Raw genomic sequence first — 55,642 nt, 5'->3', positions numbered from 1 at the left:
CGAGCGCGGCGGGTTCGAGTGCGTCGCTCGGAAAGCGGCCGGCGGTGGCGTCGAAGGGCGTGGTCGCGCGGCGCTCCAGGTCGAGCGGGGCGGCGACGACGGCCTGGTGGGGGAAGTTGTCGTAGTAGTCGAGCTTGGCCAGGTCGGCGGCCGGGAGGAGCGGGGGCATGGTCATGGGGCGGGCGCCCGCGGCCACCCCCCAGCCCTCGAAGGTGTCGTCGAGGAGCCGCAGCAGGCGGGTCCCCTCCGGGCCGAGCGAGGGCAGGCCCGTGGCGGACCCGACGCCTTTCTCGGTGGTCGTCAAGGTCATGGTCGGTGCACCTCTCGGGTGAGGGTGTCGCTCAGAGGACGGGCAGGGTGTCGTCGGAGAAGATGCCGGTCTTCAGGAAGAAGGAGAGCGGCTTGCGGATCGCCTTGCGCTCGTGGGCGCGTCGGGACTCGTCGGCGATCAGCGCGTTGCGCAGGCCGAGCGGGTCGGCGATGCCGACGTCCTTGTACACGTGGGGGTTGTAGAGGGAGTTGGTGCTGTAGACGACGTACCGCTTGAGGTACGCCTCGACCTCGCGGACCCGTTCGGCGCTCACGGCCTGGCACATCCGCTGGTACAGCAGGGAGACCAGCTCGCGCCCGAAGGCGATGTGGCGGGACTCGTCCTGGTGGTGGATGCGGTTGACCTCACGGATGGTGTGGCAGAGCGAAGGGTCCTTCGCCATCCGGGAGTTGTAGTGGTCGACGAGCTCCTCGAAGAAGAGGATGCGGGTGAAGACGAGGAAGTTCTCGACCTCGGGCTCCCAGGCGGCGTCGGCGCGCATGGCGGTGGAGCCGTAGATCTTGTGGCCGTAGCGCCGGCAGAACTCGGAGAAGAACCACATGTGTTCGTTCTCCTCGCCGATGAAGTGGTGGAAGAAGTCCGAGGGGACCTCGAAGCCGGGCATGTGGATGCGGCCGACGACCTCGATGAGGAGCTCGCGGATGCCGTGCACATTGAGGCTGTAGAAGTTGATGGACTCCCACTTCGACAGGCGCTGAAGCGTTTCCTCACCGAGGGTGTCGTAGTGCTCGGTGCCGTAGACGGTGAGCAGCTCCGGCGTCATCCAGAAGCGGTTCTCCTCCAGCGTCTCGGGCCACTGGAAGGTCTGGTACGGGTTGTAGTAGTCCTCGACCGAACGCTCGCTGAGGCGGCTGAGGACCTCCATGAAGCGGTCGGTGACGGGGAGGGGGGCTGTCACGCCCATGGTCTGGCTCCTTCGCGGGGGTTACGGGCGGACTTCGTAGACCGCGTTCACGGGGGTCTCGGTGGCGCGCCGCCAGCGGGTGAAGCCGGCCTCCTCGGCGATGGCACGGAAGGCCTTCTCGCCGGAGTGGTTGCCCAGCGCGTGCGGGCCGCGCTGCGCGACGGCGACGGGCAGGCACATCACGGCGGACAGGGCCATGAACATGCGGGCGGCGGGGGTCTGGGTGTCGATGTCCTGCGGGGAGACGTTGGACTCGACGAGCATCCAGGTGCCGTCCGCGTCGAGGGACTTGTGGACGTGCTGGGCGGCGGCGACCGGGTCGCCCATGTCGTGCAGGGCGTTGAAGAAGCACACCAGGTCGTAGCCGGAGCCGGGGTAGTCGTCGGCGGAGGCGACCTCGAAGACGACGCGGTCGGAGAGACCGGCCTCCTCGGCGAGCTCCCGCGCGATCGAGATGGCCTCCTCGGAGTAGTCGAAGCCGTGGACGGTGGCGTTCGGGAAGGCCTTCGCGATGAGGAGGGTGGTGTGGCCGACGCCGCAGCCGACGTCGGCGACGGTGCCGCCGGCGTCCAGCTTGCCGGTGACCTCGTGGAGGGCGGGCAGCCAGTCCGGGACGAGCTTGTGCTCGTAGGTGGGCTGGAAGAAGGAGCCCATGCCGGTGTCGAGGGCCGCGTCGTGCTCGGCCCAGCCGACGCCGTCGCCGGTGCGGTACGCCTCGACGAGCAGGTCCTCGGTGGCGTACAGCGCCTTGAGGGCGGTGAAGAACCCGGCGGCGTACGTCACGGCCTTCGGGTCGGCGAGGACCTCGACGTGGTCGGCGGGCAGGGTGTACGTGCGGGAGCTGGGGTGCCGCTCGACGTACCCGGCGGAGAGCTGGGCGTGCAGCCACTCCTCGATGTAGCGCTCGTTCGTGCCCGTCCTGTCGGCGAGGGCGGCGGCGGTGAGCGGGCCGTGCTCGGCGAGGGCCTTGTAGAGCCCGAGGCGCTCGCCGAGGGCGACGGTCAGGCCGCGGACGGCCGCGCCGGCGTCGGTGATGACCTTCTGGTGGAAGTCGTGGGCGCTCATGCGGCCTTCTCCTCCTCGTACGTCGGCAGGTCGCAGGTGAAGAGGAACGAGCGGGGGACGCGCGGCACGGAGCGGGCCGGCACCGGGTAGGGCCAGCGGTCGAAGTGGGCGCCTTCCTCACCGGGCTGCTTGACCTCCCGTACGGCCCAGCCGCAGTCGGCGAGCAGTTCCTCGGGCTCCTCGGTGCCGAAGAGCCACGGGTTGCCGTCCTCCTTGAGCGCGCTCATGAAGGTGCGGGCGAGGGGGTTCTCCAGGGCGGACTTCGAGATGACGTCGCCGAGCAGCACGGAGCCGGGCGCGGCGTGCGCGGAGAGGGTCGAGATCAGGGTCCGTACGGCCTGCTCGGGCAGGAAGAACAGCAGGCCCTCGACCACCCACAGGACGGGCTCCTCGCTCTTCCAGCCGGCCTCCTTCAGGGGGCCGGTCCAGTCCTGGGTGAGGTCCACGGGGACGGCGATCCGGGTGCGGCCCGCGGGCTGCGGCTCGTCCTTGAGCATCTCGGCCTTGGTCTCCAGGAGAGCCGGGCGGTCGAGCTCGTAGACGGTGACGCCGTCGGGCCAGGGCAGCCGGAAGAAGCGGGTGTCCATGCCGGCGGCGAGGAAGACGACCTGGCGGATGCCGCGCTCCTCCACCGCCTTCACGACGGCCCGGTCGAGGTAGGTGGTGCGGATGGCGAGGAACGGCACGATGCCGCCCCCGTCGTAGCGCGCGAGCAGTTCGAAGCCGGTCTCGTCGGCGACGGTGCGCGCGTAGGGATCGGCGAACAGCCGGTCCTCGCGCTCGGTCTCCAGGGCGCGCGCGGCGGCGGTCCACTGGGCGGTGCGGGATACGGCCTCCACAGGAGGTCCCCCTTCGGTTGGTGTCTGGTGATTCGGACGGCCGTGTTCAGGGCCCGACGGGTCGTGCGACGAAGGACGGTTCGTCGGACGGTCCGTCAGGCGCTCATGGCCGGGACACAGGTCTTGGCCGGTCGCACGCAGGCGACGGGGTCCTCGGCCGCGGGCATCGACGACAGATGGTCGGCCTCGGAGTCGGCGGGGCGCCGGCGGAAGATGCTGTGCAGGATCATGCTGAACACGGCCGTCCCGTCGGCGGCCACGAGCGTGCACCGCGGCTTGACGGTGCCGGTGGCGGGATGGAACGGCGACGGGGTGGAGCCGAGGATCTCGACGCGCGCGGTGAGGACGTCGCCCGGGCGGACGGGTCGCAGATAGCGGACCTCGTCAATGCCGGGCGAGCCCGTACAGGCGCTGTAGGCGAGCAGTCCGTCGACGTAGCGCCGCATGAACATCGCCTGGGTGTGGAACCCGCTCGCGATCAGGCCGCCGAACGGGGAGTCCTTGGCGAGCTCGGGGTCCGTGTGGAAGGGCTGCGGGTCGAAGCGCCTGCCGAACTCCAGCACCTCCTCCGCCGTGACGGTGACGGTGCCCAGCTCATGGATGTCGCCGGGCCGGAAGTCCTCGAAGTAGCGCATCACGCGCCCCCCTTGACCTAGGAGTCAACGTTTCCTGGCATCCCCCAATCTACGAATCGACCATTTATTTTGTCAACCCAAAAGAAGGACCCGAAGGGCCCTTCATCGCAAGGCTTGCTCCAGGTCGCCCCACAGGTCCTCTACGTCCTCGATCCCGACGGACATCCGTACGAGACCGGGGGCGATCCCGGCGGCCTCGAGGGCGTCCGCGTCCAGCTCGCGGTGGGAGGTGGACGCGGGATGGGCGACGAGCGTCTCCACACCGCCCAGCGACAGCGCGAGCTTCGCCAGCCGTACGCGTTCGATGAAGGCCCGGCCCGCCTCCCGGCCCCCGGCGAGCTCGAAGGAGAGCAGCCCGCCGCCGCCGGCGAGGACCTTCCGGGCGGTGTCGTACGAGGGGTGGTCCGGGCGCCAGGGATGGTGGACGGCCGTGACGCCGGCGTGGGCCGCGAGCAGCTCGGCGAGGGCGGCGGCGTTGGCGCAGTGCTCACGCATCCGCAGGGGCAGCGTGGGGATCCCGCGCAGGGTGAGCCAGGCGGCGAACGGGTCGGCGCAGGCGCCGAGTTCGACCGTGCGGGGCCAGACCCGGCGGCGCAGCGCGTCGTCGGCGAAGACGGCGGCGCCGCCGAGGACGTCGGAGTGCCCGGAGAGGTACTTGGTGGTGGAGTGCACGACGATGTCGGCGCCGAGCTCCAGGGGGCGGCACAGGACGGGTGAGGCGAGCGAGTTGTCGACCAGGCTCGTCACCCCGAGGGCGCGGGCCGCGGCGAGCAGGCCGGGGAGGTCCGGGACCCGGCCGGTGGGGTTGGCGATCGTCTCCAGGACGAGGAGCCGGGTGGCGGGGTGGACGGCGGCGGCCTCGAACTCGGCCGGGTCGTCGCCGGATATCCGTACGACCTCCATCCCGTACCGCTCGGCGAGGTCCGCCAGGACGGCGTGCGTACCCCCGTACAGACACCGCTGGGCGACGACCCGGTCACCGGGCTTGAGCAGGGCGAGGAGCACGCCGCTGACGGCGCCCATGCCGGAGGCGAAGGCGATGGCCCCGGCCCCCGATTCGAGCCCCGCGAGGGTCTGCTCCAGGGCGCGGACGGTCGGATTGCCGCGGCGGCTGTAGACGTACCGGCCGTCGGGGTCGGCCATGGCGTCGGCGAGCTCGGCGGCGGAGTCGAAGGCGAAGGCGGAGGACTGGACGAGGGGCACGGAGAGCGGCCGACTGCCGCTGGGGAACGGCTCGTTGACGACGTGCACGGCACGGGTGTTCAGTTCCACGACGCTGTTTCCTTTCCGGATACGGGAAAGGGGCCGCCCGACGTCCGGGGGCGGACATCGGGCGGCCCCTTCGGGGCGGGGATCAGGCGGAGACCTTCTCGCCCTGCGGCGCGGGGGCGGCGGCCTCGGCCGCGACCGCCTTGTCGCTCTTCATGACAAGGAGGGTGATGACACCGCCGACGGCGGCGATGATCGCGGCGCCGATGAAGGCGGAGGAGAAGCCGTCGGTCAGCTTCGGGAGGTTGCCGAGCTGGTCGGCGCCCTGGGACATGGCGACGGCGGTGAGCGCGGCGAGGCCGAGCGCGGAGCCGACGTTGTAGGTGGTGTTGACGATGCCGGAGGCGAGACCCGCCTGCTCCTGCGGGGCGCCGGACATCGCGCTCATCATCGTCGGGATGTAGGCGAGGGACATGCCGAGCGCGGCGACCAGCGAGGCCGGAAGGACGTCGACGAGGAAGGTGCCGGTGGGCTCGACGGCCGCGAGCCAGACCAGGCCGGCCGCGAGGACCAGCAGACCGCCCGCGATGAGCGGCTTGGCGCCGACCTTCATCATGAGCCGGGCCGTGATGGCCGTCATGAAGATCATGAGGAGCACGGTCATCGGGAGGAGCGCGGCACCGGACTCGAAGGCGCCGAAGCCCAGGACCTGCTGGAGGTACAGGTTGAGGAAGTACCACATCGGGATCCACGCGGCGCCGAGCAGCGTCATGGCCAGGTTGGCCGAGCCGAGGCGGGGGACCCGCCAGACGCTGAGCGGCATGAGCGGCTCGCGGATGCTCTTCTGGATGACGAGGAACAGGATCAGGAGCACGGCGGCGCCGACGAGCTCCAGGATGGTGGCGGTGGCGCCCCAGCCGACCTCGGGGGCGCGGACGACGGCGAAGACGGCGAGCGCGAGACCGGCGGTGACGGCGACGGCGCCGAGGATGTCGACGGAGCCGCGGCGGGACTCGACGTTCGGGAGGAGCTTGGTCGCGGCGAGGGTCGCGAGGCCGATCGGGATGTAGATGATGAAGACCCACTGCCAGCTCACCCACTCGGTGAAGACACCACCGAGGAACACGCCCGCGGTGCCGCCGGCGGGGGCCGCGGCGCCGTAGAGCGCCATCGCCTTGCCGAGCTCCTTCGGGTCGTGCATGAAGAGCATCATGAGCAGGGTCATGGCGGAGGGCGCGATGAGCGCGCCGCCGACGCCCTGGACGGCGCGGCCGACGATCTCGACCCAGGCGGTCTGCGCGGCGGCGGCCACGACCGAACCGGCGATCATGACGGCCCAGCCGGAGACGAAGATCTTGCGGGCTCCGACGAGGTCGGAGAGGCGTCCGCCGAGGAGCAGCAGGCCGCCGAAGACGATCACGTAGGCGTTGAAGATCCACTGGAGCTCGCTCTGCGAGAAGCCCAGGTCCTTCTGCATCTCGGGGAGCGCGACTCCGATGATCGAGGTGTCCATGATGACCATGAACTGAGCGGCGGCGAGCACGACAAGTGCCCACCAGCGCCGGGGATTGACGGTTGACATTGCCCTGACCCTTCACTCGCTGCTGCATACCCCTAGGGGGTACCTGTGCCGAGCACCGTAGCATACCCATGGGGGGTATGTAAGAGTGGGATGAGGGCGCGTGGGAAGCACTCCCTCCGCACCCCGGGCCGGGCAGAATGCCCCCATGACCGCCGAGGAAGAGCCGCAGCACGGGCCCACCGCCGACGAACAGCCGCAGCACGGGCCCACCGCCGACGAAGAGCGCGACCGGGATCTGCTCCGACGCTGGAACACCACGCTGCGCGCCGCCCGCGCCGGCCGGGAGGGCCCCGACCCCGCCCCGTACGGCCGGAACCTGCTGTCCCGCTGGGCCGAACCCCAGCGCCGCTACCACACGGTCACCCACCTGGCGGCGGTCCTCGACCGCATCGACGAGCTCGCCGACCAGGGCGGGGAGGGCGGCGAGCTGGAACTCGTACGGCTCGCGGCCTGGTTCCACGACGCCGTCTACCGCCCGGACCGCTCGGAGAACGAGGAACGCTCGGCGGCCCTGGCCGAAAAGGCCCTCGCCGAAGCGGGCCTCACCGCGCACGAGGTGACGGAGGTGGCCCGCCTGGTCCGCCTCACGATCACCCACGACCCGGCCACGGGCGACCTCAACGGCGAGACCCTCTGCGACGCGGACCTCGCGATCCTAGCCACCGCCCCGAATACCTACCAGGGGTATACGGCCGCGGTCCGCGAGGAGTACGCCTTCGTCCCGGAACCGGCCTTCCGCGAAGGCCGCGCCACCATCCTCCGCCACCTCCTGGGCCTCCCCCGCCTCTTCCGCACCCCGTACGGCGCGGCGGCCTGGGAGGAGAAGGCCCGCGAAAACCTGGAACGGGAACTGGCGGAGCTGACGGCCGGCCCGTGAGCCTCACATCCCGAGAAGTCGGCCGCTCATGGAATGACAGGCACAAACCGCAGGTTGACGCATGTCATGCCGTCTCCCTCAGCCGAGCACACGACATCCGCCGCCCTCACCCCCACGGAAGCAATACCCCCCACCCGTATGCCGCTGGCCGTCTACATCCTCGGTCTTTCGGTCTTCGCGCTCGGCACGAGCGAGTTCATGCTGTCCGGACTCCTGCCGCCCATCGCGGAGGACATGAACGTCTCCATCCCCCGCGCCGGGCTTCTCATCTCCGCGTTCGCGATCGGCATGGTCGTCGGCGCGCCGCTGCTCGCCGTCGCCACGCTCCGGCTGCCGCGCAAGACGACGCTGGTCGCGCTGATCACCGTCTTCGGGCTCGGGCAGGTCGCCGGTGCGCTCGCGCCGAACTACGCGGTGCTCTTCGTCTCCCGCGTGGTGAGCGCGCTCGCCTGCGCCGGGTTCTGGGCGGTCGGCGCGGCCGTCGCCATCGCGATGGTCCCGGTCGGCTCCCGGGCCAAGGCGATGGCCGTCATGATCGGCGGGCTCTCCATCGCCAACGTCCTCGGCGTCCCCGCCGGCGCGTTCCTCGGCGAGCACCTCGGCTGGCGCTCGGCGTTCTGGGCGGTCGGCGTGGCCTCCGCGATCGCGCTCGTCGGCGTCGTCACCCGCATCCCGCACATCCCGCTCCCCGCGACCAAGCCCCGGCTCAAGAGCGAGCTGGTCATCTACCGGGACCGGCAGGTGCTGCTCTCCGTCCTGATCACCGCGCTCGCCGCCGGCGGCGTCTTCTGCGCCTTCTCCTACCTCGCCCCGCTCCTCACCGACGTCTCCGGCCTCGACGAGAGCTGGGTCTCGGCCGTGCTCGGGCTCTTCGGCGTCGGCGCCCTGGTCGGTACGACGATCGGCGGCCGCGTCGCCGACGCCCACCTCTTCGGGGTGCTGCTCAGCGGCATCGCCGCCTCGACCGTGTTCCTGATCGTCCTGGCCGTCTTCGCGTCCAGCCCCGTCGTCACGGTCCTGCTCGCCTTCCTCCTCGGCGTCTCCGCCTTCTACACCGCCCCCGCCCTCAACGCCCGCATGTTCAACGTCGCCGGCGCCGCCCCCACCCTCGCGGGCGCCACCACCACCGCCGCCTTCAACCTCGGCAACACCGGCGGCCCGTGGCTCGGCGGCACGGTCATCGACGCCGACCTCGGCTACGCCTCCACGGCCTGGGCGGGCGCCGCCATGACGGCCCTGGGCCTGGCGACGGCGGCGGTGGCCCTCAGGCTCCACAAGTCCACGTCCCGCGTGGTCACTTCGGGCATACCGCAGGAGCAGAAGGTCGTATCGTCCCGCTGAGCAGTCCGTACACGACGACCAACGGGGGAAACCATGACCGCCGGCACCACCGCCATCACCCTCATCGCACGCCTCCGTGCCGCGGACGGCAAGGAGCAGGCCGTACGGGAGATGGCGCTGTCGCTCGTCGAGCCGACGCTGGCCGAGCCGGGATGCCTGTCGTACCGGCCGTACCAGGACCCGGTCGAGCCCGGGTCCTGGATCGTCGTCGAGGAATGGGCGGACCGGGAGGCCTTCGAGGCGCACCTGAGGAGCCCGCACCTCGCGGCGGCGATGGCCGCCGGGCCGGAGCTGCTCAGCGGGCCGCCCGAGGAGACGGTGCTCGTGCGGGTCGGTTGAAAATGCGGTGCGGGGCCCGGCCGAGCCGCCTAGGGTGGCGCGGTGACGACGCGGATGATCATCCTCAACGGTGGGTCCAGCTCGGGGAAGTCCGGGATCGTACGGTGCCTGCAGGCCGTACTCCCCGAGCCCTGGCTGGCGTTCGGCGTCGACTCGTTCGTCGACGCCCTGCCCGCGAAGATGCAGGACTCCGACGACGGGATCGTGTTCGACGCGGACGGCGGGGTCGGCGTCGGGGCCGGCTTCCGGGAGCTGGAGGCCGCCTGGGCCGGAGGGCTCGTGGCGATGGCCCGGGCCGGCGCCAGGATCGTCGTCGACGACGTCTTCCTCGGCGGCGCCGCCTCCCAGCAGCGCTGGCGCGAGGCCCTCGGCGACCTGCCCGTGCTCTGGGTCGCCGTCCGGTGCGAGAGCGCCGTCGCCGAGGGGCGGGAGATCGCCCGCGGCGACCGGACCGTCGGGATGGCCGCACAGCAGGCGGGGATCGTGCACGAGGGCGTGGAGTACGACCTGGAGGTCGACACGACCCGTACCGAATCCCTGGACTGCGCCCGCGCCATCGCCGCCCGGGTCACCCCCTAGCCCCCTGGCCCCCTGGCCCCTGCCCCCTAGGCGACCGGGCGGCCCTTCGGTCGCCTGAGGCCCGCCCCCGTGAGGTGGCGGAGGAGTTCCTTCGAGCCGACCTCGATCGCACCCGCCGCCACCGCGTCCGCGTACCGGTCGGAGGGGATGTCGTAGTGGTCCCGCTCGAAGGCCCGCGGCGGGGCTCCTATCGAGGCGGCGAAGGCGTGCAGCTCGTCGAAGGAGACGTCGCTCACCAGGTGCGACCACATGCGGCCGTGCCCCGGCCAGGTCGGCGGGTCGATGTAGAGGCTCACGCCGGCACTCCCGTCACGTCAGGCCGCCCACCGGGGCCACCACCACGCCCTGCTTGCCGCAGACCCAGTGCGGGTCCGGGCCGAGTTCCGGTTCCACGTCGAGGGCGTGCGGGTCGCCCGAGGCGCAGACGGGGCAGAGCGGCCAGCGTCCGTACCGTTCGAGCAGGGCGTCCTGCACGTCCTGGGCGACGAGCCCGGCGACGTACGACACCCCCTCGGGCCACTGCTCGACCCACCAGCGCCGGTGGGTCACCGCGTCCTCCACCATCGACACGACCTCTGCGGCGGCCACCTGCCGGGCCACCAGGTCGGCCAGAACCAGCGCGCGGGCGGCATGCAGCGCCTGCTCCACGGGGTCGATGTCGTCCATGCACTCATTGTCACCCGACCGGGGGGAAGGGCGAAGGCCCCCTCCGAAGGTCCCCTCCAGAGGCCCTCCGCAGGGCCATCCACAAGTACCTCCGTACGTCCCTTCTTTCCGGGAGCCACGGGGTCTTGTCGCCCCACCCCGCCGAAAGTATCTTTCACTTGTGACCAATGACGTGAAGGAAAGTTTCACCAGCGACGCGCCCCCCGCCCCCGCCGCCCTCGCCGCCAAGGTGCGCACCCTCGCACCGTCCATGACCCGCTCCATGCAGCGGGTCGCCGAGGCCGTCGCCGGAGACCCGGCCGGCTGCGCCGCGCTCACGGTCACCGGCCTCGCCGAGCTCACCGGCACCAGCGAGGCGACCGTCGTCCGCACCGCCCGGCTCCTCGGCTACCCCGGCTACCGCGACCTCCGCCTCGCCCTCGCCGGCCTCGCCGCCCAGCAGCAGTCCGGCCGCGCCCCCGCCGTCACCGCCGACATCGCCGTCGACGACCCGATCGCCGACGTCGTCGCCAAGCTGGCCTACGACGAGCAGCAGACCCTCGCCGACACCGCCGCCGGCCTCGACACCGTCCAGCTCGGCGCCGCCGTCGCCGCCCTCGCCACCGCCCGCCGTATCGACATCTACGGCGTCGGCGCCTCCGGCCTCGTCGCCCAGGACCTCGGCCAGAAGCTGCTCCGGATCGGCCTGATCGCGCACGCCCACAGCGACCCGCACCTCGCCGTCACCAACGCCGTGCAGCTCCGCTCCGGCGACGTCGCCATCGCCATCACCCACTCCGGCTCCACCGGCGACGTCATAGAACCGCTCCGGGTGGCCTTCGACCACGGCGCCACCACGGTCGCCATCACCGGCCGCCCGGACGGCCCCGTCACCCAGTACGCCGACCACGTACTGACCACCTCCACCGCCCGCGAGAGCGAACTTCGCCCCGCGGCCATGTCGTCCAGAACCAGCCAACTCCTGGTCGTGGACTGCCTGTTCACCTGCGTCACACAGCGCACGTACGAGACGGCGGCCCCTGCCCTCGCCGCCTCGTACGAAGCCCTCGCCCACCGCCACTCCCCCCGCACCCGCTGACCAACACCCGCCAGAACCGGCGCCGACGACGCCGCCGTCCCGAAAGAGCCCCTGTGTCCACCTCGTACTCCGAACTCCGCGCCCAGCTGGCCACCCTCACCACCGAGGCCTTCCGCCCCGAGCTCGCCGAGATCGACCAGCTGCCCACCCTGGACATCGCCCGCACCATGAACGGCGAGGACCGGACCGTTCCCGAGGCCGTCGCCCGGCAGCTCCCCGCCATCGCCGCCGCCATCGACGCCACCGCCGAGCGGATGGCCCGCGGCGGACGCCTCGTCTACATGGGCGCCGGCACCGCGGGCCGTCTCGGCGTCCTCGACGCCAGCGAATGCCCGCCCACCTTCAACACCGACCCTTCACAGGTCGTCGGCCTCATCGCGGGCGGTCCGACCGCCATGGTCCAGGCCGTCGAGGGCGCGGAGGACTCGCGCGAGCTCGCCGCCGCCGACCTGGACGCCCTCGGGCTCACCGCCGACGACACCGTCGTCGGCATCTCCGCCTCCGGCCGCACCCCGTACGCCATCGGTGCCGTCGAGCACGCCCGCGCCCTCGGCGCGCTCACCATCGGCCTCTCCTGCAACGAGGACAGCGCGCTCGCCGCCGCCGCCGAGCACGGCATCGAGGTCGTCCCCGGGCCCGAGTTCCTCACCGGCTCCACCCGGCTCAAGGCCGGCACCGCCCAGAAGCTCGTCCTCAACATGATCTCGACCATCACGATGATCCGCCTCGGCAAGACCTACGGAAACCTGATGGTCGACGTCCGCGCCTCCAACGAGAAGCTCCAGGCCCGCTCGCGGCGGATCGTCGCCCTGGCCACCGGCGCGCCGGACGAGCAGATCGAGACGGCGCTCGCCGCCGCCGACGGCGAGGTGAAGACCGCGATCCTGATGATCCTCGCCGACATCGATGCCAAGACCGCCGAGCAGCGGTTGACCGCGTCCCAGGGTCACCTGCGTACGGCGCTGCACGCGCCCGGGACCACCGCGTAGGGGTGCCCGCCGCAGACCTCGCGCGTGCGAGCTGTGGCCCATCACCGAGCCGGCCGGGCCCTTCAGCTCGTCGTCACCGGCAGAGGACGTCCGTCTCCGGCCGCACGCCCTCCGTGAGGAAGCGGGTCACGGCGCTGTCGCCGCACGCGTTCCCGTTGCCGAGGTAGACCCCGTGGCCGCCCTTGTCGACCGAGACGAGGCGCGCCCGGTCACCGAAGGCCTCGCGCATCTTCAGCCCGACGGAGAGCGGGGTCGAGGGGTCGCGCAGGTTCTGGATCATGAGGACGTTCGACGGCCCCCGGTCGGTGATCCGGGTCGGCTTCTCCACCGCGCCGCCCTTCCAGAAGGCGCAGGGCGTGATGTTGGCGGGCATGCCGGCGGTCAGCGGGTAGCGCTCCCGGTCGGCGGCGACGGCCCGCTCGTACGCCGGTACGGAACGGGGCCAGTCCACGTCGTTGCAGATCACGCCGACGCTGACGGTCGCCGCCTCGTCGGGCATGGGCCCGGCCAGCTCGGGCGGCAGCACGGGCACGCCGGCCGGGTCGAGGGCCTGGGACATGAGACGGGCGAGGGCCGGGAAGGAGGCGTCGGAGTAGAGGGCCTGCTGAAGGGCCTGGCGAAGGACCGTACCCGTCAGCGGCACACCGGAGGTGGCCGACGCCTTGGGCTCCCGGTCGAGCCGGGCGGCGAGGCCGAGGAACAAGGGCCGTACGTCCTCGGCGCTTTCGGCGAGGCGCAGCCCGTCCTTGGCGCGGTCCGGGTGGGCGGCCCAGGCGGCGAAGTCGGGGAAGCGGTCCTCGGCGCCGCGCGCCATGCCCGCGAGCCAGCCGCGGGCGACGCGCTTCGGGTCGGGGTCGGAGCTGCTGTCGAGGACCCAGCGGTCGGTGCGCTCCGGGAACTTCTGGGCGTAGACGGCGGCGACGTACGTGCCGTACGAGACGCTCCACGCGGACAGCTTCCGCTCGCCGAGCGCCTGCCGCAGCCGGTCGAGGTCCCGCACCTGGTTGGCGGTGGTCAGACTGCGCACCATCGCACCGCCGTTGCGCGCACAGGCCTCGGCCATCCGGCGCGAGCGGGCCACGTTCTCGCCGATGCCGCCGTCGGCGGCGGGCCAGGACCGCAGGGTCACGAGGCGCCGGTCGGCCTCGTCGAAGCCGCAGCGGGCCTTGGCGGAACCGCCGACGCCGCGCGGGTCGAAGGCGACGAGGTCGTAGGCGCCGTTCATCTCCTTCGCGAGGGCGGCCCCCTTCTGCCCGAGCCGCTGCACCCCGGAGCTCCCGGGCCCGCCGGGGATGACCATGAGCGTCCCGCGCCGCACCTCGGGCCGGGTGCTGGGCAGCCGGGCCACGGCGAGCCCGATCTGCTCGCCCTCGGGATCGGCGTAGTCGAGGGGCACGGAGAGCGTGGCGCACTGCTGGCCCGGCAGCGGCTTCACGGCGGGGTCGCAGTCGTGCCACCCGAGACCGGAGGCCGCGGCGGCGGGCGCGACGCCGCCTCCCACGAGTCCGACGCCGGCGACGGCGGCGACGGAGAGAGCGAGCATCAGGGCCTTGCGTCCACGATTCGTTGTCATGCGCACAGCCTCGCGGACCGGGGCTTCCCGCCCCATCCGGCAGGCGGGCGGGTCGGGGGTGGGGGCAACCCCCGTACGCCCGGGCCTGCTTGACTACCGGCATGAGCGCGCACGAGTCGTACGGGACCCACCCGGAGTACATCGCGGACGTCCTGGCCCTCCTGGCGAGGACGCCCTGCTCCTCTCATGCGAAGTGCAGCGCGCGTTCGCCCAGGTGAGCCTGAACCGGTTCGAGACCATCGGCCTGACGGGGGCACCTGAGAAATGGCCACCCGGTCATCACCCCACCTGCGCCGCTTGAACAGCCTGCATCGCTCGGGCGGTTGATGACTCAAAGCAGGAAGCGTAGGCGAAATCTCGCCACCCACAAACCTTTTCGCCGTAATCCCGCCCAGCTCCGGAATTGTGGCCTCCGCCACTGACAATGCCATCGGGTGAACGTCTAATGCCGCCGGGGCAAACACGGAACCCTGGGGGGAAGTCCATGCCAAGCGTAACCACTCTGCGCACCTCACTGATCGGGGCGCTCGCCGCGGCCACCCTGCTCGGCGCCGTACCGTCGGCCCAGGCAGCCGGCCCTCGTCCCGCCGGGAGTGACACGGCCACCGTCACCCCCAACGAGAAGGGCTTGTTTCGGCTCTACCCCACACCGGATTCGGGACAGGTCCGGCCCATGAATTGGGACGGTTCGGTCCTGGGCTGGGCACCCGGAAACTTCGAGTCCCGCCATTGGGAAGACAACGACTACACAGAGGTCCGGTTCACAGGGTGCACGTGGTCGGGTGCGCCAGTTACATCGATCGCGCTGAAGCTCTGGCAGGAAATCCCTTACCAGTTCGACAGAGACCTGGGGGTGAACACGCTCACCTACTGCCTCAAGGGCGCGAACAACACCTCGATCGGTGAGTGGAATGTGAACGTCCCCGGTGGCACGAAACGGTACTTCACCATCCCAGCACTGAACGGCTCGATCTACACCCAGTCCACCGTCACGGTGCGAGAGGTGTACGTAGACACCTCGGCTGCCGACTAGAACTCCGTCCGAAGTACGTGCGGGTCGGGAGGCGCACTTCGCCTCCCGACCCGCCTCATGCGAGATCGATCGGCGCTTCCTTGAATCTACGAGCCCTTCTCCGCTCCTCCTCCGCCCTGTGGACCGCTCCGGTCTGGGTGGGCATCGTCGTCTTCTACTTCTTCCAAGCCCTGCATCTCCAGCATCCGTACGCGGAAGTCATGGACGGGCCCCTATGGGCACCGCAACAAGTGACGATCTCCCTCTTGTACTTCCACGCCTTCGCCTACGCCATCACCCTCGGCCTCGCGACCTGGGACGGCGGACGGCTCAAGAAAGATCGGGTATCGGACCTCGCACCCAGCCGTTCCCGCTATCGCGTGGCCGCCCGTACCCTCGCCCCCGCCCTCGCCGCCGGATGGGCGATCCTGCTTCTGCCCGTGACCATGCGGATGATCGAGACACGGCTGGTCCCCACCCCGATGGCCCTTCTGCCGCTCTTCATGAGCATGGGCATCGTGTGCGCGTACGCCGTCGTCGGCTGCGCCCTCGGCCATATCGCCCCCCGGCTGATCGCCGCGCCCCTCTCCGCCGTCGCCGCGTTCTACGTGATCTCCAAGACCTTCACATACAGCGACCCCATCTGGCCCCGGCACGTGTCCGGGATGCTCGACACAGGCGTCACCTTCGGGGAGTACTACTCCGCCCCCACCGTTCTCGTCCCCTTTCTGTTCGCCGCCGCGTTCGCTCTGGCCGTCGCCGCGTGGTGGATCGGCGGCGCATACCGTCTGATGTGGCGGGCTGTCGCCGCCGGGACAGCAATCGCCGTCATGGCCGTGTGCGCACACACTGCTTCGGACTGGGGCGTCGGTGGCGGGCCGGTCACCGCCGGCCACGCCCCCGCCCTCTGCGTCGGCTCGGCGCCCAAGGTCTGCATGGCCAAGGCCGGAGGAGCGATCGAGAAGCTGGACGCCGTGCAGCGCGAGGTCGCAAACACCCTCCGGCGGCTCAAGGTCGCCGGTGTGGACGTGACCGTCCCGACAACCGTCACCGACGACGTGCTCTACGAGCGCGAGCTCACCCGCCCCCGGTCGACCGCCTCCACCTGGTGGCTGCCCCTGACAGCCCAGGCCGACCGGCCCGACAGCGATCTGACCGGCATCCGCTACGTCGTGATGCTCAACTCCATTACTTTCCCCTGTCAGTTCCCCACACGGTTCGTCCCCGGTGTCTCCGCCGACTGGGTCGTCAACCACGACGCGGCCGTCCTGTGGGCTGCGTACGAGGTGGACGCCCAGGAGCCCTACCTCACGTGGCGGAAGAGCGAGTATCTGCAGATCGCCAACAAGGACGCGGTCCTGGCGAAGGTGCGGGAGCGCGCCGCGAAGGGCCGTGCACTACCCACCGCCCAGCAGCGGACGGCCTGGTTCGAGCAGGAGAAGGTGAAGGCTTGCCATCTCGCACCCACGGCCCGGTCGGGTGGCTCGTGATCTGGTGGTTCAGAGGACGACGGGTCACCACCGTCGTCCTGCCCGGTCTCGCCGCGTTCGCCGCGATCACCGTCCTCGCCCACGACCAGGTCGTCGCGCTGCCTTCGCTGCTCGGCCCGGGCAGCAGCCTCCTCTTCCTCATGGAGATCGTGCCGCTGATCGTGACGGGCACGCTCACCCACTGCCTCACCCAGCGCCTTCCCGAGGCGGAAGACATGGGAGTACGGGCAGTCCATCGGTACGACATGGTCTTCGCGCTCCTCACCGTCACCGCGAGCGCGGCAATCGCCTGGGCTGTCGGGCTGCTCGCACATTCCCCGGCAGCGACCGCGGCGGGGCGCAACACCCTCTTCCTCGCGGGTCTCGCGCTACTGGGTGGTGCCATGAGCCCGCAGATTGCGACCGTCGCCCCCGTCGCCTGGGTGTTCCTGACCGCGTTCGCCGGCTACCGCGACTTCCGGCGGCCGTGGCCATGGGCGGTCACCCTCCACCCCGCCGGCTTCCTGCCCACGTTCCTCTTGTGTCTCGCGGTCTTCGCCGGCGGCCTGGCCGCGCTGACCCGTACCCGCCGCCCCGCTTGAAAGGCCGCCCGTGTCCCTCGCACTCGAAGCAGTCTCCTACGCGTACGGGCGCCGATCGCGCCGCATCCTCTCCGGCCTCGACTACACCGTCCCCGCAGGCTTCACGATCCTGCTCGGCCCCAACGGAGCGGGAAAGACGACCCTGTTGAAGCTCGCCGCCGGAGTGAACCAGCCCACGGCCGGCACAGTGCAGCTGGGTCGCCTGCCGTCCCGGTCGAAGGAGTACCGGAGGAAGGTGGCCTGGATGCCGCAGGCCATCACGGCTATGACCGGCCTGACGGCCCGGGAACAGGTCGCCTACACCGGCTGGTTGAAGGGCATGAACCGTCGTGACGCCTGGGACGCGGCCGCCGCCGCTCTCGCCCACGTGCGGATGGGCGAGCACGCCGACGTGCGGACGAAGCGGCTCTCCGGCGGGCAACTCCGTCGCGTGGGCGTCGCCTCCGCCCTCGTCCACGACGCCCGCGTACTCCTCCTCGACGAGCCCACCGCCGGAATGGACCCCACCCAGCGGCGCGTCTTCCGCGACCTGGTCCTCCGGCTCGCCACCGACGAGGTACGCGTTCTGCTGTCCACACACGATGTCGCCGACCTCGCCGAGGAGGCCGACCACGTCACCACCCTCGCCAACGGCAGAATCACCTTCTCAGGCTCCACGGGGGAGTTCCTCGGCCACGCCCCGTTCCAGGTTCCGGAGGGGCGGAAGGCCGAGGCCGCCTATACGGCGCTCACCTCGGAGCCCGGTACCCCCGCCTAGACTCCGCCCCATGACCACCACCCCGCCCCCCGCCGCCATCGCCGCCGACCTCGCGCCCGCCGGGGTCCTGCGGGCCTCGATCAATCTCGGGAATCCGGTGCTCGCGCAGGGCACGCCCGAGGCGCCGGCCGGGATCACCGTGGATCTGGCGCGGGAGATCGCGGCGCGGCTCGGCGTCGGCGTCGAGCTGCTCTGTTTCGACGCGGCGCGGAAGTCCTTCGACGCGATGGCGGACGGCCGGGCCGACCTCTGCTTCCTCGCCGTGGACCCGGCGCGGGAGACGGAGGTCGCGTTCACCGCCCCGTACGTCGTCATCGAGGGCGTGTACGCCGTGCCGCGCGGTTCGGCGCTCACCACCGTCGAGGAGGTGGACGCGCCGGGCGTGCGGATCGGGGTCAAGAAGGGTTCCGCGTACGACCTGTTCCTGTCGCGGAGCCTCGCCCACGCGACCGTGGTGCGGGGCGACGAGGGCGTCGACGTGTTCCGGGCCGAGGGCCTGGAGGTGGGCGCGGGGATCCGGCAGCCGCTCACCGCGTACGCCGCCGCGCACCCCGAAGTGCGGCTGATCGAGGGCCGGTTCATGGAGATCCGGCAGGCCGTCGGGACGACCGTCGGCCGCCGGCCCGAGACCGTCGCCTTCCTCCGCGACACGGTCGAGGAGCTGAAGGCGAACGGTTTCGTCGCGGAGTCGCTGCGGCGCGCGGGCCAGGACGCCGGTCTGCTCGCCCCGCCCGCGTGACGGCATGAACGCCCGAGGGCCCGGTCGGGAAGACCGGGCCCTCGGAGTCGCGAACGATCCGTACGCGAACGATCAGTACAGGCCCTTGAAGCCGTTCCAGCCGCCCGAGCCGATCATGACCCGCGTGCCGTAGAGCCCGGTACCGGTGCCGCTGTAGCGCCACAGCTTCCCCGCCGTGTCGCGGGCCACCAGGTCCGCGCGCCCGTCGCCGGAGAGGTCGCCGGTCCCGACCAGGGACGAGTAGACGCCCCAGCCGCCGCCGACCTGCACGCGCGCGGTGACGCCGCCGGTCGCCGTGCCGTAGTACCGCCACAGCACGCCCGAGGCGTCCACGCCGAGGAGGTCGCCGCGGCCGTCGCCGTTGAGGTCCCCGGCGCCGACGAGCTTCTTGTACAGCTTCCAGTTGGTGCCGATCCGCACGCGGGCCTTCACCCGGTGGTCGGCCGTGCCGCCGTAGAAGTACATGTCACCGGTGGACGCCTGACGGACGACCAGATCGGCGTACCCGTCGCCGTTGACGTCGCCCGGGGAGGTCAGCACGTCGTACTGTCCCCAGCCGGAGCCGACCAGCGTGTACGGCGAGGAGGCCGAGAGGACCTTGCCGCAGCCGGGCCGGTAGGCGCGCAGCTGGTCGCCGACGCGGACGTGGACGTCGGCGCACCGGTCGCCGTTCAGGTCGCCCGTCGGGACGAGGACGGAGGTCGTCGCGAACGCGGTCCCCGTACCGGCGATCCGCGCGGACAGCGCGCCCGTACCGGTCCCCCGGTACATCGACACGAGCCCGGCGGTGTCCATCACCAGCAGGTCCCCGAACCCGTCGTCCCCGACGAGGTCCCGCCAGACGGCGGCGCCGCCGGTGACGGAGACGGCCCCGGAGACGGCGAGGTCCGCGCCCTGGCCGTCGGCGGGCTTCACGGTCAGCGCCCAGGTGTGGGCCCCGTTCGCGACGAACTTCCCGGCCGCGTCCTTCCCGTCCCAGGAGGGCGCGACGACACCCCGGGCCTCACCACCGGTGAGGGTACGGACGACCTTTCCGGACGCCTTGTTCTTCAGGGTGAGCGACCACGTGCCGGGCTTGGAAAGCCACCAGCGGGGCTTCCAGGTGCCGGTCCGCAGGTTCACAGCGGTCTGTACGTCGGAGTCGTGCAGGGTGAGCGCGCTCGTCGTACCCCCGAGGCCGACGACGTGGATCCGCTGCTGGGCATCGGTGTACGCGACGCCGCCGCCGAAGCGGTCCACGGACCAGCCCTGTCCGATGTTGGGCACCTCGGACGCCACGGTGCCGAGGGAGCGGACCACCGGCACGCCGGAGCGGACGTCGACCACGCTCAGCCCGAGATCGATGTCCGTGTAGGCGAGGAAACCGTCACCGAGTTCCTGCTGCCCCGAGCGGGGCACCTGCACGGGGATCGAGGTCTTCGACTGCCGGTCGTACAGCGTCGCCGAGGTCCCGCCCTGGCAGAGGCGGTAGAGCCACCGTCCGGCGGCCTTGAAGTTGTAGACGGCACAGTCCGCCTTCAGGTCGGCCGTCTCGACCGTCGCGCCGGTGCGCAGGTCGATCGCCGTGGCGGTGGCGTCGGTCCGGGACGGAGCCCACAGGAGGCCGCCCGAGAGCGACTCGAGGGTGTCGGACGAGACCCGGGCGACCCTTCCTGTGTCGATGTCGGCGACGACGGAACGGTACGAGCCGTTCTCCTTGGCCAGGAAGTGCACGTACCGGCCGGAGGCGCTGGAGAAGCGGACGGGCGTGAGCCTGCGCGTGGTGTCCAGCGTGATCTTGCGGGCGGTCGCACCAGGTCCGGCCGATGTCACCTGCACCGTGGGAAGGCAGTAGACGCAGGGCGGTTCCGTGCGGGACGGCGGGAGGTCGTCCGCCCCGAGCATGACGAGGCGGCCGTCTCCGGTGTCGGCCCAACGGGCGCCGACGATCCCCGGACCGGCCGGCTCGGCACACGGCAGGGTGTCGGCGGAGGTCACGGCGCAGTTCCAGACCGGGACGGCGGTGCGGGGCTCGGTGAGGGTCAGGTCGTACCCCTGGAGCGTGCGCTGGGCGTCCTCCTGCTCCGTCGTGAGCCGGCCGTTCGCCAGGGTCAGACCGGTCCGCCGGACCGGATGGGGCGGGGTGCTCAGGACCTGGGCGGTGACGGGTGCGCCCTGCGCGTCCAGGGTCACGTGCCGGACGCCCCAGTGGCTGGAGTCGGTGCCGCCCACGACGTACAGGCTGCCGTCCGGAGCGGTCTTGGGTTCGGCGTCGGCGGCCGCGGAGACGCCCAGGTCGCGGGTGACGCCGCTGGTGAGCGAGGTGGCCTTGAGGGGGTGGGGCGTGTACTGGTCGCCGTAGTGGCCGACGATCCAGTCGCCGAGGAGGCCGAGGCGGCCGTCGAGGCTGTACGCGGTGTTCGGCAGCTTGACGGTCGCGCCGGGGCCCGCGGGGGTGGCACGGGGGACGACGAACGCCTCCGTCGTGCCGTACTGGCTGTAGAGGGCGATGTGGTCGCCGCTGAGCGCTGCCTTCGGATAGGTCGCGAGACCGGGCCCGACGGCCAGCGGGGTGAACACGCCGGTGGTGAAGTCCACGAGGCCGGCGGCCCGGCCGCCGGCCGCCCGCGTGTATCTGACGACGGCGCCCTTCGTGTCGAAGGCCATGACCTCGGGGCCGCCGATGATCTGCTCGGTGGTGGCGACGTCGACGTCCGCCGGGGCACCCTCACCGAGGCCCAGCAGATGGAGGCTCACGGCGCCCTCGGCGTCGGTGGTGTAGCTGAGCAGCCGGTCCGTGCCGAAGGCCCGCAGCCAGGTGTGGCCCTCGGGCGGCGTGCGGGTCAGGGTGGTGCCGGTGGTCCAGTCGTGGACCGTGGCGACCGCGTCGCCGAAGACGCCGAAGCACCCGAACCTGTCGCCGTGGAAGGCGATCCTGTCGACCGAGTCACAGGCGTTGTGGAAGGCCGGCGGCCCGTCCGCGAAGCTCTGCCAGCGAAGCTGTCCCGTCTCCGTGTCGATGTTCTGGAGGCCGGTTCCCGCGCCGAAGAGGGACTGGGACGGCGGGGCGATGCTCGGCGGCGCGGGGATCGTCACCTCGTACGGCGTGTCGGACGCCGCGGTGGCGGAAGGTGCGGCGGCCGTCAGGCCGGTGATGCCCAGGGCCGCGCTCAGTGCGAGCGCGACGGCTCTTCGGACGGACAAGTACGTGTCCCCTCGTACGGGTGTGCAGACGGGTACGACGAGGGAGGGCGGGCGCGCGGCAGACGGGACGGCAGGGCGGAGCGGACCGCGCGGCCGAGGGGCCGGCGGGACCCCCCCTGTCGGCAGGCGGATCGTACATTCAAGCGAATCGAACCCGCCAGAAAGATCGCCCGGCGGACCGCTGGAAGGCCCCTTCCCGGGCCTGGAGGCGCCCTTCCGGGGGGCCTTGCACCCACCCCCTCCCCCTCGGGTCCACGCCCCCGCCACGGGCCGCCCAGCCCCCGCACAGCAGATCCGCACACCAGCTCTGACCTGGGCTTTTGCCTCAACTCCCCTTATTCTTGAGGGACTCGGAGGGGAGATCCACATGAGCGAGACCGCCCGTACCATCCGCACCGTCGACGACGTCCTCAGCCTGCTCGACGGCCTGTTCTCACCCGCTGCCGACCGGTGGACCGAAAACGGCGCCGACTGGTGGGACGGGTTCTACGCCGACCGGGACAAGCCCGTGCCGTTCTTCGTCGCCAAGCCCGACGAGAACCTCGTCTCGTACGTCGAGCAGGGCCTGCTCCCGGCCGGCGGCAGGGTCCTCGACCTCGGCTGCGGGCCCGGCCGGAACGCCCTGTACCTCGCCTCGGCCGGCTTCGACGTGACCGCCGTCGACCTCTCTCCCACCGCCATCGCCTGGGCCGAGGAACGGGCCCGGGACACGGGCGCCACCGGCGTCCGGTTCCTGTGCGGGGACGCCTTCACGACCGCCCTCGACGGCCCGTACGACCTCGTCTACGACTCCGGCTGCTTCCACCACCTGCCCCCGCACCGCCGCATCAGCCACCTCGCCCTCCTCGACCGCGTCCTCGCTCCCGGCGGGCACTTCGCGCTCACCGCGTTCGCGGCCGGCGAGGGCGGCATGGGCTCCGAACTTCCGGACGCCGACTTCTACCGGGACGGCAAGCTGCACGGCGGGCTCGCCTACACCGACGCCTCCCTCCGCGCGGTCTTCGCCGACCTGACGGAGATCGAACTCCGCCGCATGCGCTCCCAGTCCGCCCCGTCCCCCGCCTTCGGCGAGTCCTTCCTCTGGACCGGTCTCTTCCGACGGTGAGAGATCCGACAGGAGGAAGGCGACTCACCGCATCCCCTCCAGATGCCGCGCCAGCCGGTCGTACTGCTCCCTCACCCCCGCCTCCATGCCCGCCGCCAGCGCCTGGTCCCTGATCTCGTTCGAGGGCCAGAGAGACGTGCTGGTCAGGGCCGTGCCGCCGTCCGGCGTCGCGTCGAAGGTGAGGGCCACATGGACCGGTTCGGCGTCCGGCATCTGCTCGAACACCTCCGTGTAGTCGAGCCGCTCCACCGGGACGACGTCCTCGTACGTGCCGGAGAAGACGATCTCCTGACCGTCCGGACCGGTCTGGCCCCAGCGCCACGCCCCGCCCGCCCTCAGGTCGATGTCGACGACGGACGTGGTCAGGCCGGCCACCCCGTACCACTCCCGTACGTGCTCGGGCCGCGTCCAGGCCTCCCAGACGCGGGCCGGCGGGGCGTGGAAGGTGCGGGTGATGACCAGTTCGCGGTCGGCCGGCGTCGTCAGGAGGGTGACCATGGCTCCGCTCCCTTCGCGAAGGGCCCATTCCAGGATCACCCCGGCGCCCCGCCCCGGCATCCCGCAAACTGAATGAACATGTTCAACAGGTGAGCGCTAAAGTTCTGCCACGCGGCCGCCCGGATGAGGGCGTGGCCGCGATCTCAGACCTGTGGGGGGTCCCTTTGCCGCGCTCAACGCGCAGGCTTCCGCACGCCTTTGTCCGTGTGGCCGCCGTCTTCGCTCTCTCGGCGGGCGTCATCGCGCCCGCCGTCGTCCACGCCCCGGCCGCGCACGCGGACACGGGCTCCGCCTACGACGCCACGCTCGACGACGGGCGCTACCGCGTCGGGATGCTCGGCGACGCGCTCTGGATGAAGGTCAGCGTGCTGGCCTCCACCGCCCCGGACGCGCCGGTGCTCGCCTCCACCGAGGAGCTCACCCAGCTCAACGGGTACTGGACCACCGACGCGCCGATCACCCTGCCCGCCGGCACCGCCCTCGGCGACTACCCGGTCCGCATCGACTACCGCGTGCCCGGCCGCACCACCACCTACCGCGCGGGCGCGCTCTACAGCCACAAGGCGCACGTCGGCGTCTCCAAGGTCACCGTCGACCGGACGACCACCAGCTGGGACCACCGCCAGGTCGTCCTCTCCGGCACCACGACCAGCTGGAACCCGGCCACCGGCGAGCGCTCGACCGCGCCCGCGGGCACCCAGGTGAAGTTCTGGTTCCAGATCTTCGCCGACAGCGGCTACACCGACCGGACGGGCACCGCGACCGTCGGCGCCGACGGCACCTTCTCGCTGCCGTTCACCCCGAACGGCCAGCTCGCCGGCGGAACGGCCACCATCGTCCAGGCCCCTGGCATCGACCCGGACGACCCGGCCCAGGTGCCGCGCGTGGACATCGAGCTGCTGAACTACCGGATCACCTCCGACGGCGACAAGTACCGCGTCCTCGCCAACACGGACCTCCGTGTCACCGGCACCGTCGAGCGGCTCACGGACGAGGGCTGGAAGCCCTTCCCGGGCGCGCCCGTCGTCGCCACGGCGACCCAGCCGGGGCCGTACGACACCAGCGCGGTCAACCTGCTCGGCTCGACCACCTCGTCGGCGACCGGCACCTTCGGCTTCCCCGCGCGCGTCCAGTACGCGACCGACTACGTCTACACCTCGTTGCAGCCGTCCCCGTACTTCGCGGCCACCACCACCCGGCCCTACGACAAGATCGACATCGCCGTCCCGCAGCCGTTCACGTACTCCCCGTACACGATCACCCTGGACGAGTTCGGGCGGCTCGTCGCCCAGGGCGGGCTCAGCAACTCGTACAGCTGCACGCCCCAGCCCGTGACGCTCCAAGCGTCCCTGGACAACGGACGCACCTGGCGCAACCTCCGCTCCGGCTGGACCGACACGTCCTGCCAGTACAAGTTCTCCCTCCAGGGCTACGAGTCCGCGTACTACCGCGTGTACCACCCGGTGACGAACCAGCTGGTCGCCAAGACCAGCACGGCCCTGAAGCGGGCCCGCACCGCCACCCGCTTCTCCGCCTTCAGCATCAGCCCCACCACGCCCGTGGTGAACGGCAGGATGACCGTCTCCGGCACCGTCCAGCGCAAGGTCGGCGGCGTCTGGAAGCCGCTCGCCGGAGCCAAGCTGACCCTGGTCTACAAGCCCAAGGGCGACACCCAGTGGTACTGGGTGTCCCAGAGCATCACCACCAACACCTACGGCAACTTCAGCTACCGCGCCACCGCATACGGCGACGGCTCCTGGGCGCTCTACCTCAACACGACGGGCAGCTACTTCTACAGCGAGACGAATGCGAAGTACATCGATGCGCGCTGACCTCCGCCCCTCCGCCCGCCTCCGCCTCTCCCTGACGGCGGCCGCCGCGGCCGTGGCCCTGGCCGCCGCGACCGCCCCGGCCCTCGCCGAGGACACTCCCGCCACCACCCCGACGGTCGGCATCGGCCGCGCGGTCACCGACGACACCCAGCGCGGCACCTTCAAGGTGACCGCCTGGACCGACGCGCCCCAGGCCGCCATCACCGCCGTCTCGGCCCAGGTCCGGCAGGGCGACACCGTCCTCGCCGACATCCCGGCGCTCGCCCCGGTGTCCGCCTGGGACCCGAACACGTTCCTGGTCCCCGCCGAGGCCACCCTGAAGCTCGTCGAGGACGGCGGTACGATCCCCGCCCTCGGCACCTACGCCATCGACGTCACGGCCACCGACTCGCTCGGCAACAAGCTGACCCGCACCGACGCCGGCCGCCTCGACTTCCGGCTGCGGCCCGAGTTCACCGCCTTCGGCGTCGGCATCCCCGCCTGGGACGACCGGAACGCCCGCCCCCAGGGCACCCTGAGCGGTGTCCAGCCCGGCTCCGGGGACGTGGTGCCGCTGACCGAACGCCAGGTCACCGTCCAGCGCGACGCCGCGGTCGACGAGACCCCGCGGACCCTCCTCACCTCCGCCACCGGCGACTTCACCGGGGAGCCGTACGCCGTCACCGGCACCGGCGACACGTTCAAGGCCTCGTTCGCCGAGGACAGCGCCGAGGTCCACGGCAGCGTGAGCAGCTCCCGCACGGTGTGGGAGTACAAGCCCCGCCTGGCGACGGCCACCGCCACCGCCGACAGGAAGCGGGCGTTCGACGGCGAGACCGTCACCGTCAGCGGCCGTCTGACCGACCCGGCCGCCGCGGGAGCGCCGCTCGCCGAGCAGCCCGTCCGGGTGGCCTTCGGCCCTAGGAGCAAGACCGTACTCACGGACGCGACCGGCAGGTTCAGCGCGCAGCTCCTCGCCTCGGCCGGAGCCGGCCAGTACGAGTGGGAGGTCACCTCGGCCGACCCGTTCCTGAGCTTCGCCCGGCTCTCGGGCCCGCTCGCCGTCCCCCTGGAGTCCCGTACCGACCTCCTGGCCGCCTCGCTCTCCGCCGACGGCAGCATCTCGGTGAGCGTCAACCTCCGCGCCGTGTACGCGCCGGACACGTACTTCTCGCAGAAGACCGTGCAGTTGGAGCAGTCCGTCGCGGGCGGCTGGCAGCGGGTCCCCCTCCGGGAGACGATCTCCTCCTGGGACGGAATCACGCTCAACGCGGGCGGCCGCGGCGGCTGGTACCGGGTCCGTCACCTGACGACGGACGAACTCGCCGAGTCCGCCACGTACTCCTTCCGGCTCGTCCGCTACGACACCCGGATCGTCTCCCTGAACGCCGGCCCCGAGCCGGTCGCCAAGGGCGGGTACCTGACCGTCACCGGCGGACTCCAGCACTACTGGAACGGGGCCTGGCAGGCGTACGGGAACGCGCCGGTCGTCCTGCAGTTCCAGCCGCGCGGCACCACCACCTGGAAGCAGATGGCGACGGGCCGGTCCAACGCGAGCGGCAACGTCTCCCTCAAGGTGAAGGCGACCGCCGACGGCACCTGGCGGATCCGCCACTACGCCGCCGACTACCGGCACTTCCACTCCCCGGCCTCGGCCGGCGGGGACTACGTCGACGTGCGCTGACCCCATCCCCCGTCCCGTACAACGCCCGAGGGCGGCACCCCCACGTGGGGGTGCCGCCCTCGTTCGCGTTCGCGAGATGCGCGTTCAGCGATGAACTGCCGATCCGTCAGGATCAGAAGTCCATGTCACCGCCCGGCATGCCGCCGCCGGCCGGCGCAGCGGCCTTCTCCGGCTTGTCGGCGATGACGGCCTCGGTGGTGAGGAACAGCGCGGCGATCGACGCGGCGTTCTGCAGCGCGGAGCGCGTGACCTTCGCCGGGTCGATGATGCCCTCGGCGATGAGGTCGACGTACTCGTTGGTCGCGGCGTTCAGGCCGTGGCCGACGGGCAGGTTGCGGACCTTCTCCGCCACGACGCCGCCCTCGAGACCGGCGTTGACGGCGATCTGCTTCAGCGGGGCCTCGAGCGCCAGCTTGACGATGTTGGCACCGGTGGCCTCGTCGCCCGACAGGTCGGCCTCGAGCTTCTCGAAGACGTTCGACGCCTGGAGCAGGGCCACGCCACCGCCGGCGACGATGCCCTCCTCGACGGCCGCCTTCGCGTTGCGAACGGCGTCCTCGATGCGGTGCTTGCGCTCCTTGAGCTCGACCTCGGTCGCGGCACCGGCCTTGATGACGGCCACGCCGCCGGCCAGCTTCGCGAGGCGCTCCTGGAGCTTCTCGCGGTCGTAGTCCGAGTCGGAGTTCTCGATCTCGGCGCGGATCTGGTTCACGCGACCCGCGACCTGCTCGCTGTCACCGGCACCGTCGACGATGGTGGTCTCGTCCTTGGTGATGACGACCTTGCGGGCGCGGCCGAGCAGGTCGAGGCCCGCGTTCTCGAGCTTGAGGCCGACCTCCTCGGAGATGACCGTGCCGCCCGTGAGGATGGCGATGTCGTTCAGCATGGCCTTGCGGCGGTCGCCGAAGCCCGGGGCCTTGACGGCGACGGACTTGAAGGTGCCGCGGATCTTGTTGACGACCAGGGTCGACAGGGCCTCGCCCTCGACGTCCTCGGCGATGATCAGCAGCGGCTTGCCCGACTGCATGACCTTCTCCAGGAGCGGAAGGAGGTCCTTCACGGAGGAGATCTTGGAGTTGACGATCAGGAGGTACGGGTCGTCGAGCGACGCCTCCATGCGCTCCATGTCGGTGGCGAAGTACGCCGAGATGTAGCCCTTGTCGAAGCGCATACCCTCGGTGAGCTCCAGCTCCAGACCGAAGGTCTGGGACTCCTCGACGGTGATGACGCCTTCCTTGCCGACCTTGTCCATCGCCTCGGCGATGAGCTCGCCGATCTGGGTGTCGGCGGCGGAGATGGAGGCCGTGGAAGCGATCTGCTCCTTGGTCTCGACATCCTTCGCCTGCTCGAGCAGGGCGCCGGAGACGGCCTCGACGGCCTTCTCGATGCCGCGCTTGAGGGCCATCGGGTTGGCACCGGCGGCGACGTTGCGGAGACCCTCGCGGACGAGCGCCTGGGCGAGGACGGTGGCGGTGGTCGTACCGTCGCCGGCGACGTCGTCCGTCTTCTTGGCGACTTCCTTGACCAGCTCGGCGCCGATCTTCTCGTACGGGTCCTCGAGCTCGATCTCCTTGGCGATGGAGACACCATCGTTGGTGATCGTGGGGGCGCCCCACTTCTTCTCGAGGACGACGTTGCGGCCCTTGGGGCCAAGGGTGACCTTGACGGCGTCAGCGAGCTGGTTCATGCCGCGCTCGAGACCGCGCCGGGCCTCCTCGTCGAACGCGATGATCTTGGCCATGTGAAGTGGTCCTCCCGGACATGGGGTGGATAACGCTCCAGGACCGCGCCGACGCCCGCGACGGACGGCCTGCGTGCCCTGTGGTTCCTTGCCCCACCTGGCCGCGGACCTCGTCTGCCCGATCCTCGTAAGCACTCTCACCTTCCGAGTGCTAACGCCAATGATTAGCACTCGCCCTAGGAGAGTGCAAGCGACTCTCGCGTTTCGGGAGGCGGATCAGGACGACGATCAGGACGGTCCCGGAACGCACGAGGGGTCCGCATCCCCTCAGGGATGCGGACCCCTCGACGGCGTTGCGTCGGTGGCCGATCGCGCCGCGCTCAGACGGCGAGCTTGACCATGTCCGCCTGCGGACCCTTCTGGCCCTGCGAGATCTCGAACTCGACCCGCTGGCCCTCTTCGAGGCTGCGGTAGCCATCCATCTGGATCGCGCTGTAGTGGACGAAAACATCCGCACCACCGTCTACCGCGATGAAGCCGTAGCCCTTCTCCGCGTTGAACCACTTGACGGTGCCCTGAGCCATGCCTAACTCCCCTATTACTGGCCCTTGCGCGGGACCGCACTTCGCGGACCCGGGTCAGACCCTGCGCCGGAACGCGTCGACCGCGGCTGAATGTATCTGCCCAACTGCCCTCTGCAACAGGTCATTCGACCGAGAATTCTGGGCGCCCTGGAAAGGGGAATTGGGGATAATCCCCTGGATGACGGGGCAAGTCGGGCCCGGCAAAGCGCGCAGAAGGTACACAACGCGCACACACTTTGGCTGCTTCTTGTCGTGCGGAGACGCATTCTCATATGCGCTCGGCATGAGCAGCGGAGGGGACTTCCCCAACTCTACCGCGCTCAACCATGCAGAATTGCCCCTTCCGCTTATCGCGCGGAAGGGGCAATTCGTACTGACCGGTAAGGCTCAGCCGCAGATCAGCCGCAGATCAGCAGCCGCCGGCGACGGCCGGAATGATCGAGACGCCCGCGCCGGCCGGGGTGGCCGTCTCCAGACCCTGCTCGAAGCGCACGTCGTCGTCGTTCACGTAGACGTTGACGAAGCGGCGCAGCTTGCCCTGGTCGTCCAGGACGCGGGCGGCGATACCCGTGTGGTTCTTCTCCAGGTCGGCGATGACCTCGGCGAGGGTCCCGCCCTCGGCCTGGACCTCGGCCTGGCCGCCCGTGTAGGTGCGGAGGATGGTGGGGATGCGGACGTTCACGGCCATGTCTTCGTTACCTTTCAGAGCGCCAGGCCGGCGTCGCGGAACGCGTCCAGGCTCGGGCGGATGGTGGCGGTCGCCTGAGAGGTGTCGGCCACCGCGTCCAGGGTCTTGAGTCCGTCGCCGGTGTTGAGGACGACGGTGGTGAGGTTCGGGTCGATGAGACCGGCCTCGACGAGCTTCTTCGTGACGCCGACGGTCACGCCGCCCGCGGTCTCGGCGAAGACGCCCTCGGTCTGCGCGAGGAGCTTGATGGCGTCGACGACCTGCTCGTCGTTGACGTCCTCCACGGCGCCGCCGGTCCGGCGGGCGATGTCGAGGACGTACGGGCCGTCGGCCGGGTTGCCGATCGCGAGGGACTTGGCGATGGTGTTCGGCTTCTGGGGCCGCACGACGTCGTGGCCGGCCTTGAAGGCCGCCGACACCGGGGAGCAGCCCTCCGCCTGGGCGCCGAAGATCTTGTACGGCTTGTCCTCGACGAGGCCCAGCTTGATGAGCTCCTGCAGACCCTTGTCGATCTTCGTGAGCTGCGAGCCGGAGGCGATCGGGATCACGAGCTGGTCGGGGAGGACCCAGCCGAGCTGCTCGCAGATCTCGTACGCGAGCGTCTTGGAGCCCTCGCCGTAGTACGGACGGAGGTTGACGTTCACGAAGCCCCAGCCCTCACCGAGCGGGTCGCCGATGAGCTCCGAGCAGAAGCGGTTGACGTCGTCGTAGTTGCCCTCGATGGCGACGAGGTCACCGCCGTAGACACCGGCCATGACGACCTTGCCCTGCTCCAGGTCGTGCGGGATGAACACGCAGGAGCGGAAGCCGGCGCGGGCGGCGGCGGCGCCGACGGCGCCGGCCAGGTTGCCGGTGGAGGAGCAGGAGAGGGTGGTGAAGCCGAAGGCCCGGGCGGCTTCGAGGGCCTGGGCGACGACCCGGTCCTTGAAGGAGTGGGTCGGGTTGCCGGAGTCGTCCTTGACGAAGAGCTTGCCGGGGGCGACGCCGATCTCGCGGGCCAGGTTGTCGGCCTGGATGAGCTTGGTCCAGCCGGGGTTCAGATTGGGCTTCTCGGCGACGTCGGCGGGGACGGGCAGGAGGGGGGCGTAGCGCCAGATGTTGGCGGGGCCGGCCTCGATCTGCTTGCGCAGCGCCTCGGGGTCACCGGTGGGAAGGTCGTACGCGACTTCGAGCGGTCCGAAACAGAGTTCACAGGCGAAGATCGGGCCGAGCGGGAAGCCTTCACCGCATTCGCGACAGGAAAGTCCGGACGCGGGACCGAGGTCGACGGTGGTGGGTGCGACGGTCTGAACAGCCATGGAGGCGAGGCCCTTTCTCCTCATCTTTCCCATGACGAATTTTTCGCCATGAGACGGATTTGGCACCTTCCCTAGCCGGGAGCCTCGCGCATTCAAGCTGCGCCCGTCAGGGCTCCACCTGGGGTGGTGGCCGGGAGACGGGTGGGCGAGTAACCGACTGGAGGGTTGCCGGGGCTTCAACGGGCCGTTTCCCTCTGCCCCTCTGGATGAGCGGTATTCGATTGTGAAGTGCGCTGGACTTTCGTTCCTGCACTCCGACGCGGGCGGCACCCCGACATGCATCGGGCATCCGCGTTGTTCAAGACTGTAACCGAAGGCCCGGGCGCTTGGACGGGCCGTCCGAACCGCGAGATGGAGATCAGGTGCTGGAAGAGGTGGAACGCTGGCTGGACCGGCGGTCCTGGTCCGTGACGGACCGGCCGCTGGAGCGGATCCTCGCCGCCAAGCGGAACACAAGGGTCAGCGTCGTCCTGCCTGCGCTGAACGAGGAGGCGACCGTCGGGGACATCGTCTCCGTGATCCGGCGCGAGCTGATGACCGAGTCCGTCCCCCTCGTGGACGAGCTGGTGGTGATCGACTCGGGCTCCACGGACCGTACGGCGGAGGTGGCGGCGGCGGCCGGCGCGCGGGTGGTCGCGCGGGACGCGATACTCCCCCGCATACCGGCGGTCCCCGGCAAGGGCGAGGTGCTCTGGCGGTCACTGATGGTGACGAGCGGGGACGTGGTCTGCTTCGTGGACGCGGACCTGCGGGACTTCTCGGCGGACTTCGTGACGGGGATCGTGGGCCCGCTGCTCACGGACCCGGACGTCGAGTTCGTCAAGGCGATGTACGACCGCCCGTTCGGTACTGAACTCGATGGGCTCGCCTCCGGCAAGACCCCCGGACAGGGCGGCAGGGTCACCGAACTGGTGGCGCGCCCCCTCCTCAATCTCCACTGGCCGCAGCTGGCCGGTTTCGTGCAGCCGCTGGGCGGCGAGTACGCGGCGCGGCGCTCGCTGCTCGAACGACTGCCGTTCCCGGTCGGTTACGGAGTGGAGCTGGGGCTGCTCGTGGACGCCCTGCACACGGTGGGCCTGGACGCGCTCGCACAGGTGGACGTGGGGGTGCGCAAGCACCGGCACCAGGACGAGCAGGCGCTGGGCCGGATGGCGGCGGCGATCTACCGGACGGCGCAGCTGCGGCTCTCGCGGGGACATCTGGTGCGGCCGCGGCTGACGCAGTTCGAGCGGGGCGAGAAGGGCTTCGAGCCGCGGACGTACGCGGTGGACACGGAGGAGCGGCCGCCGATGGTCGAGATCGCGGAGTACGCGCACCGCCGCGTGGCGTAACGGCTTTGCCCTTCTATGCGCTTCAGGCGACATCACCTGGGCAGGGTGCTCGCGGTCATGCGACTGACCTGCGGCAACTCCCTGTGGCCGAATCGGCTCGTCTCGTATACGTACGTTTGAGCGTTTACGGGACGGGCTAGGTTCGCCCCATGGCAACTGTGCTGGTGGCATCCAACCGGGGCCCGGTCTCGTACGTGCTGGGCGAGGACGGTTCGCTGGACGCCCGTAAGGGCGGCGGCGGCCTGGCGTCGGCCCTGAGCACCATCGACTCCCGGGAGAGCCTCTGGGTGTGCGCGGCGCTCGGCGCCGGCGACCGGGAGGCGGTGAGACGCGGGACGGGCGAGCCGGGCGTGCGGATGCTGGACATCGACCCGGGGATCTACGCGGACGCGTACAACGGCATCGCGAACTCGGTGCTGTGGTTCCTCCACCACCACCTGTACGACATCCCGCGCGAGCCGGTCTTCGACGCGGAGTTCCGCCGCCGCTGGGAGTCGTACCGGAGCTACAACCGCGCGTTCGCGGAGGCCCTGGCGGCGGAGGCGGCGGAGGGCGCGGCGGTCCTGGTGCAGGACTACCACCTGGCGCTGGTCCCGGGGCAGCTCCGGGACCTCCGCCCCGACCTGAGGATCGCCCACTTCACCCACACGCCCTGGGCGTCCCCGGAGTACCTCCGCATGCTCCCGGACGACATCCGCGAGGAGCTGCTGTGGGGGATGCTGGGCGCGGACGAGCTCGGCTTCCACACATGGAAGTGGGGCTTCGCCTTCATGTCGGGCGCGCACATCGACAACGAGACCGGCTCGGCGGTCCCCCTCTCCCCGACGGGCGACCCCTGGCGCGGCGTGGACCACCGGCGAGGGCCCGGACCGGGCCCGATCCGCAGCACCCGGATCCGGGCGTACGCCCTGGGAGTCGACGCCGACGACCTGCGGGCGCTGGCGTACCGGCCGGAGGTGGACGACCGCCTGGCCCGCCTCCGTCAGGAGATCGGCGACCGGAAGACCATCGTCCGCGTCGACCGCACCGAACTCTCGAAGAACATCCTGCGCGGCCTCCTCGCCTACCGCGAGCTCCTGACCACCCACCCCGAATGGCGGAACCGGGTGGTCCACCTGGCGTCCGCCTACCCCTCCCGGCAGGACCTGGAGTCGTACCGGACGTACACGGCGGCGGTGACGGAGTTGGCGGACGAGATCAACACCGCATTCGGCACGGCGGACTGGCAACCGGTCCTGGTCTCGGTGAAGGACGACTTCACCCGCTCCCTCGCCGCCTACCGCCTCGCGGACGTGGCCCTGGTGAACCCGGTGCGCGACGGCATGAACCTGGTCGCGAAGGAGATACCCGTCGTCTCGGAGGCGGGCTGCGCGCTCGTCCTGTCGACGGGCGCGGGCGCGTACGAGGAACTGAAGGAGGACGCCCTCACGGTGAACCCCTTCGACGTGACGGAGACGGCCGAGGCCCTGCACACGGCCCTGACGATGCCCCCGACGGAACGCGCGGACCGCACGAAACGCCTGGCGGCGGCGGCCACTGCCCTGCCCCCGCAGCGCTGGTTCCTGGACCAGCTGGAGGCGCTCAGAGGCTAGGAACCGCCTCAAGCAGTGACGCGGCCTGGTGATCGCCCACCAGGCCGCGTTTCACAGACCGCGTTTCACAGACCGCGATTCACCGTCTGTGTTTCACAGGCCTGCGGCGTCGATCACGGGGTGGTGAGGGTCGGGTTCTTGCGACCTTCGCGCAGGCCTCCCCCACCGGCCCGACCACGCCCGGCGGCCCCTGGGGGTTCACCACAGAAACGATCACGCTTAGCGCAGACAGCCCCCTCCTCAGCCGCGCGGGCGGCTCCTCCCCCACTCCGCCAGCGGTTCCAGGGCCTCGTTGAGGCGGATGCCGGACGGGGTCAGGGCGTACTCGACGCGGGGCGGGACCTCGTCGTAGGAGGCGCGGTCCACGATGCCGTCCGCTTCCATCTCGCGCAGGTGGGAGGCGAGGACCTTCTCCGTGATGCCCGGGATCAGGCGGCGGAGTTCACCGAAGCGGCCCACCGGCACGAAGTACGTCGGTGGGGACGCCGGATTCGCCGCCCTGCACGACGTGGCTCTGCTCAGCGGCATGTACGGGATGTTCGCGGGGGCGGCGCACGCCTTCGCCCTGATCCGGCGGGAGGACATCGATCCCGTGGCCTTCGCCCCGCTGCTCGCCGACTGGCTCGCCGCCATGGCCCAGGGGGTCCACGGGACCGCCGCCCGACTCAGGAGCGGCGACTACACGGAGGGCGTGGTCTCCAACCTCGCGATGCAGGTGGCCGGCACGCCGACGTTCCTGGCCACGGCCGAGGGGCAGGGTGTCAGCCCGGAGCTGATCCGGCCGTACTTCGAGCTGATGCGCCGCCGCCTCGACGTCGGCAGCGGCGGGGAGGACCTCACGGGGGTGGTCGATCTCCTGCTGCGGTGACCGTCGGTGGCCGGCGGCGGCGCGGGCCGGTCAGAAGCCGGCGAGGGCCTCGTCCACGGTGTCGAAGATCTCGAAGATCACGATGAGCTGGGTGATCACGAGCATGTCGTAGACCCTCGGGGGCACGGCGGCGAGCTTGAGCTTCTCGCCCCGGTTGGAGGCGGTGGTGTAGGAGCCGACCAGCTCGCCGATGCCGGCACTGTCGACGGAGAGGACGCCCTGCATGTTGAGCACGACGCCCTTCGCGTCGTCCTCCAGGGACTGCCTCACGGCCTCCCGGAGCTTGAAGTCGCCCACGCCGATGGTGAGCTTGCCGGCCAGGTCGAGCACGGTCACGCCGTTTTCGATGCGGCTGGTGATGTTCATGGCTCCACGTCCTTACCGAGGGGGGTGTCGTACGCCAGGACCACATCGGTCCCGGGCGGGTCGTCGCGGCGCGCGATCTCGTACGTGTCGGTGCAGTGCGCGATCAGGGTGAGTCCGCGGCCGGAGGCCGTCAGGTTCGGCCGGCCGGTCGCGGACGGCTCGGGGCGGTCGAAGCCGGGCCCCTCGTCGCCGACCGTCACCGTCAGCCGCCCGTGGGCCCGTGCCCAGCCGAGCCGCACGCGGGTGGCGGGGTCCCGGCGGTTGCCGTGGAGGACGGCGTTGGCGACGGCCTCCCGGACGGCCAGGCCGAGGCGGTACCGGTCGTCGTCTCCGAATCCGCAGGTCACGCCGAGTTCCTCGGCCCATGCCGCGGCCGTCTCGACGCTCGCCACCTCGGAGGGCAGTTCCAGGTCGCCCGGCTCCATCTCACCCCGACAGTCATCGCCACAGGTCTCACGCTCAGCGAACGCGCCGAGCCTAGGGCGGACCTGAGCGCCCGCCACGGAGGCGCGGGCCTCTCCGCCCGATCGAGTGAAGCCGGGCATCCCGGGCCCCGCGACCGCATCACCTGCGCCTCCTGTCGGTGCACGGAGACGAATTCACGGGATCAACCCCTCCTCTCCACCGGTCCTTTCGTGCGAGACTCTGCCGCGATCGTTCCCCCAGGCGATCCGTAAATCTCCTACGGAACCACGCGAACCATGCGTCACACGCATGTGAGCGAAGGGATCGCAAGTGAAGAAGATTGTCGTGGGCATGACCCTCGGGTCGGCGCTCACCGCACTCCTCGCCGCGGGGCTCACCCCCGCCGCCGCGCAGGAAGCCCGGGACGCCGCGCCGGCGGGTGCGAACGCGCACCGGCCCGACAACCGTCCCGGACCGCTCACCAAGCAGCGCACCCAGCTGCGCGAGCAGGCGATCGACCTGGTCGCCAAGGGCCAGGCCAAGGCGAACGCCAAGGGCGTCGTCGAGGTCGCGCCCGGCAAGTTCGCCGAGACCAAGACCAGCACCGCCACCCGCCAGGAGAAGATCTTCACGATCCTCTCCGAGTTCGGCGACCAGAGCTCCGGCAAGCTCGGCACCGTCCCCGGCCCGCTGCACAACCGGATACCCCAGCCGGACCGCAGCACCGACAACTCCAACGCCTGGACCGCGGACTTCTCCAAGGCCCACTACGAGGAACTCTTCAACGGCTCCGGCGAGTCCATGAAGACCTTCTACGAGAAGCTGTCCAGCGGCCAGTACTCGGTGACCAACACCGTCGAGGACTGGGTCAAGGTCCCCGGCAACGCCTCCACCTACGGCGACAACGCCGTCGAGGACACCGGCGGCTCCTGGGCCTTCATCCAGGACACCGGCGACGCCTGGTGGAACGCCCAGCTCGCGGCCGGCAAGACGCCCGCCGAGATCGACGCGTACCTCGCCCAGTTCGACGTCTGGGACCGCAACGACTGGGACCACGACGGCAACTTCGACGAGGCCGACGGCTACATCGACCACTTCCAGGCCGTGCACGCCGGCATGGGCGAGGACGCGGGCGGCGGCGCCCAGGGCGAGGACGCCATCTGGTCCCACCGCTGGTACGTCAACGGGGACGACTACGGGCTGACCGGCCCGGACGTCTCCGGTACGCAGAACAAGGCCGGCGGCGCCCGCATCGGCCAGTCCAAGTACTGGCTCGGCGACTACACCACCGAGGGCGAGAACGGCGGACTCGGCGTCTTCTGCCACGAGTTCGGCCACGACCTCGGCCTGCCGGACTTCTACGACACCGACGGCGGCGAGAACTCCACCGCCTTCTGGACCCTGATGAGCTCCGGCTCCTGGCTCGGCCACGGCGCCGCCGCCAACGCCGGCATCGGCACCCACCCGGGCCTCATGGGCGCCGAGGAGAAGCTCTTCCTCGGCTGGCTCAACTACACCGACGCACCGCTCGGCGCCACCGGCTCGTACACCCTGAGCCCGGCCGCGCTCCAGGTCCGCGGCAAGGCCCAGGCGGTCCGCGTCGCGCTCCCGGACAAGACGAGCAGCACCACCTACGCGACGCCCACCTCGGGCACCCACGCCTGGTGGACCGGCTCGGCCGACGGCCTCAACCAGTCCCTCACCCGCTCCGTCCCGGCCGCCCCGCGCGTGACCGTCAAGGCGAGCGCCTGGTACGAGATCGAGGCCGACTTCGACTACCTCTTCGCCGAGTACTCCCTCGACGGCGGCGCCACCTGGGCCCGCGCGGGTGAGTCCGTCTCCGGCTCCTCGGGCGGCAAGTGGACGACGCTGCGCTACTCGTACGACTCCGCCGGCAAGCCGTCCCTCTTCCGCTTCCGCTACCAGAGCGACGGCGGCGTGCACTTCGCCGGCGCGTTCCTGGACGACATCTCGCTGACCTCCGGCGGTACGACCCTGGCGGCGGACGACGTCGAGCAGGGCGTGGGCGGCTGGACCGCGCAGGGCCGCTGGAAGATCTCCACCGGCACCGAGACGGCCACCGCCCCGCGGTACTACCTCGTGGAGAACCGCGAGTACGTCGGCGCCGACGCGCTCCTCGCCGAGGGCCCGTACCAGTTCAGCAAGGGCATCACCGCCCCCGACTGGGTCGAGTTCTTCAAGTTCCAGAACGGCATGCTCGTCTGGTACGTCGACCGGTCCTTCGACGACAACAACGTCAGCAACCACCCCGGTGGCGGCTCGGCGATGGCCGTCGACGCCCGCCCGGCCCCCTTCCGGTACGCCGACGGCACCGCGCCCAGCAACCGGCGCCAGCCCTTCGACGCGACCTTCGGCCTGGAGGCCACCGACGCGACCTGCCTCCACAAGGAGGTCCTGACCGGCAAGGGCCCGAACCAGGCCGTCCAGACGCTGGCGGCCTGCGCCCCCTCCGTCCCGGGCATCCCGGTCTTCGACGACACCGACCCGAACGCCTACTGGGACGCCTCGGCGCCGCAGGCCAGCGCGAAGGTCGCCGGTCACGGTGTGCGCGTCACGGTCACCGGTGACGCCGGCGACGACCTGACGATCAGCGTCGCCAACCCGGCCGCGCACTGATCCGTACGGAAAGCAGCGGGGGCGGTACGGAGGGGCTCAGGCCTCCTCCGTACCGCCCCCGCGGCGTTTCCGGGGCCGCTCAGCCCTCCCGTACCGCCCTCGCCAGTTCCGTCAGGAACTCCACCACGCCCGGCGGGCCCGCCACCGAGAGGTCCGCACGGCCGGCCAGCTCCGGGACCTCCGTGGAACCGCTGCACACCAGGACGCCCGGGGTGCCGTCGGAGCGGAGCTTCTCGACCGCCGCGAAGGCCGGCAGGTCGCCCAGGTCGTCACCCGCGTACAGCACGGACCCGGCGCCCACCTCCCGTACGTACTCCGCGAGCGCCTTGCCCTTGTCCATGCCCGGAGGCCGCAGCTCCAGGACCATGCGGCCCGGCTCCAGGACGAGGCCGTGGGCGACGGCCAGCTCGCCGAGAGGACCGCGCAGGGCCTCGAAGGCGCGCTCCGGGTCCAGGGCGCGGCGGGTGTGGACGGCGACCGCGCGGCCCTTCTCCTCGATCCAGACGCCCGGCCAGGCCCCGGCCCGGTCGAGGAAACCGGGAAGCTCGGCGCGGACGGAGGCGACGCCCGGGTGCGGGGCGGCGGCCTGCACGGTGCCGGTGACGGCGTCCCAGCGTTCGGCGCCGTAGTGGCCGAGGACGACGAGGTGCTCCAGGCCGGGGACGCCGGCGAAGCCGCCGTAGCGGACGGCGACCCCGGCGGGGCGGCCGGTCACGACGGCGATCGAGGCGACCTGGGGGGCGAGGGCGGCGAGGGCGGCCACCGCGCCGGGGTGGGCGCGGGCCTGCTCGGGGTCGGGGACGATCTCGGCGAGGGTGCCGTCGAAGTCGAGGGCGACGACGGCCTGCGCGGGCCGCGCGAGGAGCGCGGCCAGGCCGTCGCGGCCGGCGGAATGGGGTCTCCCCTGCTCGAACAGGGTTGAGAGCTTGGGGAAGGTCGGGTGCGGAAGGCTGCTGACCATGCTTCCGACCCTACCGACGTACGGGGGTCACGTCAGCGTGGCCGGAGTCACTGGCCGGGGTCACCCTTCGCGGCGGCGCTGCTTCTCCTCGCGGACCCGGCGCAGCCGGTTGACCGTGACGGGGTCGTGGGCCAGGGCGCGCGGGTCGTCGAGGAGGGCGTTGAGGAGCTGGTAGTAGCGGGTCGGCGAGAGGCCGAGCCGCTCGCGGACGGCCCGCTCCTTGGCGCCGGGCCCGGGCCAGGAGCGCCGCTCGACGGCGAGAAGGGCCTGCTCGCGTTCCCCGAGGCCGCTCTCGCCGTCCACCGTCTCTTCGGTCATACGAACAACCTATTACTCGGCGTTCTCGGCCGCCGTCGCCTCCCGGCCGATCCGGCCGAGGACCTCGGACGGCTTGCCGCCGGGGGTGACGGCCTTGCCGATGTTCTGCTTGACGTTCTCGCTGACCTTGGCCCAGGAGGTCTTGCCGACCGGCGGGAGCTGGGCGTCGGGGAGGACCTTGAGGAAGACGCGCAGGTTGGCGTGGGCGGGGTCGGTCTCCATGCGGGTGGAGGCGGTGACGGTGACCGGCAGCAGGTCGTTGTCCCCGGCGAACTTCAGGACGTTCTCGTCGTTGAAGACGAAGTTGAGGAAGTCGCCGATCTCCTTGTGGTGGCCGTTCTGCTTGAAGCCCATGATCCAGTCGGCGACGCCCATGGAGGTCCTGGGCGTGCCCTCGGCGCCGGGGAGGGGGACCTGGCCGACCTGGACGCCCTTCTTCGCGGCCTCCTTGAGGAGCGAGGGGTGGCCGTTGAGCATGCCGACCTCGCCGTTCGCGAAGGCGGCGAAGGCGGCCTTGCGGTTGAGCTTGCCGGGGGCTGTCGGCCCGGTGAGGTCCTTGCCGACCAGCTGGGTGCGGAGCCACTCGAAGGTGCGCACGTTGGCTTCGGAGTCGACGGCGTAGCGGTCGGACGCGTCGGTCCAGCCGCCGCCGCCGCTGAGCAGCCACATGAGGGCCTCGGCCTGGGCCTCCTCGGGGCCGAGCGGCAGCGCGAAGGGGGTGGTGACGCCCTTGGCCTTGAGCTTCTCGGCGGCCTCGACGAGCTCGTCCCAGGTGGTGGGGGCCTTGGCGCCGGCCTCCTGGAAGAGGCCCTTGTTGTAGAAGAGCGGCCGGGTGGAGGCGACGAAGGGCATGCCGTACTGGGTGCGCTTGTACTCGCCGGCGGAGACGAGCGGGGCGAGGAAGTTGGCCTGGACGGGGATGGAGAGGAGCTCGTCGGCGGAGTAGAGCTGCCCGGCGGCCGCGTAGTCGGCGTAGGCGCCGATCTGCGCGATGTCGGGGGCCTGGCCGGCCTTGACCATCTCGGCGACCTTGCGGTCGACGTCGTCCCAGGACAGGACCTGGACCTCGACCTTGACCCCGGGGTGCTTCGCCTCGAAGGCGGCGACGAGGTCGGCCCAGTACTTCTTGGTGGTGTCGCCACCGTTGAGGTCGTAGTCGGCGGCGACCAGCTTCAGGGTCACGTCGCCGGAATCGCCTCCGAGGGTGCCGCAGCCGGCGACCGTCGTGGCCAGTCCGAGGGCGGCGGCGGCCGCGGTCAGTCCAAGGAATCGTCGCCGCTCCACGGCTTCATCCACCTTTTGCTCGTCGTTGAGCTGTCGTCTGTCTGCACTGAGCTGCGTGTTTGCACTTCTCAGGGCCGTAAGTCTGCCCCGCCCCCCGGCATGAGGTCTACACCACTCGGGTATCACTTCCGCAACTGCGACGGGACCATGGGCGCATGGTCGGCCCCGAATTTGTATCCGAGCGCAACAATCCTGCCCAGTGGACTAGACCTGTTAGGTCCTCCCGCGTCAGAATGTCCCCCGTGAGACACGTCATCGCCCTGGATGTGGGCGGCACCGGCATGAAGGCCGCCCTCGTCGGGGCGGACGGCACCCTGCTGCACGAGGCCCGCCGCGCCACCGGGCGCGAGCGCGGCCCCGAGGCCGTGGTGGAGACGATCCTCGGCTTCGCCGAAGAGCTCCGCGCCCTCGGCCAGGAGCGGTACGGAGAGCCCGCCGCCGCGGCCGGAGTCGCCGTCCCCGGCATCGTCGACGCGGAGAACGGCATCGCCGTCTACGCCGCCAACCTCGGCTGGCGCGACGTTCCCATGCGCGAACTCCTCAGCCGCCGGCTCGACGGCGTCCCCGTCGCCCTCGGCCACGACGTACGCACCGGCGGCCTCGCCGAAGGCCGTATCGGCGCGGGCAACGGCGCCGACCGCTTCCTCTTCGTACCCCTCGGCACCGGCATCGCCGGAGCCATCGGCATCGGCGACCGCATCGAGGCCGGCGCCCACGGCTACGCCGGCGAGATCGGCCACATCGTCGTCCGCCCCGGCGGCACCGACTGCGGCTGCGGCCAGCGCGGCTGCCTGGAGCGGTACGCCTCCGCCTCCGCCGTCTCCCTCGCCTGGGCCGAGGCCAGCGGCGACCCGGACGCGGACGCCGCCGACTGCGCCAAGGCCGTCGAGTCCGGCGACGAGACCGCCGTACGGGTCTGGCAGGACGCCGTCGACGCCCTCGCCGACGGGCTCGTCACCGCGCTCACCCTCCTCGACCCCCGCACGCTCATCATCGGTGGCGGTCTCGCCGAGGCCGGGGAAACCTTGTTCACACCACTCCGGGCCGCCGTGGAGGAACGCGTCACGTTCCAGAAGCTGCCCGCCATCGTCCCGGCGGCCCTCGGGGACACCGCCGGATGCCTGGGCGCGGGCCTCCTCGCCTGGGACCTTCTCTCCCTCGACTCGGAGGTTTCCGCCTGATGGCCGATCACCAGGTTCTCGCCGGCGCGCACGTCGTGCTGCCCACCGGAACGGTCGAGAACGGACGCGTGATCGTCGACGGCGACCGCATCGCGGGCTCAGCCCCCGAGAACGCCCCCACCATCGACCTCACCGGCCACTGGCTGGTCCCCGGCTTCGTCGACATGCACAACCACGGCGGCGGCGGCGCGTCCTTCACCTCCGGCACCGTCGACGAGGTCCTCAAGGGCGTCCACACCCACCGCCTGCACGGCACCACCACCGTCGTCGCCTCCTTCGTCACCGGCGACATGGACTTCCTCGGCCGCCGCGCCGGCCTGCTCTCCGAGCTCGCCGAGCAGGGCGAGATCGCCGGCCTCCACTTCGAGGGCCCGTTCATCTCCCCCTGCCGCAAGGGCGCCCACGACGAGACGCTGCTCCGCGACCCCGACCCCGCCGAGGTCCGCAAGCTGATCGACGCCGCCCGCGGCCAGGCCAGGATGGTCACCCTCGCCACCGAGCTGCCCGGCGGCCTCGACTCCGTACGGCTCCTCGCCGAGCACGGCGTGATCGCCGCCATCGGCCACACCGACGCCACGTACGAGCAGACGCAGGCGGCCATCGACGCGGGCGCCACCGTCGCCACCCACCTCTACAACGCCATGCCCGCACTCGGCCACCGCGCCCCCGGCCCGATCGCCGCGCTCCTGGAGGACGAGCGGATCACCGTCGAGCTCATCAACGACGGCACCCACCTCCACCCCGCCGCCCTGGAGCTCGCCTTCCACCACGCCGGACCCGAGCGCGTCGCCTTCATCACCGACGCCATGGACGCCGCCGGCTTCGGCGACGGCCGGTACATGCTCGGCCCGCTGGCCGTCGAGGTGAAGGACAGCGTCGCCCGGCTCGTCGAGGGCGGCTCCATCGCCGGCTCCACCCTCACCCTGGACCGCGCCTTCAAGCGCGCCGCCACCATCGACGGCCTCCCCGTCGAGTCGGTCGTCCAGGCCATCTCCGCCAACCCGGCCCGCCTGCTCGGCGTGTACGACCGGGTGGGCTCCCTGGAGCCCGGCAAGGACGCCGACATCGTCGTCCTCGACGAGGAGTTCGAGCTCAAGGGCGTCATGCGCAAGGGCGAGTGGATCGTCGACCCGACGGCGGACAAAGCCGCCTGATCAGGTGTCACTCTCGAAGGCGGTTGGCCGTGGGTCTGGGCCAACCGCCTTTCCTTTGGCATGATCGGTGCCCGTCGGAACGCGCGTTCCACAAGACTTCACACGGAGTACGGGGGGTGGACGGGTCTTGATCCTCACGGTCACCCTCAACACGGCACTGGACCTGACCTACCGGGTCCCCGCCCTCACCCCGCACGCCTCCCACCGCGTCACCCAGGTCATCGAGCGGCCCGGCGGTAAGGGACTCAACGTGGCCCGCGTCCTCGCCGCCCTCGGGTACGAGACGGTCGCCACGGGCTTCGCGGGCGGCGCGACGGGCGCGACGCTGCGGGACCAGCTCGCGTCGACGCCGGTCCGCGACGAGCTCGTCGAGACCGCCGGACCCACCCGCCGCACGGTCGCGATCGTCGACACGGCGAGCGGGGACACCACCCAGCTCAACGAACCGGGCCCGGCCGTCACCGCGGCCGAATGGGCCGCCTTCCGCACCCGCTTCACGGAACTCCTCGACGGGGCACGGGCGGTCGCCCTCTGCGGCAGCCTCCCGCCGGGCATCCACGTCGGCGCGTACGCGGAACTCGTCCGCCTCGCCCGCACGGCCGGGGTCCCCGTCCTCCTGGACACCAGCGGCGAACCCCTCCGCCGGGGCATCGCCGCCCGCCCCGACCTGGTCAAGCCGAACGCCGAGGAACTCGCCCAGCTGACGGGCGCCCGCGAACCCCACCGGGCCACCCGCGACGCGCGCCGCCGGGGCGCCCACGCGGTGATCTCCTCACTCGGCCCCGAGGGCCTGCTCGCCGCCACCCCGGAGGGCCTGTGGCGCGCGACCCCGCCGGCCACGGTGAAGGGCAACCCCACGGGTGCGGGCGACTCCGCCGTCGCCGGCCTGCTCTCGGGCCTGGTCGACGAGGTCCCCTGGCCGGACCGCCTCACCCGCGCGGTGGCCCTCTCGGCGGCGACGGTCCTGTCCCCGGTGGCCGGCGAGTTCGACGCGGCGGCGTACGAGGAGCTGCTGACGCGGGTGAAGGTGGCGGAGGAGACCCCCTGAGGGGTCAGCCCTTACCGGTGTGCCCGGCCTCCAGGTAGACCTGGTCGAGGATCGCCTCGCACGAGTCGCCCGCCTCGCAGGAGATCTTGAGCGCGTTCGATCCCTTGTTCAGGTTCACGTAGGAGTAGGTGTAGGTCCAGCCCTTCTCCCAGTCGCCCTCCGCGGCCTTCGCGAAGTTCCCCATGTTGATCTCGCGGGGCGCCTCGCCGTTGACCGTCAGGGAGGTCTTGGCGTCCTTGCCGGGCACGCTGTACGTGATGCGGAGCGTGTACTCGCCGGTGTCCGGGACGTCGACCGACCAGCTCGCGGAGCTGCCCACACCGGTCAGGGTCACGTAGGCGCCGTTCGTGCCCTTCGCGCCCTTCACGCCGGTCCCCGTGGTGGCCGAACCGCCCAGCGTCAGCGTCGCCGCGTCCTGCTTGGGGAGCTCCTCCGGGGTCTTCTCGGCGCTCGGCTCGGTGCTCGGCGTCTCCGAGACCTGGGACGGCGCGGTCGACGGGGTGTTCCCGCCGGCCTTGTCGTCCTTGTTCTTCTCGTTGCCCGAGTTGGAGATCACCGCGGCCGTGATGCCGATCACGACGACCGCCACGACGGCGACCGCGCCGATCAGGAGGCCCTTCGTGTTGGGCCCGCGGCCCGCGCCGCCGCGCTGGGGCGGGATCGCGCGGGTCTGCGGCTGGGCGCCGTAGGTCTCCGGCGCGGCGTACTGCGCCTGCGGCCGGCCGTACGGGGCCTGCTGCTGCGGCGGCACGTACGGCTGCTGCTGTTGGTGGCCGTACTTGCGCTCGCCGACCGTCCTGACCTGGTTGTACGAGGTCCGGGGCACGCCCGGCTGCGCGGGAGCGGGGCCGGGGTAGCCGTAGCCGCCGCCCTGCGGGGGCCGGGCACCCGCTGCCTGGCCGTCCTCGTAGAGGTAGCCGAACGGATCGTCGTCCTCGGGCGTGTTCGCGCCGTCGTTTCCGGCAGCCATCCGGGTCATCCTCTCCATGCTCGCCAGCCGTCGCCGACCGGCCGAGCCTACCCCGAACGGACCAGCGTGCGACTCAGCCCGCCCGCCGTTGGACCTTTGCGCGGGAACGCTTCTCCATGTACATCCGCTGGTCCGCCGAGTTCAGGACCTCTTCCACGGTCATCCCGCACTCGGCCCAGCCGATGCCGAAACTCGCGCCGACGCGGACCGCCCGCCCGTCCACCCGGATCGGCGGGATGATCGCGTTGCGCAGGCGTACGGCCAGGTCGGCGGCGTCGGCGGCGCCGAGGCCGTCGGCGAGGACGACGAACTCGTCACCGCCGAGCCGGGCGACGGTGTCGCCGTCCCGCACACCGGTGGTGAGCCGGCGCGCCACCTCGATGAGGACGGCGTCGCCGGTGTGGTGGCCGAAGCGGTCGTTGATCGATTTGAAGCCGTCGAGGTCGCAGAAGAGGACCGCGAGCCCCTTGGTGCCGTCGTCGACCTCACCGCCCGTGGGCGCCACGATGTGCACATGGTGGTCGTACGGGCCGGTGCCGCCCGCCGGCTCGAAACCGAAGCCGTGCTCGTGCTCGTGCTCGTACGACTGCGGCTCGTGACCGGAGTCGTACGCGGGGTCGTACGCGGGCTCGTAGCCGCCGCCGTCGTGGCCCGCTCCGTAGCCGCCGTCCCGCTGGGAGTCGTACGCCCCGTACGCGGCCTCGTCCCCCGGCGCCGCCGGGCGCTCGCAGAGCCGGGCGGAGAGCCGGGAGCGCAGCTCGGCGCTGTTGGGGAGGCCGGTGAGGGCGTCGTGCGAGGCGCGGTGGGCGAGCTGGAGCTCGTGCCGCTTGCGCTCCTCGATGTCCTCGACGTGGGTGAGGAGGAAGCGGGGCCCGTCGGCGGTGTCGGCGACCACCGAGTTGCGGAGGGAGACCCAGACGTACGTGCCGTCCCGGCGCCCGAGCCGCAGCTCGGCCCGGCCGCCCTCGGCGGAGGTCCGGAGCAGGGTGCCGATGTCCTCGGGGTGGACGAGGTCGGCGAAGGAGTAGCGCCGCATCACGGAGGCGGGGCGGCCGAGGAGCCGGCACAGGGCGTCGTTGGTGCGCAGGAGGCGGCCGTGCTGGTCGCCGCCCATCTCGGCGATGGCCATGCCGGAGGGGGCGTACTCGAAGGCCTGCCGGAAGGACTCCTCGGAGGCCCGCAGGGCCTGCTGCTCGCGCTCCAGGCGGACCAGGGCGCGCTGCATGTTGGAGCGGAGGCGGGCGTTGCTGATGGCGATCGCGGACTGCGAGGCGTACATCTGGAGCGCTTCCTGGCCCCAGGGGCCGGGGTGCCGGCCGTTGCGCGGGCGGTCGACGGATATGACGCCGAGGAGCTCACGGCCGGAGCCGGAGGCGTACATCGGGGCGTAGAGCCGGTCGTGCGGGTGCCACTCGTCCTCGAAGCGGGGCGCGGGCCCGTCGGTGTGCCACTGGGGGACGTCGTCCTCCATGAGGACCCAGCCCTCGGTGTGCGGGATGAACCGCAGGTCACCCCAGGGGACGCCCATGGACAGGCGCCGCTCCCACGAGGAGCGGGAGCCGACACGGCCGGTGATCAGGGCCTCCGCGGCGGAGCTTCCGGCGAAGGCGGCGACGACGAGGTCACCGTCGGGGCGGACGAGGTTGACGCAGGCCAGCTCGTAGTTGAGACCGGCGACCACACCGTCGGCGACGGTCTGCAGGGTGTCCGCCAGGCTGCGGGCAGTATTGAGGTCCGCCACGACCTGATGCAGCTGCCGCAGGGTCGAGAGACGGACGTAAGGCTCCGACTCGGTCTCCATCGCTCGCTCTCCCCGAGACCTCGACAGCAACTCCAGGGTTCTCATCGGCTTCGTGTTGCACTGTCACCGCCACTGAATCACAGCGAGCTGCGCCCCAGGTACACAGGGTCAGCAAATACTGCCCTCTGTGACTCAAGTCACAGCAGATGATGGCGGGTCGCGACGGCCAGGCGCATATGACAGGACCTAGGTCCGGCGGCCGTCACCGGCTGGTCCCCGGGCCCGATGCGGGGCGGGAGGAGCGCGGACTAGCGTGCAGGAGTGCTCCAGCAGACCCCAGCCTCGCCCCCCGTGTCCGATCTGGCCATCCCTCATGCTGAGGGGGTGAGCAACGACGAGTTCCGGGCGGCGATGTCCCGCCTCGCGGCGGGCGTGGTCCTGGTGACCGCGCACGACCCCGACGACGGCCCGCGCGGCGAGGACGTCGGCATGACGGCCACCGCCTTCATGTCGGTCTCCCTCGACCCGCCCCTGATCCTCGTCAGCCTCCGCAACGGCTCCCGCATGGACGACCTGCTCACCGACGTCCCGGTGTGGGCGGTGTCGATCCTCGCCCAGGACCAGCGGCACATCGCCGGGCGCTTCGCCATGAAGAACCGCGTCAGCGACCGGCTCCTCTTCGCCGACCTGCCGTACACGCGCGGCGAGGAGAGCGGCGCCCCGCTCATGGGCGGCGCGCTGTCGGTCCTGGAGTGCCGCACGGAGAGCCGGGTCGTGGCCGGCGACCACACGCTGGTGGTGGGCCGGGTCCTGACGGTCGGTCTGCGCTCCGGGGGCGGCGAGCCTCTGACGTACTACCAGGGGAAGTACCGGCACCTCGGCTGACCCGCGCCGGCTCCGAGCGCGGGACCGACCGGCACCCGAGCACGGGTCTGACCGGCACCTGGGCCGACCCGCGTCAGCTCCAGTCGGGCGGGACCGACCGGCACCTCCGCCGACGTGCGTCAGCCCCAGTCGCGGGACTGGCGGGTCCGCTTCGTCTCCGAGCGCTGCTTCTTCTCGCGCAGCCGGCGCTCGTTGATCCCGCGCGGGATCTTCGTCGGACGGCGGGGCTTCGGCGGTGGGGCCGTCGCCTCGGCGAGGAGGGCGGCCAGACGGACCGCGGCCGTCTCGCGGTTGCGCCACTGGGAGCGGTGCTCCGAGGCGCGGACCGTCACGACGCCGTTGACCAGGCGGGAGGCGAGCCGCTCCAGGGCGCGGGCCTTCCACACCTCGGGGAGCGCGTCGGTGGCCGCGAGGTCGAAGCGGAGCTCCACCTGGGAGTCGCTGGTGTTGACGTGCTGACCGCCCGGCCCCGACGACCGCGAGAAACGCCACTGGAGCTCGGCCTCGGGCAGCGAGACGGAGCCGCGGATGGGATACGGACCGGACATGCCTTCCATGTTCCCCGGAGGGGGCCGCGGGAGTCATCCTGTTTTCGCCCCGGAACCACCGGGAACCGCTGGAGGCACGCATGCGTTTCTTCAGGCGACGACAGAACGATGAAAGGGACTTTCCATGGCTGTGAGCCTGTCCAAGGGCGGCAACGTCTCCCTGACCAAGGAGGCCCCGGGCCTCGCCGCCGTCACCGTGGGCCTCGGCTGGGACGTCCGCACCACCACCGGCACCGACTTCGACCTCGACGCCTCGGCGATCGGCGTGGACGCCGCCGGCCGGGTCGCCTCGGACGCCCACTTCGTCTTCTTCAACAACAAGTCGACGCCGGACCAGACCATCGTGCACACCGGTGACAACCGCACCGGTGAGGGCGGCGGCGACGACGAGCAGATCAACGTCAACCTCGCGGGCCTCCCGGCGACCGTCGACAAGATCGTCTTCCCGGTCTCCATCTACGACGCGGTGTCCCGCTCGCAGAACTTCGGCCAGGTGCGCAACGCGTACATCCGCATCGTGAACCAGGCCGGCGGCACCGAGATCGCCCGCTACGACCTCTCCGAGGACGCCGCCGTCGAGACGGCCATGATCTTCGGCGAGCTGTACCGCAACGGCGCCGAGTGGAAGTTCCGCGCCGTGGGCCAGGGCTACGCCTCGGGCCTGGAGGGCATCGCCCGCGACTTCGGCGTCAACCTCTGACGGACGCCACGCACCACGTGGGGCCCCGGCGGGATCCGCGCCGGGGCCCTACCCTTTTCCGCGTGATCGTCGAACCCCTCCCGCGCACGGAAGCGCACGCCCTCCCCGGCGCGCTGCTCACCGAGCTCACCGCGCTGTACGCCTCCAACGAGGAGTTCCAGCAGCTCAGCGGTGACTTCCCGGATCCGTCCGACATCCGGCCCGAGCAGGTCGCCACCGCTCTCGCCGACGAACTCGCCCAGCCGACCGCCGAGGTGCTCCTCGCCCGCTCCGAGGGCCGGCTCGTCGCCGTCGCCATCACCCTCGGCCGCCACCCGGACCCGGCCGAGCCCGATCCGTGGCTGGGGCTGCTCATGGTCCACGCGGACGAGCGCCGCGCGGGGCACGGACGCCGGCTCGCCGCGTACGTCGAGGACCGTTTCCGCGCCGACGGCCGTACGGGGCTGCGGCTCGCCGTCCTGGAGAACAACCCGAAGGCGCTGGCCTTCTGGACCGCGCTCGGCTACGAGGAGACGGCCCGCCGCCCGGACCTCGCGCACGGCCGCGCGTGCATCGTGATGCGGAAGTCCCTGACCGGCCGGGGCCTGGCCCCGTAGCTCCGATCAGGCGGGCGAAGCCGACGACGTCCTCAGACCGGACGGGGCGGCGGCGAACGCCTGCTCCGCGTCGACTTCGTAGCAGACGTTGACGCTCGAATCTCCGAGGGTCTCGTCGGCGAAGCGCTGGACGTCCTCTACGGACTCGGTCTCCCAGAGGCACGTCACCGCGGAGCCGTCGACGTGCGGGTAGAACTGCAGCACCCGGCTGCCCTCAGGCGCTCCGACGCCGTCGATGAGGGCCTGACCGCGCGGAAACGCCGTCTCGGGGTTCAGGATCTTGTGCTGGACCACGACGTACATGGGAACCTCCTCGTCCCCCCTCCCCCTTACATTGTGGACCGGGAAGGTACCCCCCGCCTGAGCGGCCCGGACGCACCCTAGGGCTTGTCCGGCTTCCCGTCGCCGTACAGCCAGACGTCCCACAGCGCGTCGAGGTCGCGGCCCGCCACGCTCTCCGCGTAGGCCGTGAAGTCGTCCGTGGTGGCGTTGGCGTGGTGGTACTTCGCGGCCCAGCCGCGCAGGATCTCGTCGAAGACGCGGTCGCCGACCGTCTCGCGCAGCTTGTGCAGGACCATCGCGCCCCGCTGGTACACGGGCGGGTCGAAGAGGTTCTCGGCGGCCGGCGGGGCGGCGGGCGGGAAGGCCCAGTTGGCGTCCTGGGCGAAGGCGCGCGCGAAGTGGGTCGACGCCGGGACGTGCTCGTACTCCTCCGCGTACAGCCACTCCCCGTACGTCGCGAAGCCCTCGTTCAGCCAGATGTCCCGCCAGCTCTCGGGCGTCACCGAGTTCCCGAACCACTGGTGGGCCTGCTCGTGGAGGAGGGTCGACCGGTCGAAGGAGGCGGACGGGAAGACGGGCCGGGTCTGGGTCTCCAGGGCGTAGCCGAGGGTCCCGTCCTTGGTGACGACGGCCCCGGCGGCGGAGAAGGGGTACGGGCCGAAACGCTTCACCTGGCGGGCGAGGAGCTCGGGGATCTCGGCCCGCAGCGCGGCGCTGCCCGGCGCGACGGGGGCCTCGGCGGCGGTGAGGACGGGCACGGTGCCGAGGGCGGTCGCCGTCCCCGTCTCGTACCGGCCGATCGCGACCGTCGCGAGGTAGCTCGCCATGGGCTCGGCCGTGTGCCACACGGTGGTGACGCGTCCGTCCTGCTCCGTCCGCCGCTCGGTCCTGACGCCGTTCGAGAGGCCGTCGAGTCCGGCGGGGAGGGTGAGCGTGAGGGTGTAGGTGGCCTTGTCGGAGGGGTGGTTGTTGCCGGGGAACCAGGTCATGGAGCCGGCCGGTTCGCCGACCGCGATCGCCCCGTCGGCGGTGCGCAGCCAGCCCTCCTTGGAGCCGTCGGCGTCGGTGAGCGGCTCGGGCACGCCCGTGTAGGTGACGGTGGTCCTGAACTCCCTGCCCTTGGCGATCTCGTCGCGGGGGCGGAGGGTCAGCTCGTTCCCGGCGCGGTTGTGCGCGGCGGGGGCGCCGTCGACGGTGGCGCCGCGCACGGTGAGCCCGGCGAGGTCGAGGTTGAAGGCGCTGAGGTCCTGGGTGGCGCGGGCGGTGATCTCGGCGGTGCCGTCGAGGCGGCCGGTGGCCGGGTCGTAGGCGAGGGTGAGGTCGTAGTGCCCGACGTCGTAGCCGCCGTTGCCGAGCTTCGGGAAGAGCGGGTCGCGCAGCCCGGCCGCGCCGGGGGTGCCCCGGACGCCGCCGCCGGCCTCGGTGCAGCCGCCCGTCAGGAGTACGAGGGCGGCGAGGGCGAGGGCTCCGATCCGGCTGCGTTGTGACACGTACCGATCTTAAGAGGTCAAAAACGAAAAAAGGCGGTGGCGCCCGGTCGGGGGATCCGGGCGCCGCCGCCGGCTGGGGGACGTCAGTTCGCGAGCGCGGCGACGCCGGCCTGCGCGAACTTCTCGTCGAGGTCGCCCGAGGGAGCACCCGCGACACCGATGCCCGCGATCGGCGCGCCCTTGGCGGTGACCGGGGCGCCACCGGCGAGGAAGAGGGTGCCGGGGATGTCCTTCAGGGTCGGCGCGTTGGCGAGACGGCCGGCGAGGACGGAGGTCGGGGCGTTCCAGGAGACGGCGGTGTACGCCTTCTTCTCGGCCGACTCGTAGGACTGCGGGCCCGCGCCGTCGCCGCGCAGGGTGACGATGGTGTTGCCGTTGCGGTCGACGACCGCGACGGAGACACGCTGGTTCTCCTTCTCGGCGGCGTCCAGGGTCGCCTGCGCGGCCTTCGTGGCCGCCGCGATCGTCAGGTGCGTCGTCTCCATGGTGTTGCCGTTGTCCGCGTCGGCCATGACGGCGGCGGGAGCGGCGGCCGGGGCGGCGGCGTTCGCGGAGACCACGCCGAAGGTACCGGCGGCGACGACAGCGGCGGCGGTGGCACCGAGGAGGATCTTCTTCATGAGGGACTCCGTAGAGGTGAGGAGGAGAAGGGAGAGGAGAAGCCGTCGAGCGGTTCGTTCCTTCGCTCTGCCTCAATCCTCCGGCCGCAACCGCCGCCCACCGGTCCACGGTCCGGCTGCCCTCCGCGTGCACACCGGACGACGGGTCTGTCAGCCGATCGGTTGATGCCCCACTGGTCCCACCGGGTCACCATGGACAGATACACGCAGGTCAGCAAGGCAGGGAGGCGGCACGGTGACCCGGCCCACGGAACACGACCCGGACGCCCGCTGGCTGGCGCGGATCATGCACATCGCGTTCTTCCTGCTGCTCGGCGCCTCCCTCGCCCGCTTCCTGCTGCGGCACGACTGGGAGGCCCGCAGCCCCTGGATCATCGCCCTCACCGGCGCGCTCGCCTCCCTCTACCTGCTCGGTCCCGTGCTCGGCACCCGCGCCACCCCGCGCCGGATCACCTGGCTGGGCACGGTCGTCGCCGTCTGGGTCGTCCTCGTCGTCCTCGCGCCCAGCTTCGCCTGGTGCGCGGTACCGCTCTTCTACACGGGCCTGCGGACCCTCCCGCCGCGCGCCGCCCTCGGCCTGGTCGCCCTGCTCACCGCCTTCGTGGTCTTCGCGCAGGTCCAGCTCTCGCACGGCGGCTGGGACCCGAACCTGATCGTCGCCCCGCCGGCCGTCGCCGCCCTCGCCACCGGCGTCTTCGTGTACTCCGACCGGCAGGCCGCCCGCCAGCGGGCACTGATCGACGACCTGATCCGCACCCGGCGCGAACTCGCCGCGATCGAACGCCGCGAGGGCACCCTCGCCGAGCGCCAGCGGCTGTCCATGGAGATCCACGACACCCTCGCGCAGGGCCTGTCGAGCCAGCAGATGCTGCTCCAGGCCGCCGACCGCACCTGGGACAGCGACCCGGTCACCGCCCGCCGGCACGTCCGCACCGCCGAGTCCATCGCCGAACGCAACCTCGCCGAGGCCCGCCGCTTCGTGCAGGACCTCGCCCCCGCCGACCTCGCCGGGGACGGCGGCCTGGAGGAGGCCCTGCGGGGCCTCGCCGCCCGCGAGTCGGCGGCCTTCCGCGTCGACGGCATCGCGGTGCCGCTGCCCGACCGCGTGCAGGCGGCGCTGCTGCGGATCGCGCAGGGCGCCCTCGCCAACATCCGCGAGCACGCCGGCGCCGACTCCGCCGCCCTGACCCTCACCTACCTCGACGACCAGATCGTCCTGGACATCGCCGACGACGGCCGCGGCTTCGACCCGGCGCTCGCGCGCGAGCAGGCCGAACGCGGCCACGGTCTGCCGGCGATGCGGGTGCGCGCCCAGCAGCTCGGTGGCACCCTGACGGTCGAGTCCACCCCCGGCGAGGGCACGGTGCTCTCCGCCGCGATCCCGCTCTCCCTGGAGTCCTGATGTCCGTACGGATCCTCCTCTGCGACGACCACGTCGTCGTCCGCGCCGGCCTGCTCGCGCTGCTCGGCAGCACCCCCGACATCGAGGTGGTCGGCGAGGCGGGCAGCGGCGAGGAGGCCGTCGCCATGGCCGCGAAGCTGAAGCCGGACGTCGTCCTGATGGACCTCCAGCTCGGCGCGGGCATCGACGGCGTGGAGGCGACGCGGCGGATCGCGCCCACCGGCGTCCACGTCCTGGTCCTCACGACGTACGACACGGACGCGGACATCACGCGGGCGATCGAGGCGGGCGCGACGGGCTACCTCCTGAAAGCCGAGCGGCCCGAGGAGCTGTTCGCGGCGATCCACTCGGCCGCCCAGGGCCGCACGGCCCTGTCCCCGCCGGTCGCCAGCCGGGTCATGGACCGCATGCGGGGCGCCGCCGGTCCTTCGCTCACCGACCGGGAGCGGGACATCCTCGGCCAGCTGGGGCGCGGCCTCGGCAACCGGGAGATCGCGCGGGCGCTGTTCATCAGCGAGGCGACGGTGAAGACGCACCTGGGCCGGATCTACGCCAAGCTCGGCGTCGACACCCGCGCGGGCGCGGTGGCGGTGGCGAAGGAGCGACGGCTGCTGCCGTAGCCCGTTGGACTGGTCCCGGGTGCCGTTCCCCGGCGCCGAACCACCCCCACTGCTACCGTGCGTTGCCGTTCAACCGCACGGTGTCATGTCCCAGTGGGAGCGCATGTGAAGTTCGCGATCGTCGGCGGTGGCCCCGCCGGCCTCTACCTCTCGATCCTGCTGAAGCGGCAGGACCCGTCCCACGACATCGCCGTGTACGAGCGGAACCCCGAGGGCTCCACGTACGGCTGGGGCGTGACGTACTGGGCAGGGCTGCTCGACAAGCTGCGCGCGGGCGACCCCGAGTCCGCGGCGGCCGTCGCCGAGACCTCCGTGACCTGGACCGACGGGGTCGCCATCGTCCGCGACGAGCGGACCGTCCACCGCGGCGACGCGGGCTTCGGCATCGGACGGCGGCGGATGCTCGCGCTGCTCGCCGACCGCGCCGAAGAACTCGGCGTACGGGTCGAGTTCGAGCACGACATCCCGGGACCCGACGCGCCCGAGCTGGCCGGCGCGGACCTGGTCGTCGCCGCCGACGGCGTCAACAGCGTGCTCCGCGAGGCCCACCCCGACCGCTTCGGCAGCGAGGTCACCAGCGGCCGCAACCACTACATCTGGCTCGGCACCACCAAGGTCTTCGACTCCTTCAGCTTCGCCTTCAAGGAGACCGAGCGCGGCTGGATCTGGTGCTACGCCTACGGGTTCAGCGGTGAGCGCTCCACCTGTGTCGTCGAGTGCTCCCCGGAGACCTTCACCGGCCTCGGCCTCGACACGCTCGGCGAGGCCGACAGCCTGAACCTCCTGGAGAAGCTCTTCCACGACCTCCTCGACGGGCACGAGCTGATCGGCCGCGAGCGCGCCGACGGCACCGCCCAGTGGCTGACCTTCCGCACCCTCACCAACCGGGTCTGGCACCACGGCAACCTCGTCCTCCTCGGCGACGCCGCCCACACCACGCACTACTCGATCGGCGCGGGAACCACCCTCGCCCTGGAGGACGCGCTCGCCCTCGCCGACGCCCTGCGCGCCCCCGGCGACCTGGACGCCGCGCTCACCGCGTACGGGAAGCGGCGGCGCGCCGAGCTCGTCTCCGCGCAGAGCGCCGCCCGCTACAGCGCCCAGTGGTACGAGAACCTGCCGCGCTACATGAGCCTGGAGCCGGCCAAGATGTTCGCGCTCCTCGGCCAGCGCCACTCGCCGCTGCTTCCGCACGTCCCGCCGCAGTTGTACTACCGGATCGACCGGGCCGCCGAGCAGCTGGAGGCACTGCGGCGGCTCAAGCGCTGGCTCGGGCCGCGGGTGGCACGGGCGGTGCACGGCCGCCGCTGACTCCCGTGCGGGGGTTCACACGTCCCGGCGGTGGACGGCCGTGAAAGCCACCACCACGGCCCCCACCGCCCAGGCCGCGTACACCGTCCACGCCCCGCCCGCGGTCCACGGGTGGACCACCGGGACCGGCGACACCCCGACCTCCGTGAGCCGCTTCCACGCGCCCTGCGGCAGCGCGTGCAGAAGCGTCGCGCCCCAGCGGTTGCGCTCGTCC

General features: G+C 71.6%; 55 protein-coding genes, 1 pseudogene and 1 riboswitch (2 of these 57 running past the window's edge). Of the genes and pseudogenes, 27 read left to right on the top strand and 29 right to left on the bottom strand.

What is annotated here, in order from left to right; genetic code table 11:
- From AC07AW_RS36895 to AC07AW_RS36865, 7 genes are all read right to left on the bottom strand, one after another.
- Nucleotides 1-310, bottom strand: partial view of a class-II aminoacyl-tRNA synthetase family protein gene (locus AC07AW_RS36895; protein WP_478819821.1) — the 5' end (the start) only. It extends 563 nt beyond the left edge of the window; the window shows 310 of its 873 coding nt (coding positions 1-310); its start codon is at nt 308-310; the stop codon falls past the left edge of the window.
- Between the two features lie 31 nt (nt 311-341).
- On the bottom strand, nt 342-1,235 hold the full coding sequence (locus tag AC07AW_RS36890) for a diiron oxygenase (RefSeq protein ID WP_478819820.1): 894 nt from the start codon (nt 1,233-1,235) through the stop codon (nt 342-344).
- A 21-nt stretch (nt 1,236-1,256) separates the two neighbouring features.
- Nucleotides 1,257-2,300, bottom strand: coding sequence for a methyltransferase domain-containing protein (locus AC07AW_RS36885; protein WP_478819819.1), 1,044 nt, complete (start codon nt 2,298-2,300; stop codon nt 1,257-1,259).
- The gene (locus AC07AW_RS36880; RefSeq protein ID WP_478819818.1) at nt 2,297-3,139 is read right to left on the bottom strand and encodes a class I SAM-dependent methyltransferase; all 843 of its coding nucleotides are present in this window, start codon (nt 3,137-3,139) and stop codon (nt 2,297-2,299) included. Before AC07AW_RS36880 ends, AC07AW_RS36885 begins: the two co-directional genes overlap by 4 nt.
- Before the next feature lie 95 nt (nt 3,140-3,234).
- On the bottom strand, nt 3,235-3,774 hold the full coding sequence (locus AC07AW_RS36875) for a MaoC family dehydratase (RefSeq protein WP_478819835.1): 540 nt from the start codon (nt 3,772-3,774) through the stop codon (nt 3,235-3,237).
- 102 nt (nt 3,775-3,876) lie between these two features.
- Nucleotides 3,877-5,046, bottom strand: coding sequence for a trans-sulfuration enzyme family protein (locus AC07AW_RS36870; RefSeq protein ID WP_478819817.1), 1,170 nt, complete (start codon nt 5,044-5,046; stop codon nt 3,877-3,879).
- 82 nt (nt 5,047-5,128) lie between these two features.
- Nucleotides 5,129-6,565, bottom strand: a complete 1,437-nt coding sequence (locus tag AC07AW_RS36865) for an MFS transporter (protein ID WP_478819816.1) — start codon at nt 6,563-6,565, stop codon at nt 5,129-5,131.
- Nucleotides 6,566-6,710: 145 nt separating this feature from the next.
- On the opposite strand from AC07AW_RS36865, the gene AC07AW_RS36860 reads away from it, so the two are divergent.
- The 4 genes from AC07AW_RS36860 (at nt 6,711) to cpt (ending at nt 9,701) form a co-directional block, all read left to right on the top strand.
- Nucleotides 6,711-7,442: an HD domain-containing protein gene (locus tag AC07AW_RS36860; protein WP_478819815.1), complete on the top strand. Its 732-nt coding sequence runs from the start codon at nt 6,711-6,713 to the stop codon at nt 7,440-7,442.
- Between the two features lie 138 nt (nt 7,443-7,580).
- Nucleotides 7,581-8,783: a Cmx/CmrA family chloramphenicol efflux MFS transporter gene (locus AC07AW_RS36855; protein ID WP_478819814.1), complete on the top strand. Its 1,203-nt coding sequence runs from the start codon at nt 7,581-7,583 to the stop codon at nt 8,781-8,783.
- Nucleotides 8,784-8,816: 33 nt separating this feature from the next.
- Nucleotides 8,817-9,122, top strand: coding sequence for a putative quinol monooxygenase (locus AC07AW_RS36850; RefSeq protein ID WP_478819813.1), 306 nt, complete (start codon nt 8,817-8,819; stop codon nt 9,120-9,122).
- A 54-nt stretch (nt 9,123-9,176) separates the two neighbouring features.
- Nucleotides 9,177-9,701, top strand: coding sequence for a chloramphenicol phosphotransferase CPT (cpt, locus tag AC07AW_RS36845; RefSeq protein ID WP_478819834.1), 525 nt, complete (start codon nt 9,177-9,179; stop codon nt 9,699-9,701).
- Nucleotides 9,702-9,727: 26 nt separating this feature from the next.
- On the opposite strand, the gene AC07AW_RS36840 is transcribed toward cpt, so the two are convergent.
- Nucleotides 9,728-9,997, bottom strand: coding sequence for a DUF4031 domain-containing protein (locus AC07AW_RS36840; RefSeq protein ID WP_478819812.1), 270 nt, complete (start codon nt 9,995-9,997; stop codon nt 9,728-9,730).
- 13 nt (nt 9,998-10,010) lie between these two features.
- Entirely contained in the window at nt 10,011-10,367 is a 357-nt protein-coding gene (locus tag AC07AW_RS36835; protein ID WP_351180124.1) for a hypothetical protein, read from the bottom strand.
- 160 nt (nt 10,368-10,527) lie between these two features.
- Between AC07AW_RS36835 and AC07AW_RS36830 the strand changes: the two genes are divergently transcribed.
- Entirely contained in the window at nt 10,528-11,445 is a 918-nt protein-coding gene (locus AC07AW_RS36830) for a MurR/RpiR family transcriptional regulator (RefSeq protein WP_478819811.1), read from the top strand.
- A 53-nt stretch (nt 11,446-11,498) separates the two neighbouring features.
- Nucleotides 11,499-12,434: an N-acetylmuramic acid 6-phosphate etherase gene (murQ, locus tag AC07AW_RS36825; protein WP_478819810.1), complete on the top strand. Its 936-nt coding sequence runs from the start codon at nt 11,499-11,501 to the stop codon at nt 12,432-12,434.
- 73 nt (nt 12,435-12,507) lie between these two features.
- On the opposite strand, the gene AC07AW_RS36820 is transcribed toward murQ, so the two are convergent.
- Nucleotides 12,508-14,007: an alpha/beta hydrolase gene (locus AC07AW_RS36820; protein ID WP_478819809.1), complete on the bottom strand. Its 1,500-nt coding sequence runs from the start codon at nt 14,005-14,007 to the stop codon at nt 12,508-12,510.
- Nucleotides 14,008-14,491: 484 nt separating this feature from the next.
- On the opposite strand from AC07AW_RS36820, the gene AC07AW_RS36815 reads away from it, so the two are divergent.
- The 5 genes from AC07AW_RS36815 to AC07AW_RS36795 all read left to right on the top strand — a co-directional run bounded on the left by AC07AW_RS36815 (nt 14,492) and on the right by AC07AW_RS36795 (nt 18,586).
- On the top strand, nt 14,492-15,040 hold the full coding sequence (locus AC07AW_RS36815; RefSeq protein ID WP_478819808.1) for a hypothetical protein: 549 nt from the start codon (nt 14,492-14,494) through the stop codon (nt 15,038-15,040).
- Between the two features lie 80 nt (nt 15,041-15,120).
- The gene (locus AC07AW_RS36810) at nt 15,121-16,509 is read left to right on the top strand and encodes a hypothetical protein (RefSeq protein ID WP_478819807.1); all 1,389 of its coding nucleotides are present in this window, start codon (nt 15,121-15,123) and stop codon (nt 16,507-16,509) included.
- On the top strand, nt 16,470-17,090 hold the full coding sequence (locus tag AC07AW_RS36805) for a hypothetical protein (RefSeq protein WP_478819806.1): 621 nt from the start codon (nt 16,470-16,472) through the stop codon (nt 17,088-17,090). Before AC07AW_RS36810 ends, AC07AW_RS36805 begins: the two co-directional genes overlap by 40 nt.
- Before the next feature lie 10 nt (nt 17,091-17,100).
- Entirely contained in the window at nt 17,101-17,847 is a 747-nt protein-coding gene (locus AC07AW_RS36800; protein ID WP_478819805.1) for an ABC transporter ATP-binding protein, read from the top strand.
- Nucleotides 17,848-17,857: 10 nt separating this feature from the next.
- Nucleotides 17,858-18,586, top strand: a complete 729-nt coding sequence (locus AC07AW_RS36795) for a transporter substrate-binding domain-containing protein (RefSeq protein ID WP_478819804.1) — start codon at nt 17,858-17,860, stop codon at nt 18,584-18,586.
- A 72-nt stretch (nt 18,587-18,658) separates the two neighbouring features.
- Here AC07AW_RS36795 and AC07AW_RS36790 read toward each other — a convergent pair whose 3' ends face one another.
- Nucleotides 18,659-21,769, bottom strand: coding sequence for an FG-GAP repeat domain-containing protein (locus AC07AW_RS36790; protein ID WP_478819803.1), 3,111 nt, complete (start codon nt 21,767-21,769; stop codon nt 18,659-18,661).
- 367 nt (nt 21,770-22,136) lie between these two features.
- Here AC07AW_RS36790 and AC07AW_RS36785 point away from each other — a divergent pair, with 367 nt between their 5' ends.
- Nucleotides 22,137-22,874, top strand: a complete 738-nt coding sequence (locus AC07AW_RS36785) for a class I SAM-dependent methyltransferase (protein ID WP_478819802.1) — start codon at nt 22,137-22,139, stop codon at nt 22,872-22,874.
- 24 nt (nt 22,875-22,898) lie between these two features.
- Here the strand turns inward: AC07AW_RS36785 and AC07AW_RS36780 are convergent, their stop codons facing one another.
- Complete coding sequence (locus AC07AW_RS36780; RefSeq protein WP_478819801.1) at nt 22,899-23,372, bottom strand: SRPBCC domain-containing protein; 474 nt, start codon at nt 23,370-23,372, stop codon at nt 22,899-22,901.
- Between the two features lie 206 nt (nt 23,373-23,578).
- Here AC07AW_RS36780 and AC07AW_RS36775 point away from each other — a divergent pair, with 206 nt between their 5' ends.
- Together AC07AW_RS36775 and AC07AW_RS36770 are read left to right on the top strand one after the other, a co-directional pair.
- The gene (locus AC07AW_RS36775; RefSeq protein WP_478819800.1) at nt 23,579-25,204 is read left to right on the top strand and encodes a hypothetical protein; all 1,626 of its coding nucleotides are present in this window, start codon (nt 23,579-23,581) and stop codon (nt 25,202-25,204) included.
- Nucleotides 25,194-26,867 (top strand): hypothetical protein, encoded by a 1,674-nt coding sequence (locus AC07AW_RS36770; protein ID WP_478819799.1) that lies wholly within the window; start codon nt 25,194-25,196, stop codon nt 26,865-26,867. The genes AC07AW_RS36775 and AC07AW_RS36770 overlap by 11 nt, the downstream gene beginning before the upstream one ends.
- 112 nt (nt 26,868-26,979) lie before the next feature.
- On the opposite strand, the gene groL is transcribed toward AC07AW_RS36770, so the two are convergent.
- The 4 genes from groL to thrC all read right to left on the bottom strand — a co-directional run bounded on the left by groL (nt 26,980) and on the right by thrC (nt 31,142).
- Complete coding sequence (groL, locus tag AC07AW_RS36765) at nt 26,980-28,608, bottom strand: chaperonin GroEL (RefSeq protein WP_351180160.1); 1,629 nt, start codon at nt 28,606-28,608, stop codon at nt 26,980-26,982.
- A gap of 320 nt (nt 28,609-28,928) precedes the next feature.
- Nucleotides 28,929-29,132 carry a cold-shock protein gene (locus AC07AW_RS36760; protein WP_015035246.1) on the bottom strand — a complete coding sequence of 68 codons (204 nt, stop codon included), beginning with the start codon at nt 29,130-29,132 and terminating at the stop codon, nt 28,929-28,931.
- A gap of 409 nt (nt 29,133-29,541) precedes the next feature.
- On the bottom strand, nt 29,542-29,820 hold the full coding sequence (locus tag AC07AW_RS36755) for a MoaD/ThiS family protein (protein WP_478819798.1): 279 nt from the start codon (nt 29,818-29,820) through the stop codon (nt 29,542-29,544).
- Between the two features lie 14 nt (nt 29,821-29,834).
- Nucleotides 29,835-31,142, bottom strand: a complete 1,308-nt coding sequence (gene thrC / locus AC07AW_RS36750; protein ID WP_478819833.1) for a threonine synthase — start codon at nt 31,140-31,142, stop codon at nt 29,835-29,837.
- Nucleotides 31,136-31,331, bottom strand: a riboswitch (SAM riboswitch). It overlaps the preceding gene by 7 nt.
- A gap of 149 nt (nt 31,332-31,480) precedes the next feature.
- Here thrC and AC07AW_RS36745 point away from each other — a divergent pair.
- Together AC07AW_RS36745 and AC07AW_RS36740 are read left to right on the top strand one after the other, a co-directional pair.
- Nucleotides 31,481-32,449: a glucosyl-3-phosphoglycerate synthase gene (locus tag AC07AW_RS36745; RefSeq protein WP_478819797.1), complete on the top strand. Its 969-nt coding sequence runs from the start codon at nt 31,481-31,483 to the stop codon at nt 32,447-32,449.
- 149 nt (nt 32,450-32,598) lie between these two features.
- Nucleotides 32,599-34,041, top strand: coding sequence for an alpha,alpha-trehalose-phosphate synthase (UDP-forming) (locus AC07AW_RS36740; protein WP_478819796.1), 1,443 nt, complete (start codon nt 32,599-32,601; stop codon nt 34,039-34,041).
- 240 nt (nt 34,042-34,281) lie between these two features.
- Here AC07AW_RS36740 and AC07AW_RS36735 read toward each other — a convergent pair whose 3' ends face one another.
- Nucleotides 34,282-34,569, bottom strand: a complete 288-nt coding sequence (locus tag AC07AW_RS36735; protein WP_478819795.1) for a winged helix-turn-helix transcriptional regulator — start codon at nt 34,567-34,569, stop codon at nt 34,282-34,284.
- On the opposite strand from AC07AW_RS36735, the pseudogene AC07AW_RS36730 reads away from it, so the two are divergent.
- Nucleotides 34,496-34,909, top strand: a pseudogene (locus tag AC07AW_RS36730) (imine reductase family protein); the annotation flags it as partial. The gene AC07AW_RS36735 and the pseudogene AC07AW_RS36730 sit on opposite strands and share 74 nt — an antisense overlap.
- 30 nt (nt 34,910-34,939) lie before the next feature.
- On the opposite strand, the gene AC07AW_RS36725 reads toward AC07AW_RS36730, so the two are convergent.
- Complete coding sequence (locus tag AC07AW_RS36725; protein WP_478819794.1) at nt 34,940-35,275, bottom strand: STAS domain-containing protein; 336 nt, start codon at nt 35,273-35,275, stop codon at nt 34,940-34,942.
- Nucleotides 35,272-35,700, bottom strand: coding sequence for an ATP-binding protein (locus AC07AW_RS36720; RefSeq protein WP_478819793.1), 429 nt, complete (start codon nt 35,698-35,700; stop codon nt 35,272-35,274). Before AC07AW_RS36720 ends, AC07AW_RS36725 begins: the two co-directional genes overlap by 4 nt.
- Before the next feature lie 310 nt (nt 35,701-36,010).
- Between AC07AW_RS36720 and AC07AW_RS36715 the strand changes: the two genes are divergently transcribed.
- Nucleotides 36,011-38,317 carry an immune inhibitor A domain-containing protein gene (locus AC07AW_RS36715; RefSeq protein WP_478819792.1) on the top strand — a complete coding sequence of 769 codons (2,307 nt, stop codon included), beginning with the start codon at nt 36,011-36,013 and terminating at the stop codon, nt 38,315-38,317.
- A 79-nt stretch (nt 38,318-38,396) separates the two neighbouring features.
- On the opposite strand, the gene otsB is transcribed toward AC07AW_RS36715, so the two are convergent.
- From otsB to AC07AW_RS36700, 3 genes are read right to left on the bottom strand one after another with little or no spacing between them, the layout of a single operon-like run.
- Nucleotides 38,397-39,278: a trehalose-phosphatase gene (gene otsB / locus AC07AW_RS36710; protein WP_478819791.1), complete on the bottom strand. Its 882-nt coding sequence runs from the start codon at nt 39,276-39,278 to the stop codon at nt 38,397-38,399.
- Between the two features lie 60 nt (nt 39,279-39,338).
- Nucleotides 39,339-39,596: a DUF3263 domain-containing protein gene (locus AC07AW_RS36705; RefSeq protein ID WP_376592775.1), complete on the bottom strand. Its 258-nt coding sequence runs from the start codon at nt 39,594-39,596 to the stop codon at nt 39,339-39,341.
- A gap of 12 nt (nt 39,597-39,608) precedes the next feature.
- Nucleotides 39,609-40,892: an extracellular solute-binding protein gene (locus tag AC07AW_RS36700; protein ID WP_478819790.1), complete on the bottom strand. Its 1,284-nt coding sequence runs from the start codon at nt 40,890-40,892 to the stop codon at nt 39,609-39,611.
- A gap of 230 nt (nt 40,893-41,122) precedes the next feature.
- Between AC07AW_RS36700 and AC07AW_RS36695 the strand changes: the two genes are divergently transcribed.
- The 3 genes from AC07AW_RS36695 to AC07AW_RS36685 all read left to right on the top strand — a co-directional run bounded on the left by AC07AW_RS36695 (nt 41,123) and on the right by AC07AW_RS36685 (nt 44,263).
- Nucleotides 41,123-42,061 carry an ROK family protein gene (locus AC07AW_RS36695; RefSeq protein ID WP_478819789.1) on the top strand — a complete coding sequence of 313 codons (939 nt, stop codon included), beginning with the start codon at nt 41,123-41,125 and terminating at the stop codon, nt 42,059-42,061.
- On the top strand, nt 42,061-43,215 hold the full coding sequence (gene nagA / locus AC07AW_RS36690) for an N-acetylglucosamine-6-phosphate deacetylase (protein WP_478819788.1): 1,155 nt from the start codon (nt 42,061-42,063) through the stop codon (nt 43,213-43,215). The genes AC07AW_RS36695 and nagA overlap by 1 nt, the downstream gene beginning before the upstream one ends.
- 127 nt (nt 43,216-43,342) lie before the next feature.
- Nucleotides 43,343-44,263, top strand: a complete 921-nt coding sequence (locus tag AC07AW_RS36685; protein ID WP_478819787.1) for a 1-phosphofructokinase family hexose kinase — start codon at nt 43,343-43,345, stop codon at nt 44,261-44,263.
- A gap of 4 nt (nt 44,264-44,267) precedes the next feature.
- Here the strand turns inward: AC07AW_RS36685 and AC07AW_RS36680 are convergent, their stop codons facing one another.
- Together AC07AW_RS36680 and cdgB are read right to left on the bottom strand one after the other, a co-directional pair.
- Entirely contained in the window at nt 44,268-45,233 is a 966-nt protein-coding gene (locus AC07AW_RS36680) for a CBM35 domain-containing protein (RefSeq protein WP_478819786.1), read from the bottom strand.
- Between the two features lie 73 nt (nt 45,234-45,306).
- Nucleotides 45,307-47,034 (bottom strand): diguanylate cyclase CdgB, encoded by a 1,728-nt coding sequence (gene cdgB, locus AC07AW_RS36675; RefSeq protein WP_478819785.1) that lies wholly within the window; start codon nt 47,032-47,034, stop codon nt 45,307-45,309.
- 261 nt (nt 47,035-47,295) lie between these two features.
- Between cdgB and AC07AW_RS36670 the strand changes: the two genes are divergently transcribed.
- Nucleotides 47,296-47,859, top strand: coding sequence for a flavin reductase family protein (locus tag AC07AW_RS36670; protein WP_478819784.1), 564 nt, complete (start codon nt 47,296-47,298; stop codon nt 47,857-47,859).
- Nucleotides 47,860-47,978: 119 nt separating this feature from the next.
- Here AC07AW_RS36670 and arfB read toward each other — a convergent pair whose 3' ends face one another.
- Nucleotides 47,979-48,416, bottom strand: a complete 438-nt coding sequence (gene arfB / locus AC07AW_RS36665) for an alternative ribosome rescue aminoacyl-tRNA hydrolase ArfB (RefSeq protein ID WP_382869558.1) — start codon at nt 48,414-48,416, stop codon at nt 47,979-47,981.
- Between the two features lie 115 nt (nt 48,417-48,531).
- On the opposite strand from arfB, the gene AC07AW_RS36660 reads away from it, so the two are divergent.
- Nucleotides 48,532-49,107 (top strand): TerD family protein, encoded by a 576-nt coding sequence (locus AC07AW_RS36660; protein WP_478819783.1) that lies wholly within the window; start codon nt 48,532-48,534, stop codon nt 49,105-49,107.
- Between the two features lie 62 nt (nt 49,108-49,169).
- Nucleotides 49,170-49,703 carry a GNAT family N-acetyltransferase gene (locus AC07AW_RS36655; protein WP_478819782.1) on the top strand — a complete coding sequence of 178 codons (534 nt, stop codon included), beginning with the start codon at nt 49,170-49,172 and terminating at the stop codon, nt 49,701-49,703.
- A gap of 6 nt (nt 49,704-49,709) precedes the next feature.
- Here the strand turns inward: AC07AW_RS36655 and AC07AW_RS36650 are convergent, their stop codons facing one another.
- The 3 genes from AC07AW_RS36650 to AC07AW_RS36640 form a co-directional block, all read right to left on the bottom strand.
- Nucleotides 49,710-50,006 (bottom strand): hypothetical protein, encoded by a 297-nt coding sequence (locus tag AC07AW_RS36650; protein ID WP_478819781.1) that lies wholly within the window; start codon nt 50,004-50,006, stop codon nt 49,710-49,712.
- Nucleotides 50,007-50,083: 77 nt separating this feature from the next.
- The gene (locus AC07AW_RS36645) at nt 50,084-51,475 is read right to left on the bottom strand and encodes a M1 family metallopeptidase (protein WP_478819780.1); all 1,392 of its coding nucleotides are present in this window, start codon (nt 51,473-51,475) and stop codon (nt 50,084-50,086) included.
- A gap of 83 nt (nt 51,476-51,558) precedes the next feature.
- Complete coding sequence (locus tag AC07AW_RS36640; RefSeq protein ID WP_478819779.1) at nt 51,559-52,095, bottom strand: GlcG/HbpS family heme-binding protein; 537 nt, start codon at nt 52,093-52,095, stop codon at nt 51,559-51,561.
- Between the two features lie 235 nt (nt 52,096-52,330).
- Between AC07AW_RS36640 and AC07AW_RS36635 the strand changes: the two genes are divergently transcribed.
- The 3 genes from AC07AW_RS36635 (at nt 52,331) to AC07AW_RS36625 (ending at nt 55,428) form a co-directional block, all read left to right on the top strand.
- On the top strand, nt 52,331-53,497 hold the full coding sequence (locus AC07AW_RS36635; protein ID WP_478819778.1) for a sensor histidine kinase: 1,167 nt from the start codon (nt 52,331-52,333) through the stop codon (nt 53,495-53,497).
- A complete protein-coding gene (locus AC07AW_RS36630; RefSeq protein ID WP_015035223.1) occupies nt 53,497-54,117 on the top strand; it encodes a response regulator in 621 nt (206 codons plus the stop codon). The genes AC07AW_RS36635 and AC07AW_RS36630 overlap by 1 nt, the downstream gene beginning before the upstream one ends.
- Nucleotides 54,118-54,222: 105 nt before the next feature.
- Nucleotides 54,223-55,428, top strand: coding sequence for an FAD-dependent monooxygenase (locus AC07AW_RS36625; protein WP_478819777.1), 1,206 nt, complete (start codon nt 54,223-54,225; stop codon nt 55,426-55,428).
- A gap of 15 nt (nt 55,429-55,443) precedes the next feature.
- On the opposite strand, the gene AC07AW_RS36620 is transcribed toward AC07AW_RS36625, so the two are convergent.
- Nucleotides 55,444-55,642: the final stretch of an ABC transporter permease subunit gene (locus AC07AW_RS36620; RefSeq protein WP_478819776.1), read on the bottom strand. It continues 608 nt past the right edge of the window; only the last 199 of its 807 coding nucleotides appear in the window; its start codon lies off the right edge, out of view; it ends in the stop codon at nt 55,444-55,446.

It is taken from the genome of Streptomyces sp. NPDC044003 (genome assembly GCF_056435185.1).
This window is presented reverse-complemented; position numbering and strand designations above follow the sequence as displayed.

Excerpts from the sequence above, each read along its gene's own strand:
- AC07AW_RS36725 (WP_478819794.1), bottom strand. The coding sequence starts at position 35,275 with ATGAACATCACCAGCCGCATCGAAAACGGCGTGACCGTGCTCGACCTG.
- AC07AW_RS36850 (WP_478819813.1), top strand. The coding sequence starts at position 8,817 with ATGACCGCCGGCACCACCGCCATCACCCTCATCGCACGCCTCCGTGCC.
- cdgB (WP_478819785.1), bottom strand. The coding sequence starts at position 47,034 with ATGGAGACCGAGTCGGAGCCTTACGTCCGTCTCTCGACCCTGCGGCAG.
- AC07AW_RS36815 (WP_478819808.1), top strand. The coding sequence starts at position 14,492 with ATGCCAAGCGTAACCACTCTGCGCACCTCACTGATCGGGGCGCTCGCC.
- arfB (WP_382869558.1), bottom strand. The coding sequence starts at position 48,416 with ATGGAAGGCATGTCCGGTCCGTATCCCATCCGCGGCTCCGTCTCGCTG.
- AC07AW_RS36705 (WP_376592775.1), bottom strand. The coding sequence starts at position 39,596 with ATGACCGAAGAGACGGTGGACGGCGAGAGCGGCCTCGGGGAACGCGAG.
- AC07AW_RS36720 (WP_478819793.1), bottom strand. The coding sequence starts at position 35,700 with ATGGAGCCGGGCGACCTGGAACTGCCCTCCGAGGTGGCGAGCGTCGAG.
- AC07AW_RS36735 (WP_478819795.1), bottom strand. The coding sequence starts at position 34,569 with ATGCCGCTGAGCAGAGCCACGTCGTGCAGGGCGGCGAATCCGGCGTCC.
- AC07AW_RS36785 (WP_478819802.1), top strand. The coding sequence starts at position 22,137 with ATGAGCGAGACCGCCCGTACCATCCGCACCGTCGACGACGTCCTCAGC.
- AC07AW_RS36660 (WP_478819783.1), top strand. The coding sequence starts at position 48,532 with ATGGCTGTGAGCCTGTCCAAGGGCGGCAACGTCTCCCTGACCAAGGAG.
- thrC (WP_478819833.1), bottom strand. The coding sequence starts at position 31,142 with ATGAGGAGAAAGGGCCTCGCCTCCATGGCTGTTCAGACCGTCGCACCC.
- AC07AW_RS36875 (WP_478819835.1), bottom strand. The coding sequence starts at position 3,774 with ATGCGCTACTTCGAGGACTTCCGGCCCGGCGACATCCATGAGCTGGGC.
- AC07AW_RS36890 (WP_478819820.1), bottom strand. The coding sequence starts at position 1,235 with ATGGGCGTGACAGCCCCCCTCCCCGTCACCGACCGCTTCATGGAGGTC.
- AC07AW_RS36630 (WP_015035223.1), top strand. The coding sequence starts at position 53,497 with ATGTCCGTACGGATCCTCCTCTGCGACGACCACGTCGTCGTCCGCGCC.
- AC07AW_RS36680 (WP_478819786.1), bottom strand. The coding sequence starts at position 45,233 with ATGGCTGCCGGAAACGACGGCGCGAACACGCCCGAGGACGACGATCCG.
- AC07AW_RS36885 (WP_478819819.1), bottom strand. The coding sequence starts at position 2,300 with ATGAGCGCCCACGACTTCCACCAGAAGGTCATCACCGACGCCGGCGCG.
- groL (WP_351180160.1), bottom strand. The coding sequence starts at position 28,608 with ATGGCCAAGATCATCGCGTTCGACGAGGAGGCCCGGCGCGGTCTCGAG.
- AC07AW_RS36640 (WP_478819779.1), bottom strand. The coding sequence starts at position 52,095 with ATGAAGAAGATCCTCCTCGGTGCCACCGCCGCCGCTGTCGTCGCCGCC.
- AC07AW_RS36860 (WP_478819815.1), top strand. The coding sequence starts at position 6,711 with ATGACCGCCGAGGAAGAGCCGCAGCACGGGCCCACCGCCGACGAACAG.
- otsB (WP_478819791.1), bottom strand. The coding sequence starts at position 39,278 with ATGGTCAGCAGCCTTCCGCACCCGACCTTCCCCAAGCTCTCAACCCTG.
- AC07AW_RS36740 (WP_478819796.1), top strand. The coding sequence starts at position 32,599 with ATGGCAACTGTGCTGGTGGCATCCAACCGGGGCCCGGTCTCGTACGTG.
- AC07AW_RS36770 (WP_478819799.1), top strand. The coding sequence starts at position 25,194 with ATGCGCGCTGACCTCCGCCCCTCCGCCCGCCTCCGCCTCTCCCTGACG.
- AC07AW_RS36650 (WP_478819781.1), bottom strand. The coding sequence starts at position 50,006 with ATGTACGTCGTGGTCCAGCACAAGATCCTGAACCCCGAGACGGCGTTT.
- AC07AW_RS36755 (WP_478819798.1), bottom strand. The coding sequence starts at position 29,820 with ATGGCCGTGAACGTCCGCATCCCCACCATCCTCCGCACCTACACGGGC.
- AC07AW_RS36760 (WP_015035246.1), bottom strand. The coding sequence starts at position 29,132 with ATGGCTCAGGGCACCGTCAAGTGGTTCAACGCGGAGAAGGGCTACGGC.
- AC07AW_RS36780 (WP_478819801.1), bottom strand. The coding sequence starts at position 23,372 with ATGGTCACCCTCCTGACGACGCCGGCCGACCGCGAACTGGTCATCACC.
- AC07AW_RS36855 (WP_478819814.1), top strand. The coding sequence starts at position 7,581 with ATGCCGCTGGCCGTCTACATCCTCGGTCTTTCGGTCTTCGCGCTCGGC.
- AC07AW_RS36795 (WP_478819804.1), top strand. The coding sequence starts at position 17,858 with ATGACCACCACCCCGCCCCCCGCCGCCATCGCCGCCGACCTCGCGCCC.
- AC07AW_RS36820 (WP_478819809.1), bottom strand. The coding sequence starts at position 14,007 with ATGACAACGAATCGTGGACGCAAGGCCCTGATGCTCGCTCTCTCCGTC.
- nagA (WP_478819788.1), top strand. The coding sequence starts at position 42,061 with ATGGCCGATCACCAGGTTCTCGCCGGCGCGCACGTCGTGCTGCCCACC.
- AC07AW_RS36865 (WP_478819816.1), bottom strand. The coding sequence starts at position 6,565 with ATGTCAACCGTCAATCCCCGGCGCTGGTGGGCACTTGTCGTGCTCGCC.
- cpt (WP_478819834.1), top strand. The coding sequence starts at position 9,177 with ATGATCATCCTCAACGGTGGGTCCAGCTCGGGGAAGTCCGGGATCGTA.
- AC07AW_RS36835 (WP_351180124.1), bottom strand. The coding sequence starts at position 10,367 with ATGGACGACATCGACCCCGTGGAGCAGGCGCTGCATGCCGCCCGCGCG.